This is a genomic window from Belnapia sp. (assembly GCF_059504005.1).
Genome location: NZ_JCACHU010000025.1, coordinates 109,692 through 162,940 on the forward strand (window position 1 = coordinate 109,692; position 53,249 = coordinate 162,940).

Consider the following 53,249-nt stretch of genomic DNA (forward strand, 5'->3'; position numbering starts at 1 on the left):
GCCCCGCCCCGCCCCGCCCCGGGGTGGCGCTCGAGGCCTTCGCCGCATCGGAGGCGCATGCCCCGGCCTGCACCTGCTGCGGCGGCCGGCCGGCGGCGGCGGTGGCGCTCGACCGGCTGTTCCAGGCGCGGGTCCGCGGGCAATGCGCCTGGTTCGAGCGGGTGGTGGCGCTGGCGGGCAGCGTGGCAGGGCGGTCGCAGGTACTGGCGGCGCTCGGCGGGGATGCGGTGACGGCAGCACGGTTCCGGCCTGCCTAAGGCACCTCGCCCTGGCCGGGTGCGAGGCTGGGTTCCGCGGCCTGCATGGGGCGCGGCCATCTCCCGCATCGCGGACGGCGGCGTCGCGCCCGCCCTCCCGCCCGCCGCGGATCGTTGTCGAAACCGGCGGCTGGCCAGGATATATTGAGGGCGAAGCAAATCCTTACGGTTAAATTCATTATCCCGGAAGCTACATAAGGTTGATGACGGAGGTCATGGCGTCCTGCCGGCTTGGGGAGACGAGGTATTTCATGGTCCTGCGTCGGCGCTTCCTGGACGGCCCCCTGCTTCGGCGCGGCGACCGGCATCGCCTGGCCGCATCCCTTCCGGCTTGCCTCGCCCTGCTGCTCGGATTGCTCGCCCCCCTGCCCGCAAGGTCCGATGACCCGCCGATCGCCCTGAAGGTCGTCGGTGGCCTCGGCGGCGTCGCGCAGTACACCCGCTACGAGATGCCCTTCTGGACCGAGCAGGTGCCGCAGCTCACCCATGGCCGGGTCCGGGCGGAGATCGCCCCCTTCGACCGCAGCGGCATCCGCGGGCCGGAGATGCTGCCGCTCATGCGGCTCGGCGTCGTTCCCTTCGGCACGGTGCCGCTCTCCGTCTCGGCCAGCGACGAGCCGGAGCTCAACGCCGTCGACCTCGCGGTCATGAACCCGGACATCGCCACGCTCCGCCGCACGGCCGGGCTGCTGCGCCCGAGGCTCGAGGCCCTGCTGCGTGACCGCTTCAACGTCGTCCTGCTCGCCGTCTACGCCTATCCGGCCCAAGTGGTGTTCTGCCGCCAGCCCTTCTCCGGCCTCGGCGACCTTGGCGGGCGGCGCGTCCGCGTCTCCTCGGTCGGGCAGAGCGACCTGTTCGAGGCGCTCGGCGCGACCCCGGTGGTGATGCCCTTCGCCGCCATCCCGGGGGCGCTGCGCGGCGGCGTCGTCGAATGCGCGGTGACCGGCAGCTTCTCCGGCAACACGCTCGGCCTGCCGGGCATCGCCACCTATGTCTCCCGCCAGGCGATCACCTGGGGTGTCTCCGTCTTCGGCGCCAATGCTGGCGCCTGGGCCGCGCTGCCGGAGGAGGTCCGCCGCCAGCTCAAGGGCGGCCTCGCAGAGCTGCAGGAGCAAATCTGGCGCGCCGCCGAGCAGGAGACGGAGGAGGGCTTCGCCTGCAATGCCGGGCGGCCGGAATGCGCCCACGGCACGCGCGGCCAGATGGTGGTGCTGGATGACGAGCCGCGCGACCGCCAGCGCCGCGCCCAGCTGCTGCGCGACGTGATTCTGCCGAGCTGGGTGCGCCGCTGCGGCAATGACTGCGTCGAGACCTGGAACACCACCATGGCCCCAAGCCGGGGCATCCTGGCACGGCCCGAATAGCATGCTGCAACGCCGCTTCCGCCTCGCCGTCCTCTTCGTCGCCCTGCTGCTGCTGCTGGCGCTCGGCATCGCCACCAGCCTGCTGATCGACCGCCTGCACCGCACCGCGGAGCAGGCGGGGCGGGAGACGGTGCAGCGCATCACCCGCGTCGCCGAAAGCACCGTCAACCGGCACTTCCTCGCCGTCGACGGCATGCTGGCCGGGCTGCCGGCCGTGCTGAACCAGGTCGCCAGCAACGGCCGGATCGAGCCGGCGGCGGCCAACCGCATGCTGCGCGAGCTGAACTTCCAGAATTTCAGCTTCCGCGACCTGGTGCTGGTGCTGCCCGATGGCCGCCCCTGGGCCGCGGCACTCGCCGCCTCGCGCAGCCGGCCGCCGCCGATCGAGCCGGCGGCGCTCGCCGCCACCGTGGGCCTCGGCGCCGCCGTCATCAGCGGGCCGGCGCGCAACCCGCTGACCGGCGAGTGGTCGCTGATGTTCCTTCGCGCCATGGACCTGCCCGGCATCGGCCCGGTGGTGGGGGTCGCCGAGGTGCCGGTTTCCCTGGTCGCCACCCTGCTGGCACCGATCGGCGAGGTGCCCGGCCTCCGCATCTCCGTCGAGCGGGCGGATGGGCGGGTGCTCGCCTCCCTGCCGCATGACGAGACGCGGATGGGCCGGCCGCTGGCCCAACCCGCCACCGCCCTGCCGGCGGATGGCAGCGCCGCGTCGGCGCCCGGCCGCTTCCAGGACGCCCCGGTGCTGGCCGCCGCCAAGCCGATTCTCTACCGCGACATGTATGTGGTGGCGAGCTACGACCAGGGCGCCGCCTTCGCCCCCTGGCAGCAGGACCGCCGGCGCCTCATCATCGTCGCCTCGAGCCTTGGCCTACTGATGGTCGCGCTGGCCGCCGCGCTCCATCACGCGCTCCGCCAGCGCGAGCGCGTCGATGCCGAGCGGGCGCGGGCCCGGGCGGTGCTCGAGGACGCGATCGAGACCATGCCGGACGGCTTCGTCATGTTCGACGCCGAGGACCGGCTGGTGATCTGCAACCAGCGCTACCGCGAGCTCTATGCCGTCAGCGCGCCCTTCATCACCGTGGGCGCCCGGTTCGAGGACATCATCCGCGAGGGCGCGCGGCGCGGCCAGTACCCGCAGGCCGGCGAGGATATCGAGCGCTTCGTCGCCGGGACCACCGCCTGGCACCGCGGCGACCATCCAAGCATGGAGCGCCTGCTGCCGGACGGGCGCTGGCTGATGGTCAGCGAGCGGCGGACGCCGGATGGCGGTACCGTCGGCATCCGCACCGACATCACCGCGCTGAAGCGGGCCATGAGCGACCTCTCGCAGGCGCGCGACCAGGCGGCGGCGGCGACCGCGGCCAAGTCGCGCTTCCTCGCCCAGATGAGCCATGAGCTGCGCACCCCGCTGAACGGCGTGCTCGGCCTCGCCCAGGCCCTGGCGCGGGACCCGGCCCTCTCGGGTGAGCAGCGCGCCCGCGCGCGGACGCTGGAGGAGGCGGGGCGGCACCTCGTCACCGTCGCCAACGACGTGCTCGACCTCGCCAAGGTCGAGGCCGGGCGGCTGGAGCTGCGCCTTGCGCCGATCCGCCTCGGTGAGCTGCTGGACAGCGCTGCGACGCTGATCCGCCCGGCGGCGGAGGAGAAGCGGCTGACGCTCCGCGTGCAGGTCGCGGCGGAGCTGCCGGCGGTGGTGCGGGCGGACCAGACCCGGCTGCGCCAGCTGCTGCTCAACCTGCTCTCCAACGCGGTGAAATTCACCCCGGCCGGCGGGCTGGTGGAGCTGGTCGCCCGCCCCGCCGGCGGCCCCGGCGAGGATGGCCGCCAGCCGGTGCGGATCGAGGTGCGGGATAGCGGCCCGGGCGTGCCGGAGGCGAAGCGCAAGGCCGTCTTCGGCGACTTCGTCCAGCTCGACCGCGGCGAGCGGGCGGGCGGCACCGGCCTCGGCTTGGCCATCGCCGCCGGCATCGCGGCGCAGATGGAGGGCAGCATCGGCTGCGCCGACAACCTCGCCTCGCCGAGCGGGCATGGCGCCGTCTTCTGGGTCGAGTTGCCGCTCCTGGCGGTCGCCACGGCCGAGGCGCCGCCCGAGGCGGCGGTGCCTGAGGCGGCGCAGCGGTCGCTTCGCGTTTTGGTGGCGGATGACGTTCCGGCCAACCTGGCGGTGGCGCGCGCCCTGCTGGAGTCGGGCGGACACAAGGTCGACTGCGTCTCCGACGGCTCCCTCGCCCTTGAGGTGCTGGCCAAGGCGGCGCCGGCGCAGCCCTACGACCTAGTGCTGATGGATGTGATGATGCCCGGCATGGACGGGCTGGAGGCAACGCGGCGCATCCGCCAGCTGCCCGAGCCGGCCGGGCGGGTGCCGATCCTGGCCGTCACCGCCAGCGCCTTCGCCGAGGACATCGCCGCCTGCCGCGCCGCCGGGATGAACGCGCATCTGGCGAAACCCATCGAGCGGGATGCGCTGCTCAGCGCACTCGATCGGCTGACGGGCCCGGAGGCGGCGCCCCTGCCCGCCGCCCCGCCGCCTGCCGCCCCAACCGCCGCCCCAGCCGTAGCCGCGGCGAAGCCGGTGCTGCCGCTGCTCGCGCGGCGCGGGCCGGATGGCAAGCTCGCCATCCCCGGCCTGGACGAGGCGGCGGCCAGCAGGCTGGCCCCGGTCTTCCTGCAGGAGATCGCCGAGCAGACGCGGGTGCTGCGCGCCGCCGGCCCGGAGATGGTGAGCGAGGCGATCGCGGCGGCGCATCGGCTGACCGGCTCCGCCGCGACGCTCGGCGCGAGTCGGCTGGCGGCGGCAGCCCGGCAGTTCCAGGCCGATGCACGGCGGCTGCCGGCCGAGGAGGCGATGGCGCTCCGGGCCTTGGTGCTCGCCGTCGCGGACGAGACGCTGGCGGCGCTCGAAGCGGCACTCGGGCCGGAGCCCAAGGCAGCGGTGGCCTGAGGCCGGCATGGCGCCTCCCGCCAACCCGAGGGGCGCCCCATGACAGGCCTTCCCGGCGGCATGCCGCCCACCTCGCGCGACCTCGCCGGCCATGGCCGCACCCCGCCCGATCCGCGCTGGCCGGGCGGCGCCCGCCTCGCCCTCTCCTTCGTGGTCAATGTGGAGGAAGGGGCGGAGCTCTCCATCGCCAGCGGCGACGAGCGCAACGAGCGCGTGCCGGAGAGCCACCAGCTGGTCGAGGGCCATCCCGACCCCTGCATGGAGACGCATTTCGCCTATGGCTCGCGGGTCGGGCTGTGGCGCGTCCTCGACCTGCTCGACCGCTTCGGAGTGAAGGCGACCTTCTCCTGCTGCGGCCGCGCGGTCGCGGCCACGCCGGCGCTCGCCGCGGCGCCTGCCGCCGCCGGGCATGAGGTCAGCGCCCATGGCTGGTGCTGGGAGATGCATGCAGGGATGCCGGAGGCGACCGAGCGGGCCGTCATCGCCGCGACCGTCGAGGCGCTGGCCAAGGCCGCCGGCACCCGCCCCGTCGGCTGGCACACCAAGTCGGCGCCCTCGGTCAACACGCGGCGGCTGCTGGTCGAGGAGGGCGGCTTCCTCTACGACTCGGATGCCTATGACGACGACCTGCCGCGATTAGTGGATGTTGGCGGACGGCCGCATGTCGTCCTGCCCTACAGCTTCGACACCAACGACATGCGCTTCGCCCCGGGCCAGGGCTTCGTGCAGGCGCGGGATTTCGCGGAGTACTGCATCGGCGCCTTCGACTGGCTGATGCGCGAGGGCACGACGCGGCCGCGGATGATGTCGGTCGGGCTGCACCTCAGGACCATCGGCAGGCCGGGGCGCATCCGCGGTCTGGAGATGCTGCTGGAGCACGTCACCCGCCAGCCGGGCGTCCGGGTCGCCCGGCGGATGGACATTGCCCGGCACTGGCGCGGGCTGGTGGGCCTCAGCGCCCCTTGAATTGCGGCGGGCGGCGCTCGCGGAAGGCGGCGACGCCCTCCTGGAAATCCTCCGAGTTGCGGATGCGGTTCAGCCGCTGGCCCTGCAGGGCCCATTGCTCGGAGGGGCCGCGCGGCAGGATGTCGTCAAGCACCATGCGCTTGATCGCGCCGGTCACCATCGGCGCGAAGCCCGACATCTCCTTCCCCCACTCGATCGCCTTGGCGAGCGCGCCGCCATCCGGCACCACTTCGTTGACGAGGCCAACGCGCTCCGACTTCGCGGCGTCGAAGGTGCGGCAGAGCAGGGTCAATTCCATCGCGAATTTATGCGGGATGCGGGAGGGCAAGGCGGCAATCATCCCGCCCGTCAGGCCGAGCTTCGCCTCCGGATAGTAGAATTTCGCCGAAGACCCGCAAACGGCGAGGTCGGCCATCATGGCCAGCACCAGCGCGCCGCCGATGCACCAGCCCTCGACCGCGCAGATCAGCGGCTTGTCCGTCTGCCAGCCGACATTGGGCACGGCGCGCCAGAGCTCCGGCGGCTCCCCCACATCGGCGCCGAAGGAGAAGGCCTTCTCCCCCATCCCCGTCAGCACCGCGACCCGCTGGTCCGATCCGGCGAAGTCCTGCATCGCCGCCTGGATCTCCTCGGCCATCAGCCTGGTGATGGCATTGCCCCGCTCCGGCCGGTTGAGGGCGACGATGCGGACCGGGCCATCGTCCCAAGCCTTGATGTGTTCGAAGCTCATTCCACCCTCGCTCCCGTGCGGCGCACCGCCTCCCCGAAGATCGCCCTGTCGCGCTGGATGCGCTCGGCGAAGGCCTCGCCCGCCTCGAGCTGCGGGCGGAGGCCGACCGGCGCCATGGCCCGCGCCACCTCCGGCAGCGCCAGCACCCGCTCCAGCGCCGCGACCAGCCGCGTCACCAGCTCCGGCGGCATCCCGGCGGGACCGGCAAGCCCGAAGAAGGCGAGGCCGCCCTCGCCGTAGAGGCCGAGCTCCCGCAGCGTCGGCAGCTCGGGCAGTTCCGGGCTTCGCGTCTCGCCGGTGGTGGCGAGGCCGATCAGGCGCCCGTCCTTCACCGCCGGCATGGCGACCGGGTCGAACTGCAGCTCCACATCGCCGGCCAGCAGCGCGGTGAGCGCGGGGGCGGAGCCGCGATAGGGAACATGCTCCAGCCGGATGCCGGCCGCGCTCGCAAAAATCTCGCCCGTCATTTGCGTGATGGTGCCGTTGCCGGCGGAGCTGAAGCGGAGCTTGCCGGGATTGGCCCTGGCATAGGCGACCAGCGCCCGGATGTCCCGCACCGGCACCGAGGGATGCATCGCCACCACCCCGTCCGAGGCGGCCAGCATGGCGATCGGCGTGAAATCCCGCAGCGGGTCATAGGACAGGCGCATCATATGCGGGCTGATCGTCAGCACCGCGGTCGGCCAGACCAGCAGGGTCAGGCCATCGGGTTTGGCCTGCGCCACCATCGCCGCGCCGATGGAGCCGCCGGCCCCGCCGCGGTTCTCGATCACCACCGGCTGGCCGAGCGCCTCCGCCAGCGGCTGCTGGATCGGCCGGGCGACGTTGTCGCTGCTGCCGCCGGGGGGATAGGGAACGATGAGCGTGATCGTGCGCGCGCCCTGCGCTAGGGCCGGCGCGGCCAGCAGCGGACTGGCGAGCAGCAACCGGCGCCCGAGGCGGGGCGCGGCAGTGGGATGGGCCATGGCTCGGCTCCCTGTCCTCCGCCACCAGCTTGGCATGCCCGCCGGACGCTTGGGTAGCGCCCTATTCCGCCTCATCTTGGCTGTGGAACCGTGATACCCACATGCATCATGGTGAAAGACAACCTATCCCTCGCCCCGCGTGGGCGGATCTACGACAGTGTGCTGGAGATCGTCGGCGGCACCCCGCTGGTACGGCTGCCGCGGCTGAAGGCGGCCGAAGGGCTCGGCGCCGAACTCGCCCTCAAGCTCGAATTCTTCAACCCGCTCGGCTCGGTGAAGGACCGCATCGGCCTCGCCATGGTCGAGGCGGCGGAGCGCGAGGGGCTGATCGCCCCCGGCCGCTCGACGCTGGTGGAGCCGACCTCGGGCAATACCGGCATCGCGCTGGCCTTCGTCGCCGCCGCCAAGGGCTACCGGCTGATCGTCGTCATGCCGGACGGCGCCAGCATCGAGCGGCGGAAGATGATCCGCCTGATGGGTGCCGAGGTGGAGCTGACGCCGGCCCGCCGCGGCATGGCCGGCGCCATCGCCCGGGCCGAGGCCATCCTCGCCGCCACCCCCGGCGCCTGGATGCCGAAGCAGTTCGACAACCCCGCCAACCCCGATGTCCACGCCGCCACCACGGCGGAGGAGATCTGGGCCGATACCGATGGCGCCGTCGATGTGGTGATTGGCGGCCTCGGCACGGGCGGCACGCTGACCGGCATCGCCCGCGCCCTGAAGCCGCGCAAGCCCGGCCTCCGCGTCATCGGGGTGGAGCCGGCGGAGAGCGCGGTGCTCTCGGGCGACGAGCCGGGCCCGCATGGCATCCAGGGCATCGGCGCCGGGTTCAAGCCCGCGGTGCTGGAGCTCGATAGGCTCGACGGGGTGATGCGCGTCGCCGAGCGGGAGGCGGTGGCGGCCGCCCGCCGCTGCGCGCAGCTGGAGGGGCTGCCGGTCGGCATCTCCTCCGGCGCCATGCTGCATGCGGCGCTGCAGGTGGCGCGGGAGATGCGGGGCGGGCTGGTGGTCGGCATTGCTCCCTCCTTCGCCGAGCGCTACCTGTCGACGGAGCTCTTCGCCGGGCTATGATGCCGGGCATTGCGAGGAGCGCAGGCCATGCCGCATGACGGCCACCATAGCCACGATACGCCCCCGGATGACGGGTGGAAGCATACTGGCGTCCGGGTGATCCCTGGCGACCAGCTCGACACCAACACGGCACAGACCCCGGGCATGAACCGGGCCGCCGCCATCAACGCCGCGCGGGTCGGGGCGCAGAAGATCTGGGCCGGCACCGTCCACATCCACCCGAATGCCAAGACGGGCGCGCATCACCACGGCGCACTGGAGAGCGTGATCTACATCGTCTCCGGCCGCGCCCGGATGCGCTGGGGGGAGAAGCTGGAATTCGTGGCGGAAGCGGGGCCGGGCGACTTCATCTTCGTCCCGCCCTATGTGCCGCACCAGGAGATCAATGCGTCGACCGACGAGACGCTGCGCTGCGTGCTGGTGCGCTCGGACAACGAGGCGGTGGTGGTCAATCTCGACATCGAGCCGGTCGAGAAGCCGGAAGAGGTGCTGTGGATCGACCCGATCCACAAGAACGGCGGCGTGTGAGGCAGGTCGGGCGGGGGAAGCCTCCCCCGCCCCTTCGGCTCAGTTCTTCGCCTTGTCGACTAGGGCGTTCTTCTTGATCCAGGGCATCATCGCCCGGAGCTTCTCGCCCACTTCCTCGATCGGGTGCTCGGCGAGGCGCCGGCGGGTCGCCTTGAAGCTCGCCTGGTTCACCCGGTTCTCGAGCATCCAGTCGCGGGCGAACTTGCCGGTCTGGATGTCGTCCAGCACCCGCTTCATCTCCGCCTTGGTCTCGGCGGTGATGATGCGCGGGCCAGTGATGTACTCGCCATACTCGGCGGTGTTGGAGATCGAGTAGTTCATGTTGGCGATGCCGCCCTCGTAGATGAGGTCGACGATCAGCTTCACCTCGTGCAGGCACTCGAAATAGGCCATCTCGGGGGCATAGCCCGCCTCGACCAGCGTCTCGAAGCCGGCCTTGATGAGCTCGACCAGGCCGCCGCAGAGCACGGTCTGCTCGCCGAAGAGGTCGGTCTCGCACTCCTCCTTGAAGGTCGTCTCGATGACGCCGGCGCGGCCGCCGCCGATGGCCGAGGCATAGGACAGCGCGATCTCGAGCCCGTTGCCCGAGGGGTTCTGCGCGAGCGCCACGAGGCAGGGCACGCCGCCGCCGCGCTGGTACTCGGAGCGCACGGTGTGGCCCGGGCCCTTCGGCGCGATCATGAAGACGTCGAGGTCCGGCCGCGGGTCGAGCAGGTTGAAGTGCACGTTGAGGCCATGGGCGAAGGCGAGCGCGGCGCCCTCCTTCATGTTCGGGCCGAGCGCCTCGCGGTAGAGGTCGCCCTGCAGCTCGTCCGGCGTCAGGACCATGACGACATCGGCCCACTTCGCCGCATCGGCCGGCGTCATCACCTTGAAGCCGGCCGCCTCGGCCTTCTTCCAGGAGCCGCCCTGGCGCACGCCGATCGCCACCTCGGTGACGCCGCTGTCGCGCAGGTTCATCGCATGCGCATGGCCCTGGCTGCCGAAGCCGATGATCGCGACCCGCTTGGCCTTGATCAGGTTCACATCCGCATCGCGGTCGTAGTATACGCGCATGGTCGCGCTCCTCCTCACTGCAGAACTCGGGAAAAATCAGGCCTCGAAGCCGCCCGGGCCGCGGGCGATGGCGACGACGCCGGTGCGCGACACCTCGGCCAGGCCGATCGGCCGCATCAGGGCGATGAAGGCATCCAGCTTGTCGCCCGAGCCGGTCATCTCGAAGACGAAGCTCTCGATGGTCGCATCGACGACGCGGGCGCGGAAGGCATCCGCGAGGCGCAGCGCCTCCATCCGCGCCTCGCCCTTGCCGACGACCTTAACCAGCGCGAGCTCACGGGCGAGGTGCGGCCCTTCGAGCGTCAGGTCGCTCACCTTGTGGACGGGCACCAGCCGGTCGAGCTGCGCCTTGATCTGTTCGATCACCATGTCGGTGCCCGAGGTGACGATGGTGATGCGCGAGAGGCGCCGGTCGGCATCGACGGGGGCGACGGTCAGGCTCTCAATGTTGTAGCCGCGGCCGGAGAACAGGCCGACGACGCGCGCCAGGATGCCCGCCTCGTTCTCGACGAGCACGGCGATGGTCGCGTTGCGCTGGGTGATCTCGGACAGGTCAGGCATGGGGCAGCCAATCGGCAGGAGGGCGCGTGTGGGGGCGTAGCCGCCCCACAAGGTGATCGCAAGGCCGAAACGGTCAGACCAGGACCATGCCCTCATCGGTCACGCCGGCGACGCCGCCCTCCTGGCCCGGCGCCAAAATCATCTCGTTATGCGCCGCACCCGAGGGGATCATAGGGAAGCAGTTCTCGTCCTTGGCGACAGCGATGTCGGCGATGACCGGGCCGGGATGGGCGATCATGTCGCGGATGGCGTCGTCGAGCTGGCCGGCCTCCGTCACCCGCATGCCGCGGGCATGGAAGGCCTCGGCGAGGCGGACGAAATCCGGCAGCGCCTCGGAATAGCTCTCCGAGTAGCGGCTGCCATGCAGCAGCTCCTGCCACTGCCGCACCATGCCCATGTACTCGTTGTTGAGGATGAAGACCTTCACCGGCAGGCGGTACTGCGCGAGCGTGCCCATCTCCTGGATGTTCATCAGGATGCTGGCCTCGCCGGCGATGTCGATAACCAGCGCATCGGGGTGGGCGATCTGCACGCCCATCGCCGCCGGCAGGCCGTAGCCCATGGTGCCGAGGCCGCCCGAGGTCATCCAGCGGTTCGGCTTCTGGAAGCCGAAATACTGCGCCGCCCACATCTGGTGCTGGCCGACCTCGGTGGTGATGAAGGTCTCGCGCCCCATCTCCCGGGTGATCTGGTAGAGCCGCTTCACCGCATGCTGCGGCTTGATGATGCTGCCCTCCTGCCGGTAGTGCAGGCAGCCCTTGCCGCGCCAGCCATCGATGGCGCGCCACCACCCGGCGATGGCGGGCTTGTCCTGCGGCTGCTCGTCGGCCTGCCAGCACTCGTTCAGCGCCTTGAGCACCGCCCCGGCATCGCCGACGATCGCCACGTCGACCTTGACGTTCTTGTTGATGGAGGAGGGGTCGATATCGGCGTGGATCTTCTTCGAGTTCGGCGAGAAGGCGTTCAGGCGGCCCGTCACCCGGTCGTCGAAGCGGGCGCCGATGTTCAGCATGACGTCGCAGCCATGCATGGCGAGGTTCGCCTCATAGGTCCCGTGCATCCCGAGCATGCCGAGGAATTGCGGATCCTCGAAGGGGAAGGCGCCGAGCCCCATCAGCGTGTTGGTGCAGGGCATGCCCGCCATGCGGACGAAGTCGCCGAGGAGGCGCGCGGCCTCGGGGCCGGAATTGATCACACCGCCGCCGGCATAGACGACCGGCCGCTTCGCCCCCTTCAGCAGACGCACGGCGGCCTGGATGCTTGCCATGTCCGGCTCGGTCTGCGGCCGGTAGCTGCGGTGCGGGGCCTGCGGCGCCTCGCTGTAGGGTCCCTTGCCGATCAGGATGTCCTTCGGCAGGTCGATCACCACCGGGCCGGGCCGGCCGGACTTCGCCACGTAGAAGGCCTCATGAACCGTGCCGGCGAGCTTCCGGATGTCCTTGACCAGGTAGTTGTGCTTGGTCGCCGGGCGGGTGATGCCGGTGGTGTCCGCCTCCTGGAAGGCGTCGTTGCCGATGAGGTGCGTCGGCACCTGCCCGGTCAGGCAGATCACCGGGATGCTGTCCATCAGCGCATCGACGAGGCCGGTGACGGCATTGGTCGCCCCCGGCCCGCTCGTCACCAGCACCACGCCCACCTTGCCGGTGGAGCGGGCATAGCCCTCGGCCGCATGCACCGCCGCCTGCTCATGCCGCACCAGGATGTGGCGGATGGCATTCTGCTGGAACAGCGCGTCGTAGAGCGGCAATACGGCGCCGCCCGGATAGCCGAAGATGACCTCGACGCCATTGTCCTTCAGCGCCTGGAGGACGATCTCCGCACCGGTCATGGTGCGGGTCTCGGCGGTCTGCAGGGTGGCGGACATGGCGGGCTCCTCGAACACAGATCGCCCCGCCGGGTTAGGCCCCGGGTCGCGGCGGAGGGGGAGGCTTAGACCCCTCCTCCAGACAGGTCAACGTCGCTTCTCAACAAATGCGAAGATTTCTGCCCACTGGCTTTCCTGAAATTGCGCAACGTCCGCCATGCGCGCATGGATGATATGCGCCTCGCTCGGGGCGGCCAATTGGTGGTGCCGGAACCAAGTGGCCTGCCGCTTGGTATACTGACCGGTATTGAGGATGGCGCGCTCCCGTGCCGCCTCCGGCGCCATCTCGCCGCGCAGCACGGCAGCCAATTCCGGCACGCCATGGGCGCGCATCGCCGGCAGGGCGGCATCGAGCCCTTGGGCGAGCAGGGCCCGCACCTCCTCCATCGCGCCGCCGGCCAGCATGGCGTTGAACCGGGCGGCGATGGCCTCCCGCAGCGCCTCTCGCGGCGGATCGAGGCGGATGGCGGCGAAGCGCCATGGCGCCGGCCCGGTCTGCGGCGCGTCGCGCTGCCAGGCGGCGAGGCCGCGCCCTGTGCCGATCAGCACCTCATAGGCCCGGGCGATGCGCTGGCTGTCGCCGGGGCGGAGCTGCGCCGCCGTCTCCGGGTCGAGCCGCGCATGCAGGCCGGGCGCGCCGAGCGCCGCCAGCAGCGCCCGCGCCTCCGCCCGCGCCGCCTCCGGGACGGTCGGGATGGCGGAGAGTCCCCGGGTCAGCGACAGGAAGTAGAGGCCGGTCCCGCCGCAGAGGATGGGCAGCGTGGCCCGCTCCATCTCGGCCAGCGCCGCCTCCCGCCACCAGGCGACGCTCGCCGCCTCGGCCGCCGGGCGGATGCCGTAGAGCCGGTGCGGCGCTAAGGCCTCCTCCTCCGGCGTCGGCCGCGCCGTCAGCACGCGGAGCTCGCGGTAGAGCTGCATGGAATCGGCATTGATGACCGTCCCGCCGAAGCGCCGCGCCAGCGCCAGCGCCAGCGCCGACTTGCCGCTCGCCGTCGGCCCGGCGAGGAGCAGCGCAAGCCGGCGTTGCGTCATGCCGCCGGTCCCGCCATATCCCGCGCCGCATGCTCCATGTCCTGACCCTGGTGGCCCCCGCCGGCGGCCTCGCCGCCGCCACCCTCGCCCGGCTCCGCGCCGCCCTCGCCGATCTCGGCGCCGATGCCGGCGCGCCGGACTGGCTCGCCCCGGGCGAGGCGGCCGACATCCCCTTCAGCAGCCTCTCGCCGGAGCAGGCAACCGCCGCCGCCCGCGCCGCGCTGGAGGAGGCGCCGGTCGATGCCATCGCCCTTCCCGCCGAGGGCCGCCGCAAGCGCCTGCTGCTGGCCGACATGGACAGCACCATCGTCACCAGCGAGACGCTGGACGAGCTGGCCGCCTTCGCCGGGCTGAAGGAGGAGATCGCCGCCATCACCCGCCGCTCGATGAATGGCGAGCTGGATTTCCGCCAGGCGCTGGCCGAGCGCGTCGGGATGCTCGCCGGCCTCGATGTCGCGGCGCTGGAGGAGACCTGGGAAGCCACTGAGGTTACCCCGGGCGCCCAGGCGCTGGTCGCCACCATGCGGGCGCATGGTGCGCATTGCGCCATCGTCTCGGGCGGCTTCGCCTTCTTCACGGGGCGGGTGGCGGAGCGGCTCGGCTTCCATGCCCACTACTCCAACACCCTCGGCGTAGCGGATGGCAAGCTGACCGGGCGCGTGGAGGAGCCGATCCTCGACCGCGACGCCAAGCTGGCGACGCTGAAGCGCCTCGCGGCCGAGCACGGCCTGCCGCTCTCGGCGGCGCTGACGGTGGGGGATGGGGCGAACGACCTCGCCATGCTGGAGGCCGCCGGGCTGGGCGTGGCCTTCCGCGCCAAGCCGGTGGTCGCGGCGGCGGCGCGGGCGCGGGTCGACCATGCCGATCTCCGCGCCCTGCTCTTCGCCCAGGGCTACCGGGCGGAGGAGATCGTCGCGGGCTGAGGCCAGGGCGGGCTCCGTTGGCAGCGGCTCACGAAGCCCGCACTGGCCCTTTTTGCCTGGCCGAGCAAGTTACGCACCGCAAGCCAGGACGCTTGCGGTGAGTTTGCTCAAGCCCGCGACCCGTAGCCTGATCAGCCCGGGCTGCCCCGCTCGCCGCGCAGCCGCAGCGGGACGAAGCGCTGGCCCTGGGCCGTCTCGATCAGCAGCAGCGCGCTCGGGCGATTCTGCCGGCGGAGCTGCTCCAGCTTCGACTGGACCTCCTGCGGCGTCGTCACCCGCTCCTGCTGCACCTCGACGATCACGTCGCCCGCACGCAGCTCGCGCTCGGCGGCCGGGCTGTCGGGCGCCACCTCCATGATGACGACGCCGCGCTGGTCCGGCTTCAGGCTGAAGCGCTCCCGCGTCTCGGGCGAGATCGGCGCCACGCGGAGGCCGAGACCGGACAGCTCCGTCGGCCGGCTTGCCTGCGGCGCAGGCGTCGCCGCGGCCTGCTGCGGCTCGGCCGGCAGCTCGCCCACGGTGACGTTGACCGTCTGCTCGCGCCCGTCGCGCCACACCACCACCGGCACCGGCCGGCCGACCGGCGTCTCCGCCACGATGCGTGGCAGGGTGCGCATCTCGCGCACCTCCTGGCCATTGAAGCGGAGGACCACGTCGCCGTTGCGGATGCCGGCCTTGGCCGCCGGCCCGTCCTCCTGGGCGCGGGCCACCAGCGCGCCGCGGCCGCCGCCCTGCAGGCCGAGGCTCTCGGCGATCTCGTCCGTCACCTGCTGGATGTTCACGCCGAGCCAGCCGCGCCGCACCTTGCCCGTCTCGCGGAGCTGGGCGGTGATGTTGCGCGCGAGGTTGGAGGGGATGGAGAAGCCGATGCCGATCGACCCGCCGGAGGGCGAGTAGATCGCCGTGTTGATGCCGACCACCTGGCCTTCGAGGTTGAACAGCGGCCCGCCGGAATTGCCGCGGTTGATGGCGGCATCAGTCTGGATGAAGTCGTCATACATCCCCTGGCGGATGTCACGCCCCCGAGCCGAGACGATGCCGGCCGTCAGCGTCCCACCGAGGCCGAAGGGGTTGCCGATCGCCAGCACCCAGTCGCCCACCTGGGCGCTGTCGCTGTCGCCGAACTGCACCGCGTGCAGCGGCTTGTCGGTCTTGATCCGTAGCACCGCGAGGTCGGTGCGCGGGTCGGTCCCCAGCAGCTCCGCCCGGATCGTCGTGTTGTCCTGCAGGATGACGTTGATCTCATCCGCGCCGTCGATGACGTGATTGTTGGTCACCACGATGCCGCTGGTGTCGATGATGAAGCCGGAGCCGAGCGACTGCGCCCGGCGCGGCCGCTGCGGCTGGTCCTGGCCCTGCCCCGGCCCCTGGCCGGGACGGTTGCGGTTGAAGAAGTCCCGGAAGAATTCCTCGAAGGGGCTGCCGGGCGGGGCCTGCGGCATGTCCGGCGCATCCGGACGGTTGGCCCGGGCCTGGACATTCTGCGTGGTCGAGATGTTGACCACCGCCGGCAGCAACTGCCGGGCGAGCGGGGCGAAGGAGGGCGGCACATCCCGCATCGGCGTCGCCGCCGGCGCATTGGCGGGTGGCGCCGCCGCCGGCGGGGCGGGGAGCGGCGCCACCGGCGCGGGCGCGACCGGCGCGGGCTGGCCCTGGGCCAGCGCCGGCAGGCCGGCGATCAGCAGGGCGAGAACGGGATGGGCTAGGCGCATCGGGGACACCTCGATTGCGAAAGAATGCCGGTGCAACGCGGCACCCGCCGGAAAGGCTGAACGACAGGCTATGGCAGATGGTGGCTGGCACCCAATGCGCCAGCCGGGGGAAGGCGGGACGCGGGCCCGGCACCGCGCCCCTGCCGGTCAGGGCGTCCGAGCCCCGCCCTGGGTCGGGATGCTCCGGAAATACTTGAAGAAGTCGCTGTCCGGGCTCAGCAGCAGGCGGGTGTCGCCGTCGGAGAAGGCCTCCCGCATCGCCTGCATGGTCCGCCAAAACTGGAAGAATTCCGGGTCCTGCTGGAAGGCCTGGGCGAAGATGCGGATGGCGGTCTGCTCGCCCTGGCCGCGCAGGATCTCGGCCTGGGACTGCGCCTCGGCCAGCAGCACCGTCCGGTCGCGCTCGGCCGCGGCGCGGATGCGCTGGGCCTGCTCGGCGCCCTCCGCCCGCTGCTCCCGGGCGACGCGCTCGCGCTCCGATTGCATGCGGGACAGGATGGCCTGGGTGTTCTCCTCCGGCAGGTCGGCGCGGCGGATGCGGACATCCGTCACCTCGATGCCGAAGCTCTGCGCCTCGCTGTTCACCCGCTGGCGGATCTCGCCCATGATCCGGGCGCGGTCGGCCGAGAGGACCGCGAGCAGCGTCTCGCTGCCGAGGGTGTTCCGCAAGGTCGAGGAGACGATCGGCCCGAGCCGCAGCCGGATGCCGTTCTCCGTCGCGCCCACCGTCTGGTAGAAGCGCAGCGGGTCGGTGATGCGGTAGCGGGTGAAGGTGTCCACCACGATCCGCCGCTGGTCGCCGAGGATGACCTCCTGCCCCTGCGCATCGAAGTCGAGCAGGCGGCGGTCGAAGGCGATGACCGTCTGGATGAAGGGCACCTTCATGTTCAGCCCCGGGTCGCGCACCACTCGGCGAGGCTCGCCGAACTGGGTGATCAGCACCTGCTGGGTCTGGTGGACCGTGAACAGCGAGGAGGCCACGGCGAAGAGCAGCACCAGCAGCACGATGGCCGGAATGGCAAGGCGGTTCATCGCGTGGCTCCCTGCGGCTGGGCGCCGCGCTGCAGGCCTGGCAGCGCCGGCGCGGCAGGCGCCGGGCGGTTGCCGCCGCGCACCGGCGGGTCGGTCAGGTTCAGGAAGGGCACCAGCCCCTGCAGCCGGTCATCGACGACGATCTTCGGGTTGCGCCGCAGGATCTCCTCCATGGTCTCGAGATAGAGCCGGCGCATGGTGATGTCCTGCGCCTGGTGATAGGCGCCGAGCACGCTGATGAAGCGCGTCGCCTCGCCTTTGGCGCGGGCCTCCTGGCTGTCACGGTAGCCCTGGGCCTCCTGGATCATCCGCTCCGCCTCGCCGCGGGCGCGGGGGATGATGTCGTTGCGGTAGCCCTCGGCCTCGTTGCGGGACCGCTCCTTGTCGGCGGCGGCGCGCTGGACGTCACGGAAGGCCTCGATCACCTCGGCGGGCGGGTCGACCTTCTGCAGCTGCACCTGTGTGACGACCACGCCCGCTCTGTACTGGTCGAGGATCGCCTGGGTGCCCTGGGCCACCTGGGTCTCGATCTGGGCGCGCGCCTCGGTCAGCGCCGGCTGGATCGGCGTGCGGCCGATCACCTCGCGCATCATGCTCTCGGCGGCCGACTTGATGGTGCTCTCCGGGTTGCGGGTGTTGAACAGGAACTCGGCGGCATCGCGGACGCGCCAGCGCACCACGAAGTCGATGTCGATGATGTTCTCGTCGCCGGTCAGCATCAGCGACTCCTCCCGCACGTCACGGCCGGCGCCGGCGCCGGCGCGCGGGGCGCTGGCATCGGCCGAGCGGAAGCCGATGAAGACCAGGTTCTCCGTCGTGACGCGCGGCGTCAGCGCCGTCTCGACCGGCCAGGGGATGTGGTAGTTCAGGCCTGGCGGGGCATTGCGGTTGTAGGCGCCGAAGCGCAGCACCACGCCCTCTTCGTCGGGCTGGACACGGTAGAAGCCGCTCGCCGCCCAGACGCCGAGGACGAGCACGGCCAGCAGCGCGGCGACGCGCCCGCTGCCGCCGCCCCGCGGCGTGCGCAGGAAGCCGCGCACCCAGTCCTGCCCACGGCGGATCAGGTCGTCGAGGTCGGGTCCCGGCCCGCCCGGGCCGCGGCCGCCCCCCGGAGGCCCGGGTGGAGGTGTCCCCCACGGCCCGCCCGGTCGGGGATTTCCCCAGGGGCTGGGTCCGCCACTGTTCAGCGCCATCGTTTGGTCCGGCCTCCACCTTATTGTTTGGCCGCCGGCAGGAGCCTGAACGCACCGTCACGGCACGTTTGGGGCTGGATGCGCGACGGCACCCGGCCATATGACACGCCCGGCCGGGCGACGGGTGCCCGCACGCTGCTCAGCGGCCCAGGCCGCCGCGATATTGGCCAGAAACGAGGGGTTTTCAAGCGATGTCCGAACAACTGGTCGACACGGTGCGGAATGCGCTGCGGGCGGTGCGGGATCCGGCGACCGGGCAGGACATCATCTCCTCCGGCATGGTGCAGGGGCTGGCGGCCCGGGACGGGCTCGTCCAGTTCGCCCTTGCCGTGGCGCGCGAGCGGGCGCCGCAGATGGAGCCGCTGCGCCTCGCCGCCGAGCAAGCCGCGGCCGCCGTGCCCGGCGTGCTGAGTGCGACGGCGGTGCTGACGGCGCATCGCCCGGCCCCGGCGGCGCCCGCAGCCCCGCCCCGCCCGGCGCCCAAGGGCCCGGCCGGCCAGGGGCCGATGCTGCTGCCCGAGGTGCGGAAGATCGTCGCCGTCGCCTCCGGCAAGGGCGGCGTCGGCAAGTCGACCACGGCGGTGAACCTGGCCGTCGCGCTGGCCGCCGAGGGGCTGAAGGTCGGGCTGCTCGATGCCGACATCTTCGGCCCCTCCCTCCCCCAGATGCTCGGCACCCGCGAGCGGCCGCGCACCGAGGGGCAGCGCATCATCCCCATCAGCCGCTGGGGGCTGAAGGCGATGTCCATCGGCTTCCTCGTCGAAGAGGAGACGGCGATGATCTGGCGCGGCCCGATGGTGATGGGGGCGCTCGAGCAGCTCATGGGCCAGGTGGAATGGGGCGCGCTCGACATCATGGTCGTCGACATGCCGCCTGGCACCGGCGATGCGCAGCTCACCATGTCGCAGCGCGTGCCGCTGGCCGGCGCCGTCATCGTCTCGACGCCGCAGGACGTGGCGCTGATCGATGCCCGCCGCGGGGTGAAGATGTTCGAGAAGGTCAATGTCCCCGTGCTCGGGGTGATCGAGAACATGTCCTACTACTGCTGCCCGAAGTGCGGGCACCGGGACGAGCTCTTCGGCCATGGCGGGGCGCGGGCCGAGGCGGGGCGAATGGGCGTCGAATTCCTGGGCGAGCTGCCGCTGCGGCTCGAGATCCGGACGCTGGCCGATGCCGGCACCCCGATCGTCGCCGCAAGGCCGGAAACGGAGGAGGCGCAGACCTACCGGCGCATTGCGAACCGGCTCTGGGCCAAGCTGGGTGGGGCGGAGGCACCGGCCGGGCCGCGCATCGTCATCGAGTAGCGATGAGCGGTTGCGTCATCTCGTGCCTCCCCGGGCCGCAACGCGTCAACGCTTGCGGCCGCTCCGATCCTCTGATCGTTCGTGGAGGCGGACAGCAACACAGCCCAGGATTACCACCACGACCGGCATGACGATAAAGGCAATGATGTAATACTCGTTCAACCCTTTAGCCCTGCGAGCACGCGTCGCGCCAACACATGTAGCGCGACCGCACCCGCAAGCCAACAATCCGAGCCGATCAATAGGTAGAAAGGAGGTATCGCCTCCCTAAAGACCCCGGTTCCGTACGGCAAACCCGACAAAGGAGCCAGGATCCCGACCGCGACGCATGCGGTCGAGGCGCGGTCCAAGGCATTGGCCAAAAGTTTGGTGCGTTCGTTGGAGATCAGGCTCATCGCCGCGGCGCCGTCCAGCGGCCGAGCAGGAAGCCAAGCAGCATCATCCCACCGAGCAACGCCACGACCTCACCGAACAGCGCATGCGCCAGCGGCAAGCCGATCATCACGGCGAAGACCAGCACGCCGACCCAGAGCCAACGGCGCCAGCCGGTGAGCGGCGAATCCGGCACCGGCGCGTGGGTGGCGCGCGGGACAGGGGCACGAGGGGCCGGGCGGCTGGCGCGCGCGGCTCGGGGCTTCAGGGCCGGACGGGCGGCGCCGCTCATGCGACGGGGCGCCCCAGCGTCTCCATCAGCTCGCGCCATTCGCGCTTGGAGAGGCCGCTGCCCGCCTGCTCCACCGCCTCGCCGGCCAGCATCCGCCGGACGATGGCCAGCATCCCGGCCGAGAGCGTCGCCGCGCCCATGCGGTAGTCGACGAAAGCCTCGTGGCAGGCGGGCACCCAGGCCTTCACCAGCCCCAGCATAGCATCGGCATAGGCGCGGATCTCGTACTGCGCATGGGCATCAGCGCGGAGCGAGAGGAAGTTGAGGAGGTTGTGGAGGTCGGCCTTCCAGTACCACTGGGTATAGGTGTTGAGCGTCAGGTTCATCCGCGCCAGCTCGCGCGCCAAGCCCTGGCGGGAGGGGTCGGCCGGGTTGCCCTCGGCATCCTCGTTCAGCATCCAGGCATAGTGGTCATAGGTCTGCATCGCGTCGCCGCGCAGCAGGTCGAGGACGCGCACCGCCTCCTCGCCTTCGAGCAGCGCGCCGCGGCCCTGGCGGTTGGCGGTGGACTGCGCGGCGAGCTGGTCGGGCGCCGGGATGTAGAATTCCCGGTCGAGGATGGAGTAGCGCGCCGAGTACTCGTTCACGTTGGCGGTGCGGTGGCGGATCCACTGCCGGGCGATGAAGATCGGCAGCTTCACATGGAACTTGATCTCGCACATCTCGAAGGGCGTGGAGTGGCGGTGCCGCATCAGGTAGCGGATCAGCCCCCGGTCCTCGTTGGCAGCCCGGGTGCCGCGGCCATAGGAGACGCGGGCGGCCTGCACCACCGCGGCGTCGTCGCCCATGTAGTCGATGACGCGGACGAAGCCATGGTCCAGCACCGGCACGGCCTGGAAGAGCAGCGCCTCCAGCCCCGGCGCGACGGGGCGGCGGGTGCGCCCCTCGGCGGCGCGGGCCGCCTCGATCTCCTGCTGCTGGTCGTCGGTGAGCGGCATCGCGGTCCCCTGTGCTGAGCCGGGATGTAGCCCAGCGCCGCCCGCCGCGCCACGGCGACGGAAGCCTATGTGGCGCCGGCGCATCGTCCCCTGGCTCACCGTGAGATGAGCCGCGTCCCCCTCGCATTCGGCGGCTGGAGCGCCTAAGTCTGCACCGTCGCTTCGGCGACTATGGTGATAAACACGGTCTGGAATAATCGTTGCGGACCCGGGGGCAGTGCCCGGCGCCTCCACCATAAGGGGGCGAAACAGGCTCGACGCGCGTGGTAAAGAGACCGCTTTTGCCCGGCATGGTTCCGCCGTCATCGGGCCGATTCTAAGTGCGAACGATAACAGCCGCGAGGCTGTCGCACTCGCTGCCTAGGAATAGGTAAGCGCGGCTCGGGGGGCGCCGGGCAACAGAAGCCCCCCACTTTCCTTCTGCCGATCTTATACTCCCACTTCCGTGATCGTTGAAAATCGCATTATATGGAGGTGGAGTCCGATGCATGAGCGATTCGTCAGCCCGCCCTGAGAGCCTGCTTCCTTACGCCCTGTGGACGGAGGAGGCCTTGCGTGCCGTGGTACAGGATGCGCTGGCGCATGCCGCCAAGCACGGACTGCCAGGCGAGCATCATTTCTACATCACCTTCCGGACCGAGCATCCGGGCGTCGCCATGCCGGGCCATCTGCGGGCACGCTATCCGCAGGAGATGACGGTGGTGCTGCAGCACAAGTTCTGGGACCTCTCGGTCGATCGGGGGGCGGGCACCTTTTCCGTCGGCCTGTCCTTCGGCGGCGTCCCGGCCATGCTGACGGTGCCCTTCGCCGCGCTGACGGCCTTCGCCGACCCCTCCGTCCGCTTCGGCCTCCGCTTCCAGGGCACGCCCGTCCGCGAGGAGGCGACGCCGGAGCCCGAGGCCGCCGCCGCAGCCGCCGCGGGGCCGAGCCAGGTCGTCAGCCTCGACAGCTTCCGCCGCCGGCCGGCCCGCGACTGATCCTCTGCCGGTTGGCTTGGCCTCGCCGCTGGGCTAATCCCGGGGTCATGTTCGCGCCGCCGGTGGCCTGACCGCGGCGCCCCCCTGCGCGGAGACCGCCCGTGACCCCTCCCTTAGACGTCGATGCCGGCCCGGTATCGGCGCCCGCCCGCCCTTCCGGCTTCCAGTACAGCCCGATGTTCCCGCTGGCCGAGGACGGCACGCCCTGGCGCCGGCTGCCGATCGAGGGCGTCCGCGCCATCGAGGTCGACGGCAGGACCGTGCTGAAGGTCCCGGCCCAGGCGCTGGAGGAACTCGCCTTCCAGGCCTGCCGCGACGTCTCCCACCTGCTGCGCCCCGGCCATCTCCGGCAGCTTGCCACGATCCTGCAGGACCCTGAGGCGAGCGCGAATGACCGCTTCGTCGCCCTCGACCTGCTGAAGAATGCCAATATCGCCGCCGGCGGCGTGCTGCCCATGTGCCAGGACACCGGCACCGCCATCGTCTTCGGCAAGAAGGGCCAGCGCGTCTGGGTTGAGGGCGACGAGGAGGAGGCGCTGAGCTACGGCGTCCACCGCACCTATACCGAGACCAACCTGCGCTACTCGCAGATGGCGCCGCTCTCGATGTTCGAGGAGGTGAACACCGGCAACAACCTCCCCGTCGACTTCTCCATCATGGCGCAACCCGGCGAGCATCATGCCGACGAGCTGCACCTGATGTTCGTCCTGAAGGGCGGCGGCTCCGCCAACAAGACCTTCCTTTACCAGCAGACGCGCGCGGTGCTGAACAAGCCGAAGCTGCTCGCCTTCCTCGAGGAGAAGATCAAGACCCTCGGCACCAGCGCCTGCCCGCCCTACCACCTGGCGATCGTCATCGGCGGCACCACGGCCGAGACCACGCTGAAGACGGTGAAGCTGGCCTCGACGCGCTGGCTCGACACCCTGCCCACGGAGGGCAGCAAGTCCGGCCACGCCATCCGCGACCCGGAGCTGGAGGCGGAGGTCCACAAGCTGACGCAGAATCTCGGCATCGGTGCGCAGTTCGGCGGCAAGTACTTCTGCCACGACGTGCGGGTGATCCGCCTGCCGCGGCATGGCGCAAGCCTGCCCATCGGCATCGGCGTCTCCTGCTCGGCCGACCGGCAGGTGAAGGCGAAGATCACGCCCGAGGGCGTCTTCCTCGAGCAGCTCGAGCACGACCCGGCGCAGTACCTGCCGGAGGCGACGGACAGCATCCTCGGCGGTGACGTGGTGCGGATCGACCTGAACCGGCCGATGAGCGAGATCCGCGCCGAGCTCTCGAAGCACCCGGTCAAGACCCGGGTCTCGCTGACCGGCACGGTCGTCGTCGCCCGCGACATCGCCCATGCCAAGCTGCAGGAGCGGCTGGACCGCGGCGAGGGCCTGCCGGACTACATCAAGGACCACCCCGTCTATTACGCCGGCCCGGCCAAGACGCCGGAGGGCTATGCGACCGGCAGCTTCGGCCCGACTACGGCCGGGCGGATGGACAGCTATGTCGCCGCCTTCCAGGCCGCGGGCGGCAGCCTCGTCATGCTGGCCAAGGGCAACCGCAGCAAGGCGGTGCTGAACGCCTGCAAGCAGCATGGCGGCTTCTACCTCGGCTCGGTCGGCGGGCCGGCGGCGCGGCTGGCGCAGGACTGCATCCGGAAGGTCGAGGTGCTGGAATACCCGGAGCTCGGCATGGAAGCGGTCTGGCGCATCGAGGTCGAGGATTTTCCTGCGTTCATCGTCGTCGACGACAAGGGCAACGACTTCTACGAGGGGCTGGAGTGATGGCGCCCGTCCCCCGTTGCCCTCGTGACAGGGGCGTTGCGCATCCCGGCCTTCGGCCGGGACATGACGGCAACGACTTCTACAAGGGGCTGGAGTGATGCTGGAGCTCCGCCCCAACTGCGAGTGCTGCGGGCGCGACCTGCCGCCCGAGAGCCGCGAGGCGCTGATCTGCTCCTTCGAGTGCACCTGGTGCCGGGATTGCGCCGCCAATCGCCTGCCCGGCGGCCTCTGCCCGAATTGCGGCGGCGAGCTGGTGGCGCGGCCGGTCCGGCCCGCCGGTAAGCTCGAGCGCTTCCCGGCCGCCACGGCGCGCAAGCGCTCCGCCCTCCCCGCCTGCGCCGGAGCCTGAGCGCCATGCCCCGCATCCACATCTCCTCCGGCTCCCGCTTCGAGGAGGAGATCGGCTACTCCCGCGCCGTGGTCGATGGCGATTACGTCTGGGTCTCCGGCACCACCGGCTACGACTATGCGTGCATGACCATCGAGGATGATGTCGTGGCGCAGGCCGACCAGGCCTTCCGCAACATCGCCGCCGCCCTCGCCGAGGCCGGCGCCAGCCTCGACGATGTGGTGCGCGTGCTCTTTATCGTCCCACGGCGGGAGGATTGGGAGCCCTGCTGGCCGGTGGTGAAGCGCCACCTCGGCAAGGCCCGCCCCGCCTCCACCCTCATCCATGCTGGGCTGCAGACCGATGCCATGCGCATCGAGGTCGAGGTCACCGCCCGCTTGCCCAAGAAGGGATCCGCCTGATGCGCTTCGCGGTCGACCGGCTGGACCACCTCGTCATCAACTGCCGGGACCTGGAGGTCATGGCTTCCTGGTACCAGCGCGTCCTCGGCATGGAGCGGGAAGATTTCGGCTCCCCGCCCCGCATCGCGCTGAAATTCGGCGGCCAGAAGATCAACCTCCGCCCGGCCGATGCGCCGGCCAGCGAATGGATCGCCGCTGCCCGCTGCGAGCCGGGCACGCAGGACCTCTGCTTCGTCGTCGCGGTCTCGCCGGAGGAGATCGTCGGCCAGTTCCATGCCTGCGGCGTCACCATCGAGCTCGGCCCGGTCAGCCGCCAGGGCGCGCTGGGCGCCATGGGCTCGGTCTATTGCAGGGATCCGGAGGGCAACCTGATCGAGGTGTCGTCGTACTCAGCTTGAAGACCCACAAGATTTTAATATCGATTGTGAACTGAAATTCCGCTAAGTTCCCGCGGTATACTGCAGGATCCGATATGATGCCCGATCAGAGCCTTCTCGACACCACCGATGCCGCCGCGACCATCGAGCATGCAATCTGGTCAGGCGGCCCATTGTTGCGCGAGGATCTCAGGCCTTTGCCGACTTTGCCCCATCCTTATCCAGAAGGTTGGACAAGCCATATCGAGTTGGTTCTGCTTTAAAATCTTGCGCGGGTTACGCCTGGGCCGATCCTTGAGGTCGGTCCGTGGCTCGGTCGCTCCACTTCAGCTATTTGCGCAGGCCTCCGCGACCGGGACACCGTGACGCGTCCGGTCTTCGACACGGTGGATTTCGGCATCACATCCGCCGAGGAGTGGAAGGCGATGCTCGGCCTCGATTTCGGGCCGCAGTTCTCACGCCGGGTGGTGGTGGATGCCATCTACCATCCCGGCGGCTCATTGGCCGTCCTCATTGCCAATCTGCGACGCAACAACCTGCTCGAATTCACCACCACCATCACCCGTGGCAACATGCTCGATATGCCATTCAGCCGGCGCTACGGGATGATCTTCTGCGACACCACGCATGACGAGCGGGAAGTCCGCCTTTATCTGCCGCGTATTGCTGAACTTGTCGCCCCAGGTGCCATCTGGTCTTCGACGACGTCGTAACCGAAGAATTCGCCGATCTGATTTGTTCCTACCTGCCTGTTGCCGCCCGCCGCCTCCTGCATGAGGAGGAAAAGTACTCGAAGCAACTGCTCATCAAGCTCCGCTAGAACGAGTTCCGTGGGCCAAGTCGAACACAACCCGCCTTAGCTTGTTGTTCGGCCGAGCAACTACTTCCGATTAAGCCATTCAAGTCGAATGGGGGTGGCCCTAGCAGGCCATACTCACGGGGATGTTGACCGCCAGCGGCGCCGTTCGGGCCGATTGCCGGGTGTGAACCACGTTGGCAGGCGAAGGGGATGTACGGTCCCCGCCGCCAAGGAGACGCCAGCATGGCCGAAACCCGCACCGAGACCGACAGCCTCGGCACCATCGACATCCCTGCCGACCGCTATTGGGGCCCGCAGACCGAGCGGGCGCGCCAGCTCTTCCGCATCGGCACGGAGCATTTCACCCCCGCCCTGATCCGCGCCGTCGGCCTGCACAAATGGGCCTGCGCCGAGGCGAACGGCCGGCTGGGCGAGCTTCCGGCCGAGCTGGTCGGGCCGATCAAGGATGCGGCGCAGGAGATCGTCGATGGCAAGCGGGATGCCGATTTCCCCCTGCCGATCTGGCAGACCGGCTCCGGCACCCAGACCAACATGAACGCCAACGAGGTCATCTCGAACCGCGCCAACGAGATGCTCGGCCAGCCGCTCGGCAGCCGGAAGCCCGTCCACCCCAATGACCACGTCAATCGCGGCCAGTCCTCGAACGACAATTTCCCGACCATGATGCACATCGCCGCCGCCGAGACGGTAGAGGGCCGCCTGCTCCCCGCCCTCGGCCGGCTGCATGCGGCGCTCAACCAGCGCGCGGCGGAATGGGCCGATATCATCAAGGTGGGCCGGACCCACATGATGGATGCGGTGCCGGTGACGCTCGGCCAGGAGGCCGGCGCCTGGGCCCGTCAGGTGGAGCTCGGCCAGGAGCGGCTGCGCGCCACCCTGCCGCGGCTGCTGATGCTGCCCCAGGGCGGCACCGCGGTCGGCACCGGCCTCAACCGCCATCGCGACTTCGACCGCGTCTTCTGCGAGATCGTCGCCGAGCGCACCGGCCTCGCCTTCGCGCCGAACCCGAACAAGTTCGAGGGCATGGGCGCGCATGACGCGCTGGTCGAGTTGCAGGGGGCGATGAACGTCATCGCCGTCTCGCTCAACAAGCTCGGCAACGATGTGCGCCTGCTCGGCAGCGGACCACGCTCCGGCCTCTCCGAGCTGGTCGTGCCGGCGGACGGGCTCTCCTCCTCCATCATGCCGGGCAAGACCAACCCGACCCAGGCGGAGGCGCTGACCATGGTCTGCGCCCAGGTGATGGGCAACTCCACCACCGTCACCATGGCCGGCGCCCAGAGCTTCCTTGAGCTCAACGTCTTCAAGCCGGTGATCATCCATTGCGTGCTGCAATCGGTGACCCTGCTGGCCGATGCGTCCGAGAGCTTCGCCGAGCACATGGTCCTGAAGCTGGAGCCGGCGCGGGAGCGCATCGCCGAGAACCTGGCCAAGTCGCTGATGCTGGTGACAGCGCTCAACCCGCGGATCGGCTACGACAAGGCGGTTGCCATCGGCAAGCTGGCGCTCAAGGAGAACCTGACGCTACGCGACGCCGCCCAGAAGCTGGGCCATGTCAGCCCGGAGGATTTCGACCGCTGGGTCCGGCCGGAGGACATGGTCACCCCCGGCGCGACGCTGGATGGGTGAGGAGAGGCATCTCCGGAAGCGCAGCTTCCAGCTCGCCGGCCACCGGACCTCGGTGGCGCTGGAGGCGGAATTCTGGGCGGTGCTGGAAGCTGTCGCCGCTCGCCAGGAGCGCAGCCTCGCCGCGTTGGTGACGGAGGTCGACGCCGCCCGCGCCGGTACGGAACGGCCGCTGGCGAGCGCCTTGCGGGTCTTTGCCCTGACCCGGAAACCCTAGGACATGTCCGGTTCACACGGGTTCGCCGAAAATGCTCCGGGCTGTTGTTTCCAAGCCGGATGCACGCCTGCGGACGAGGCCGTCCTGCGGCGGCCTGCCCCAGCGCGGTTTCCCGTCGCGCCGGCCCCTACAGGCCGCTCCAACCTCCCGGTGGGGTAGGCCGGTCACTCCGGTCAGGTGGTTCCACCTGGCCTGCCTTCGCCCTACCGCGTCCGTGCCGGCGCCGAGACGCCGCCCGCTCCCCCGCCGCCACCGCCGAGCGTCGCCGCCAGCACACCCGCGGCGATGCCGAGCGGCACGCTGACCAGCAGCGAGGTTGCATCCGTCTCGGCCGGGCGGGGTGCCGGCAGCGCCCGGTCGCTGATCGCCCGCCGCGGCCGCCGCGGCAGGCCGGGCGAGGCGATGGCCGCCGCGCCCCGTGCCGGCACGATGACGGAGGCCTCGGCCGGCACCACCACCGCACGCTGCTGCGCCGCCGCTGGCCAGGCCAGGAGGATCAGCAGCAGCGGCAGGAGAAAGCGCGATATCATTCCGAAAATGTACCTAAGCCGCCTCGCCTCCGGCAAGCCGCTTATCGCCGGCCGAGCATCGAGCGGGCGATGATCAGCCGCATCACTTCGTTCGTACCCTCGAGGATGCGGTGGACGCGGAGGTCGCGGACGATCTTCTCGATCCCGTATTCCGCAAGATACCCGTAGCCGCCGAGCAGCTGCAGCGCGTCGTCGGCCACCTTGTGGCAGCTATCGGTGACGAAGCGCTTGGCCATGGCGCAGAAGGCGCCGGCATCGGGCGCCTTGGCGTCCAGCTTGCCGCAGGCGCGCCAGAGCAGCGTCCGGCTCGCCTCCAGCTCCGTCCGCATGTCGGCGAGGCGGAACTGCGTGTTCTGGAAATCGGCGATCGCCCTGCCGAAGGCCTGCCGCTCCTGGACATAGGCCAGGGCCTTGTCGAGCGCTGCCTGCGCCCCGCCGAGCGAGCAGGCGGCGATGTTCAGCCGCCCCCCATCCAGCCCCGCCATGGCGAAGCGGAAGCCCTGGCCCTCCTCGCCGAGCAGGGCCGAGGCCTGCACCCGTGCGCCGTCGAAGATCAGCTGCCGGGTCGGCTGGGCGTTCCAGCCCATCTTCTTTTCATTGGCCCCGAAGGAGAGGCCCGGCGTGGTCTTCGGGATCAGCAGCGCGGAGACGCCGCCCGGCCCCTCGCCCCCCGTCCGCACCATGGTGAGGTAGAGGTCGGACTCGCCGGCGCCGGAGATGAACTGCTTCGTCCCGTCGAGGATATAGTGGTCGCCCTCCCGCCGCGCCCGGGTCCGCAGCGCCGCGGCGTCGGAGCCGGAGCCGGGCTCGGTCAGCGCATAGCTGGCGACGAGGCGCATCGGGATCAGCTCCGGCAGCCAGCGGCTGCGCTGGGCGTCGTTGCCGAAGCGGTCGATCATCCAGGCGACCATGTTGTGGATGGAGAGATAGGCCGAGACGGTGGGGCAGCCCATCGCCAGCGCCTCGAACACCACCGCGGCGTCGAGCCGGCTGAGCCCGGCCCCGCCGCTCTCCTCGCGCACATAGAGCGCCGCCATGCCGAGCGCGGCGGCGGCGCGCATCTCTTCCACCGGGAAGTGCCGTGCCTGGTCCCATTCCAGCGCCCGCGGGGCGAGGGTGTCCATGGCGAAGCCGAACGCCGTCTCGCGGAGCTCTCGCGTCGCCTCGGGCAGTTCGAAGGCCTGGTCGGGCAGCATGGTCGTCCTCCGGATGCCGTCTCTGCAGCTTGGGCGGATGTAGCCTATTCTGCCGCCATCGCCACCACCGGCTGCGCGACCGCCGCCTCCAGCTCCGCCATCCGCGCCCGCGCCGCCGCGGCGTTGCGGGCCTTGATATGGCCGTAGCCCTTGATGCCCGCCGCCGCCTCGGCCCAGTCGCAGATGCGCGCATGGGTCTCGGGCGAGAGCAGCGCCAGTAGCCGCTCCACGCCGGCGCGGTACTCGCCGGGCAGGGCGCGCTCCATCCGCCGCTCCTCGGTGCGGCCGAAGGGGTCGAGCGGCGTGCCGCGCAGCAGCTTGCCGTGGCGCAGCAGGCGCATGGCCGAGAGCATCCAAGGACCGAAGGCCATCTTGCGGGGCTGGCCCGTCACCGGGTCGGTCTTGGCGAGGATCGGCGGCGCCAGGTTCAGCTCCACCCGCTGCGTGCCGGTGAAGTGGCTGGCGAGATGCGCCTGCCATTCCGGCAGGTTGTGCAGGCGAGCGACCTCGTACTCGTCCTTGTAGGCCATCAGCCGGTAGAGCTGGGTGGCGACGGCGCGGGTCAGCCGCTCCTCGCCCGGCACCGCGCGCGCCTCGGCGGCACGGACCTTGGCCACAAAAGCCTCATAGCCGCGCGCGTAGCCGGCGCTCTGATAGGCCGTCAGCTCCGCAGTGCGGCGGGCGACGAGCGCGTCGAGCGTCTCGTCCTCCGGCGCCACCGGGGCGGGCGGGGCGAGCGCCGCGGCACGGCCGAGGGCGAAGGCGGCCTTGTTGCGCTCGATCTGGGCGCCATTCAGCTCCAGCGCCCGGTCGATCGCCTCGGCCGAGAGCGGCACCAGCCCGCGCTGGAAGGCGATGCCGAGCAGCCAGACATTGAGGTAGATGAGGTCGCCGAAGGCCTCCTCCACCGCATGCACGCCGGGCACCGCCACCACCTCGCGGCAGGCGCCCTGGATGCTCGCCAGCATGCCGGCGCGGTCGTACTTCGTGCTCGTGTCCTTCACGAACTGCGCCGTCGGCTGCAGGTCGGCATTCAGCACGGCGACGGTGCGCCCGGCGCCGAGCAGCGGCCGCGCCGTCCGCCCATGCGCCACGACCATGTCGGCCGAGAGCAGCAGGTCGGTCTGGCCCATGCCGATGCGCGGCGCCTCGATCGTCTCCGGCGCCGCGCCGGCTCGGCCGATGCGGAGCTGGGCGAAGACGCCGCCGCCCTTCTGCGCGAGACCCAGCATGTCGACCGAGCGGCTTGGCCGGCCTTCGAGATGCGCCGCCATGCCGAGGATGGCCGAGAGCGCCGTCACCCCCTGCCCGCCGACGCCGGCGAGCAGGATGTTCCAGGCCGGCTCGCCCGCGCGGGGCTCCGGCACCACCGGCTCCGCCAGCGCCTCGCCCGGCTTCGGCACCGGCTTCTTCACTGGCTCCGCCCCGACCAGCGTGACGAAGGAGGGGCAGAAGCCCTCGACGCAGGAGAGGTCCTGGTTGCAGGCGCTCTGGTCGATCTGGCGCCTGCGGCCGAACTCGGTCTCGATCGGCTCGACGGCGAGGCAGTTGGAGGTGCGGGAGCAGTCGCCGCAATCCTCGCAGACGCGCGGGTTGATCGCCACGCGCTTCAGCGCCACGGCCTGGGTGCCGCGCTTGCGCTTGCGCCGCCGCTCCGTCGCGCATTGCTGGTCGTAGATCAGGACGGAGACGCCGGGGATCTCGCGCAGCTCGCGCTGCACCGAATCCAGCTCGCTGCGGTGGCGGTAGGCGATACCCTTCGGCATGCGCGGGTCGTCCTGGTGCCGCTCCGGGTCGTCGGAGACGAGGACGATCTTCTGCACGCCCTCGGCCGCCATCTGCGCCGCGATCTCCGGCACGCCGAGCTCGCCCTCCGGCGTCTGCCCGCCGGTCATGGCGACGGCGCTGTTCACCAGGATCTTGTAGGTGATGTTCGCCCCCGCCGCGAGCGCCTGGCGGATGGCGAGGCTCCCCGAATGAGCATAGGTGCCGTCGCCGAGATTGGCGAACATGTGCTTCTCGCTGACGAAGGGTGCCATGCCGAGCCAGGGCATGCCCTCGCCGCCCATATGGGTCAGCAGGTCCGTGTTGCGGTCCATGTAGATCGCCAGCGTGTGGCAGCCGATGCCGGCCATGGCATGGCTGCCCTCGGGGACCTTGGTGCTCGTGTTGTGCGGGCAGCCCGGGCAGAAATGCGGCGCGCGGTCATGAACCGGCGCCAGGGCGAGGTTGGCCAGCTCGTCGAGCTGGGCGATGCGCGCGGCCAGCTGCTCGGTCCGCAGCGCCTGCGGCAGCCGGGCATAGAGCGCCCGCAGCACCGCGCCGGTATCGAGCTCCAGCAGGTCGGAGAGCAGGCGCCGGCCCTGCTCGTCCGTCTTGCCGGTGATCCGCGGCCGCTGGACCTCGTGATAGAGCGCGTCGCGCAGCTGCGGCTCGAGCACCGGGCGGCGGTCCTCGACCACCAGCACCTCCTCGAGGCCCCGCGCGAAGTCCCGTGCCGCCTCAGCATCCAGCGGCCAGGCGAGGCCGACCTTCCAAATGCGCAAGCCCGCCATGCGCGCCAGTTCATCGGTGATGCCGGCATCGCGCAGCGCCTGGCGCAGCGTGGCATAGGCCTTGCCGCGGGCGGCGATGCCGAAGCGCGCCTGCGGGCTGTCGACGACGATGGGGTTCAGCCCGTTCGCCCGGGCGAAGGCGATGGCCGCCGGCAGCTTCACCTGGCGCAGGCGCTGTTCCTGCGGGATGGCATGGTCGCGCAGGCGGATATGCACGCCATCCGGCGGGAAGGCGAAGTCCGGCGCGACGCTCGCATAGGCGGCCGGATCGACCAGGACGGAGGCCGCGCCGTCCATCGTCTCGGCCACGCATTTCATGCCGACCCAGAGGCCGGCGAAGCGCGACATGTCGATCGCCTTCAGCCCGTAGTCGAGAACCTCATGGACGCCGGCCGGGTCGAGCACCGGCATCTCGACATCCATGAAGCTGAACTCGCAGCCCGAGGTGATGGTCGACGACTTGCAGGTGGGGTCGTCGCCGGCCAGCGCCAGCACGCCGCCCTTCGGCGCGGTGCCGGCGCTGTTGGCATGCCGCAGCACGTCGCCGGAGCGGTCGACGCCCGGCCCCTTGCCGTACCAGATGCCGAAGACGCCATCGACCGTCTGGTTGCCGTAGAGCGCCACCTGCTGGCTGCCCCAGACCGCGGTCGCCGCCAGGTCCTCGTTCAGCCCGGGGCGGACGGTAATGTTGGCCTCGGCCAGGCGCTTCGCCTGCTTCATCAGCTGCAGGTCGTAGGTGCCGAGCGGGGAGCCGCGATAGCCGCTGATATAGCCGCCGGTGTTCCAGCCCATCGCGCGGTCGAGCTGGTGGCGCACCAGCGGCAGCCGGACCAGCGCCTGGATGCCGGTCAGCAGCAGGGTCTCGCCTGACTTGTCCCAGCGGTCGTCGAGGGTCGCTTCGGGGCGTAGGATGCTGCCCATGGTCCGTCTCCCGCGTCGTTGACCCGAAATGTCGGGCTGCCGGGCCACCGGGGCAATCCCCCGGGCCCAGCCTTTCAGCGTGGAAGAATGAGCCGCTTTTGTCGGGGTTTCTTTCCGTTCTTCATGCTGCATCGCCGAAGATGCAGAAGGATCATCCGCGCTGGGCGGCCGCCGGGTGGGGTAGAGCGAGCCGTGGGCCGGCGCCAAACAGCTTCTCCCGGTAGGTCCCCGGCGCATAGCCGCGCTTGTAGGCCCCGCGCTCCTGCAATTCGGGCACGAGCAGCTCGACCACCGCCTCCAGCCCCTCCGGCATCACGGTCCGCGCGAGGTTGAAGCCATCGACATCCGCCGCCTCGGCGAAGCCGATCAGCGCCTCCGCCACCTCCCCGGCACTGCCCAGGATCGGCCGCTGCCGGCTGCCCAGGACGAACTGGTCGATCAGGTGCCGCTTGGTCCAGCCCGGGCCGAAGACCCGCCGCATAGCCTCGACATTGGAGCTGATGGCATCCGTTGCGGCGACCTCGATGGGCTCGTCGATGCCGAAGCGGTCGAAATCGATGCCGAGCGAGGCCGCGGCATGGGCCAGCGCGCCCTCGACGCTGGCATGGCTCCGGTACTCGGCCAGCAGCTCCTCCGCCTCCGCCCGGGTCCGCCCCACGATCACCGTGGCCCCGGCGAAGATGCGGATCGGCCGCGGCGCAGCCTGCCCCCGGAGGTCGGCGGTGATGCGGGCTATATCCGCCGGCCGGCCGAAATTGACGAAGACGCATTCCGCATGCCGGGCGGCGAAGGCCCGCCCCCGGTCCGAGGCGCCGGCCTGGTAGAGCACCGGCGTCCGCTGCGGCGAGGGCTCGACCAGGAAGGGCCCGCCGCCTGCCACGTCCCGCACCCGGGCCGGGTCGGCATAGACGCCCGCCGTCCGGTCGCGCACCACCGCGTCATCTGCCCAGGAGCCTTCCCAAAGTGCGTAGACGCGGTCCATGAAGGCCTCGGCCGCATCGTAGCGGTCGTCATGCGCCAGCTGCTTCTGCAGCCCCATGGAACGCGCCGCGCTGTCCAGGTAGCCGGTGACGATGTTCCAGCCGATTCGCCCGGCGGTCAGGTGATCGAGCGTCCCCATCCGCCGGGCGAAGAGCGGCGCCGCCTCGTAGCTGAGGTTGCAGGTGACGCCGAAGCCGAGATGGGTCGTCGCCGCCGCCATGGCCGGCACCAGCATCAGCGGGTCGAGCAGCGGGATCTGCACGGCATTGCGGATGGCCGCATCCGGCCGCCCGCCCAGCACGTCGTAGACGCCGACCACATCGGCCAGGAACAGCCCGTCGAAGAGGCCCCGCTCCAGCGTCCGGGCCAGGCCCATCCAGTAGCTGAGCCTCGTGTAATCCACCGAGCGGTCGCGCGGATGGGTCCACATCCCGTGCTGGATATGGCCCACGCAGGCCATGTCGAAGGCGTTCAGGCGGAGTTCTCGCGGCATGGCGCCAGGGTCCCATGCCCGTCCCCCGTCGCCAAGCCGGCAGCCATGGCCCCGAGGATCAGGGCGAAATCCTCCGGCGCGATCGCCAGCAGGCCGAAGCGGAGCGCCCGGCCCCAGTTCCTCCGCCCCGCCGCGAAGCCGAGCCGCGGCAGCAGCGGCGCGATCGGCACCCCCGCCAGCGCCTGCCAGTCCACCCGCCGCCGCCAGGGCCGGAAGCCGCCACCCATGTCGAAGGGAAAGGGCTCCCCCTCGGCGACGATGCCCGCCGCGGTGAGGGTCCGGTATGGCTGCCCGCGGCCGAATCCGACGGAGGGCGAGTAGCAGGCAACGCCATCCCCCGGCGCGATCCGGCGCAGCGGCCCTGGCTTGCCATGGCAGACCTGCAGGAAGCCGCCCTCGCGCCCGCGTCGCACATGCTCAGCGCAGGCGACGGCGATCCAGGCCCGCCTCATGGCGCGGCCGGGGCGAAGACGCGCAGCCGGCGGCCATCCGGGTCGAGGGCGACGAAGCTGCGGCCGAAGTCGAGGTCGGTCGGGGGCTGCGCCATGGCGAGGCCGCGGGCTGCCCAGGCGGCATGGACCGCATCCACATCCGCCGCCGTGAAGGCGAGCTCGGTGCCGCCCCCGCCCGCCGCCGCCGCGGGCGTGACGGAGGGCCGGGACCAGAGGCCAAGGCCGAGGCCGGGCGCCAGCGGAACCATGGCGAAGCCGGGCGACGCCTCCGACGGCTCCCGGCCGAGGAGGCCGGCATAGAAGGCCGCGCTGGCGAGCGGACTGTCGACATAAAGGATAACAAGGCTGAACTCGGGCATCGGGCGGGTCTCCGTCTGGCCCGGCCTTCCTGCGCCCCTGTCGTGTCGGATTCCGGCAACAAGCTCAGCCGTCGATCCCTTCCGCCGCGCGCCAGTCCGCCAGCAGCACCCGCCGCCGCCGCGGCAGCCGCTCCGCCAACGGTGCCGCCTCGGCGATGCGGTCGAGGCGGAAATGCCGGAAGTCCCGCCGCAGCTCGCACCAGGCGACCATGACCTCCGCCGCCTCGAAGAAGCCGATGGCGACCGACCAGACCACCCGGTCGGACCCCTCGCCGCGCTTGTCCGTGTAGCGCAACCGCAGCTTCCGCTCGGCCTGCATCGCCCCGCGCAGCACCGCCAGATGCGGCGTGCCGGCCCCCGGCCCGGCCAGCAAGCCGCTGCCCTCGGCCGCCTCGGCCAGCTCCTCCGGCAGCACGGCGACGATCTTGGCGAGCGCATCCTCGGCCGCCCGCTCCAGCGCCGCATCCCCCCGCCGGGCCGCGAGCCGCAGGCCGAGGATCAGCGCATCCAGCTCCGCCTCGGTGAACATGAGCGGCGGCAGGGTGAAGCCGGGCCGCAGCACGTAGCCGAGCCCCGCCTCCCCCTCGATCGGCGCACCCTGGGCCACCAGCGTGGCGACGTCCCGGTAGATGGTGCGCAGCGAGACGCCGAGCTCCCGCGCCAGCTCCGCCGCCGGGACCGGCCGCCGGCGGCGCCGCAGGGCCTGGAGCAGGTCGAGCAGGCGCGCCGATCGGGACAGGGGATGCGCTCCTCGGGCGGGGGCCTGGATCGGCCGCCGGCTGCGCGCATAGCATGGCGCATGGACGCCATCGACCGCCGCATCCTCCGTGCCCTCCACCGCAATGCCCGCCTCACCAATGCCGAGCTGGCCGAGGAGGTCGGCCTCTCCCCCTCCCCCTGCTGGACGCGGGTGAAGCGGCTGGAACAGGCCGGCGTCATCAAGGGCTATGTGGCGATCCTCGACCAGGCGGCGCTCGGCCTGCCGGATACCGTCATCATCGAGGTGATGATGGAGCGGCACGACGAGGACAGCCTCCGCCGCTTCGAGCAGGCGGTGACCGACATGCCGGAGGTGGTGGAGGCCTGGCTCGTCACCGGCGAGTACGACTACGTCATCAAGGTGACGGTCGGCGGCACGGCTGGCTATGAGCGGCTGCTGCGGGAGAAGCTCTACCGCCTGCCCGGCGTGCGCCATACCCGCAGCAGCTTCACCCTCCGCAACCTGAAGCAGATCTGGACCCCCGCCCCCTGAGCTTGGCGCCGGCCGCCCGGGTGCTACCCTCGCGCCCAACAAGCCCGGGGAAACGACCATGCCGACGCGCCGCCACCTGCTGCTCGCCACCCCTGCCCTGCTGGCGGCGACGGCGCCGAGGCGGGCCATGGCCCAGGCTGCCTTCGACCACACCATCCGCGTCATCGTCCCCTTCGCCCCGGGCGGCACCAGCGACATCCTCGCCCGCATCCTGGCGCCGGAGCTGACGAAGCAGCTCGGCCAGCCCGTTGTCGTGGAGAACCGGCCGGGCGCCGCCGGCAACCTGGGCGCCGATGCGGTGGCCAAGGCGGCGCCGGACGGCCACACCATCCTGCTGATCGATGCCGGCATCCTGGCGACGGCGCCGAGCCTCTTCACCCGCCTGCCCTTCGATGTCCGGCGCGACCTGGCGCCGGCGACCATGCTGATCTACGCGCCCTACATCCTCGCCGTGCATCCGACCTTGCCGGCGAAGGACGCGGCGGAGCTCACCGCCTATGCCAAGGCGAACCCCGCCCGCGTGAACGTCGCCCATTCCGGCATCGGCGCCGCCAACCACCTGACCGCGCTGATGCTGACCCAGGCCTGGGGCACAGAGCCGGTCTTCGTCCCCTATCGCGGCGGCGCCGCGGCGCTCGCGGCGGCGGCGAGCGGCGAGGCGAATCTCATCGTCAACGGCGCGACGGCGACGCAGCCCTTCGTGCAGAACGGCACGCTGCGCGGCATCGCCGTCTCCGGCGCGCATCGCCTCGCCGCCTTCCCGGCGCTGCCAACCTTCCGCGAGCTCGGCTGGCCGGCCGTCGACAGCGGCACCTGGCAGGGCGTGCTGCTGCCCGGCGGCACGCCCCAGCCGATGATCGCCCGCTGGGACGAGGTGCTGCGCGCCGTCCTCGCCCAGCCGGAGGTGGCGCGGCGCATCGGCGATCTCGGCGGCGAGGTCCGCGCCGAGGGTCCCGCCGCCTTCCGCAGCTGGCTCGAGGGCGAGACCCAGGGCTGGGGCGCCATCATCCGCGCCAACAACCTCAAGCTCGATTGAGGGCCAACGCGACCGTACCCGCTGCGATACCGGTGTTGAACTCGGGCGCCGGGGGCTGTATGGCCCCTGTCGCCGCCGCGGGGCCTCCCGCCGGCAACCCGACGACAGAGAGACAGATGGACCCCCACCCTAGGCGTGGCACTGCCCCGCTCGCCCCCGCGGCGACGGATGCGGTGCCGCCCGCAACGGCGAGACCCGCCCCTGGCCCGGCGCCAGGCGAGGCGGGAGGCGCGGCCTAGGCGGCGCCTCCCGCCTCGCCTCCGCCCGGCCCCGGGCAGGATGGAGACGAGCGATGGCGAATGGCGCGATCACCCGCGAGGCGGCCCCGGTCACCGGCACCCCTGGCACCACCCTGGCCGAGGCCCGTGATGTTCTGGTGAAACGGCACGAGGCGGCCGAGCACCCCGCCATCCCGGCGGCCGTCCTGGCCCTGGGCGATGGCGAGGCCGCGCCGGCATCCTGGAACCCCTGGGCCGGCGTCGTGGCCACCCGCCTCTGCCGCGTCGCCCTCGCCCTGCCGAAGGCGGCGTAACCGCCCGCCAGGACTGCCCCGCGATGCGATCGCTGCCCGGCCTCACCCCGCTCCGCGCCCTGCGCGGGGCCCTCGCTGGGGCGGCTTTCGCCGTCATCCCTTGGACCCTCCTCGCCGGCCAGGCCGCGGCGCAGGGCTACGGCAGCGCGGCCGTCGCCAATGTCGGCCCGCCCGAGGCGGCGCTCTTCCCCGACCTCGCCGCCCTGCAAGACCGGCTGGAGGAGCAGGGCTGGCTGTTGCGCGGCCAGGCCACCTTCGTCCTGCAGGGCAACACGCGCTTCAACTCGCCCTATCGCGGCGCGGGCAGCCTGAGCCCGGCGCCGAATGCGCGGAACACGCTATCGACCGACCTCGTCCTCGGCCGCCGGCTCTGGCGTGGGGCGGAGGTGATCGTAGATGCCTCGGTGACGCGCGGCTTCGGCCTGTCCAACTCGACGGGCGCCGCCGCCTTCCCGAACAACGAGGCCTTCCGCCTCGGCTCCACCGAGCCGACCTTCTTCGTCCCCCGCGCCTTCCTGCGCCAGACCATCGCCCTCTCCGGCGACACCGTGCCGGATGACGAGGACCCGCTGCGCTTCAACGGGCCGATGCCGCGGGAGCGGCTGACCATCACGGTCGGGAAATTCTCGGTCTGGGACATCTTCGACGACAACCTCTACGCCCATGACGCGCGCACCCAGTTCCTCAACTGGGCGCTGGTCGGCGCCGGCGCCTTCGACTTCTCGGCCGATGCGCGGGGCTGGACCTATGGCGCCGCCCTTGAGTGGGAGAACGGGACCTGGGCCGTCCGTGCCGGCGCCTTCCAGGTGGCGCGGCGGGCCAACGGGCTGTTCATGGACCCGTCCATCACCCGCGCCTGGCAGGTGATCGGCCAGCTGGACCGATTCTACGAGATCGGCGGCCGGGCCGGCGCGGTGCGGCTGCTCTACGGCGCCTCCCGCACCCGGCAATCGACCTGGGGCGAGCTCTTCGCCAACGGCTTCGAAACCTTCGACAAGAACCCCTCCGGCTACCGGCTGAAGCAGATGGTGGCGCTCAACATGGAGCAGGCGCTGACCGACGACCTCGGCGCCTTCCTCCGCCTGTCCTGGAACGATGGCCGGACGCAGAACTGGATGTTCACCGAGATGGACCGCGCCATCTCCGCCGGCCTCTCGCTGCGCGGCGACCGCTGGGGGCGGCCGGCGGACACGATCGGGCTCGGCACCAATATCGGCTGGATCTCGGCCGGGCGGCGGCAATACCTGGAGGCGGGCGGCATCGGCTTCATCACCGGCGACGGGCGGCTGAACTACTCGCCGGAACTGGCGACGGAAATCTATTACGACGCGCGCATCGCCCCCGGCCTCACCATGGCGCTCGACTACCAGCTCATCGCCAACCCGGCCTACAACGCCGATCGCGGGCCGGTGAACGTCTTCTCGCTCAGGACCCGCATTGCCTTCTGAGCCCGCCCCAGGGCGATGGCTGATCTGCGCATTAAGCAGGTGGTAATGGTCGGCGATCCGGCTCATACCACGATGATCATGCGTGACATGCCCGCCCTTCAGGCCGACGAGCCCGCCATCCGCCTCGCCGGCCTCAGCAAGCGCTTCGCCGCGGGCGGGACGCTGGCGCTGGCCGATGTCTCGCTCGAGGTGCGGAGCGGCGAGATCTTCGGCATCGTCGGCCGCTCCGGCGCCGGCAAGTCGACCCTGGTGCGCACCGTCAACCTGCTGGAGCGGCCGGATGCCGGCGCCGTCACCGTGCTCGGCCAGGACCTGCTCGGCCTCGATGCCGCGGCGCTGCGGGCGGCCCGGCGTGACATCGGCATGGTCTTCCAGCACTTCAACCTGCACCACCGGCGGACAGTGGCCGAGAACATCGCCTTCCCGCTCGAGATCGCGGGCATCCCCCGCGCCGAGCGCGCCGCCCGCGTCGCCGAGCTGCTGCCCCTCGTCGGGCTGGAGGCGAAGCGGGATGCCTACCCGGCCCAGCTCTCGGGCGGGCAGAAGCAGCGCGTCGGCATCGCTCGCGCTTTGGCCAGCCGCCCGCGCATCCTGCTCTGCGACGAGGCGACCAGCGCGCTCGACCCGGAGACGACGGCCGAGATCCTCGCCCTCATCCGCGACCTGCGCGACCGGCTCCAGCTCACCGTGCTGCTCATCACTCATGAGATGGCGGTGGTGAAGTCGATCTGCGACCGGGTGGCGGTGATGGAGGCCGGGCGCGTCATCGAGCAGGGGCCGGTGCTGGAGGTCTTCATCCGGCCGCGGCAGGAGACGACGCGGCGCTTCGTCGCCGAGGTGATCGGCCATGGCGTGCCCCCTGGGACGCTCGCCCGCCTGCCGAGCCCCCGGCCGGGCGAGGTGCGGCGGCTGGTGCAGGTGCTCTTCCTCGGCCCGCACAGCACCCGCGCCGTCATCAGCGAGGCGAGCCGGGAATTCGGCATCGACCTCGACATCGCCGCCGGCCGCATCGACAGCATCGCGGGCGAGCCCTTCGGCGTCATGGCGCTCGCCGCCTATGGGCCGGCCGAGGCGATGGAGGCGGCCTTCGCCTGGATGCGGGGCTTAGGGCTCGTCATCGAGGAGATCGCGCCATGAGCTGGCTCACCCCCATGATGCAGGACCTGCTGCTGGAGGCGCTCGGCCAGACCCTCGTCATGGTCGGCGTCAGCACGGTGCTCGCCATCGCCTTCGGCCTGCCGCTCGCCCTGCTGCTGCAGGTGACCGGGCCGGGCGGGCTCTCGCCGCTGCCCTGGCTGAACCGGCCGCTCGGCCTCGTCGTCAATGCGGCGCGCTCGACGCCCTTCATCATCCTGATGGTCGCCATCGTGCCCTTCACCCGCCTCGTCGCCGGCACCTCCATCGGCACCGGAGCCGCGATCGTGCCGCTGGCGCTGGCCGCGACGGCCTTCCTCGCCCGGCTCTTCGAGAATGCGCTGCGCGAGGTCGATCCCGGCGTCGTCGAGGCGGCGCAGGCCATAGGCGCCTCGCGCGGCCAGATCGTCTGGAAGGTGCTGGTGCCGGAGGCGCTGCCGGGGCTGGTTGCCGCCGTCACCGTGGCGCTGGTCTCGCTGGTCGGCTTCTCCGCCATGGCGGGGGCGATCGGCGGCGGCGGGCTCGGCGATCTCGGCATCCGCTTCGGCTACCAGCGCTTCATGCCGGAGGTGATGGCGAGCGTCGTCCTCATCCTCATCCTGCTGGTGCAGGGCCTGCAGTCCATCGGGGATTGGCTGGTCCGGCGCCTCTCCCATCGCTGACGGAGTGAACCCCGCATGATCCGCCGCCGCCCGCTGCTGCTCGCCGCCCTCGCCGCCCCGTCGCTTGCTTACGCGCAGGAGATCGGCAGCACTGCCCGCCCCATCCGCATCGGCGCGACGGCCGGACCGCATGCCCAGGTGCTGGAGAAGGTGCGCGAGATCGCCGCGCGCGACGGGCTCGCGCTGCGGATCACCGAGTTCCAGGACTACATCCAGCCGAATGCGGCGCTGGCGGCGGGCGACCTCGATGCCAACAGCTACCAGCACCAGCCCTTCCTCGACCAGCAGGTGAAGGATCGTGGCCTGGCGCTGGTCGGCGTCGGCAAGACGCTGATCTTCCCGCTCGGCGTCTATTCGCGGCGGATCAAGGCGCTGGCGGAGCTGCCGCAGGGCGGGCGCGTCGCCATCCCGAACGACCCGACCAATGGCGGCCGCGCCCTGGTGCTGCTGGCCTCCAAGGGCGCCTTCGGCCTGCGCCCGGGCAGCGACTTCCGCGCGACGGTCGCCGACATCACCGAGAACCCGCGCCGCCTGCGCATCGTCGAGCTCGAGGCTGCGCAGCTGCCGCGCGTGCTGCCGGAGGTCGATGCGGCGGCGATCAACACGAACTTCGCCGTCCCCGCCGGGCTCAACCCGGTGAAGGACGCCATCGCCCTCGAGAGCGGCGATAGCCCCTATGCCAACCTGATCGTCGTCCGCAGGCAGGACCAGGCGGCGCCCTGGGTGCGGCGGCTGGTCGCCGCCTACCAGACGCAGGAGGTGAAGGACTTCGTCGCCGCCACCTTCCAGGGCTCGGTCGTCCCGGCCTTCTGAGGGCTGGTAGGGGCGGCGGGATTCGAACCCGCACGGGCTCGCGCCCGAGGGATTTTAAGTCCCTTCCGGCTACCGTTTCGGCACGCCCCCGCCTGCCACGAGACTAGCACGCGGCAGGCGCGCCGCCATCACCGCATGCAGCGGAGGAAGACGGTGGAGGGATGGGCGACCTCCCCCACCTCGGCCGCGCTGCGCAGCGCGGAGCCGGTGGTCGGCGCCAGCCGTGGCTGGATGCCGTTGCGGCGGAGGAAATCCACCGCCTCGCTGCCCTTCACCGCGAAATTGACGTTCTGCGGGATGTCGCCGGTGCTCTGGGCGATGCGCTGGGCATTCAGCTTGGATACGACGACGCCCATCACGTTGCCGCCGAGGTCAAGCAGCGGCCCGCCCGAATTGCCTGGCTGCACCGGGGCACTGATCTGGAACTGCCCCTGGTTGTCGCGCAGCCCAGCCAAGGCCGAGACCTCGCCCGTCGTCAGCGTCGGGCCGGAGGAGAGCAGCCCCGCCAGCGGGAAGCCATAGGTGACGACCCCCTCGCCGCGCCGAATCTCGGGCCCGCTGCGGAAGCTGAGCACCGGGCCGGGGTCGCCGCCCTGCACCGTCAGCAGGGCGAGGTCCCGCTGCTCGTCCTTGGCGCCGACGCGGGCGGTGAGCTCCGCCCCAGTCGAGGTGCGGACGCGCATCTCCGTGCACTCCCGCGCCACATGATGGTTGGTGAGGATGCGCGACGGCGCGACCACGAAGCCGGTGCCGGAGGAGATGGCCCGCGGCCCGCCCGGCGCCGCGCCGAAGGGCCCGCTGCCCGGCGGCAGGGGCGGCGGCTTGACACCCGGCACCGCGGCCATGGCGGGGCCCTGCGGCGTGGGCGAGGCACCCAGCGGCGGCGGCTTGCCGCCCGGTGCCGCGCCCGGCTCCGCCCCGAGGGGCGGCGGCTTGCCCTGCGACCAGGCCGGGCCGGGCCCGGCCGCGATCAGGCAGATTGCAACGGGCAGCACGAGCTTGCGCATTGGGCGAGCCTGCCGCCGGCCAGTGGTTCGGGTCAACATCACAACAGCTACGCCTCGCTCACGCTCCGAGCAGCCCCTCCCGCCGCAGGGAGAGCCGGCGCCCGTTGCCGATGATCAGATGGTCATGCAGGTGGATGTCGAAAACGGCAGCCGCGGCCTTTACCTCCGCCGTCATCTGCAGGTCGGCGCGCGACGGCGTCGGATCGCCCGAGGGGTGGTTGTGGACCAGGATCAGCGCCGTCGCCTGCAGCTCGAGCGCCCGCCGCACCACCTCCCGCGGATAGACCGGCGTGTGGTTCACCGTGCCGCGGCCGAGGACCTCATCGGCGATCAGCCGGTTGCGGGCATCGAGGAAGAGCGCATGCACCTCCTCGACCCGCGCCCGGGCCAGGCTGGCGGCGAGGTAGTCCAGCAGCCGGTCCCAGGAGTCGAGCAGCGGCCGGTCCACCAGCTCGGCCCGCGCCAGGCGCAGGGCCGCCGCCTGCACCGTCTTCAGCGCGGCGGCGCCGGCCTCCTTCACGCCCTCCACCTGGCAGAGCTCCACGGCGGGGGCGGCGATGGCATTGGCGAAGCTGCCGAAGCGGGCGATCAGGGCGCGGGCGACCGGCTTGGTGTCCTGCCGCGGCAGGGCGAGGAAGAGCACCATCTCCAGCAGCTCGTAATCGGCCAGCGCCTCGGGCCCGCCGGTCAGCAGGCGCTGGCGCATGCGGGGGCGGTGGCCGAGATGGCCGGGCGGCGGCTCCGGCATCCCGAGCGGCAGGGCCGGCATCCCCATATCGGCGAAGCCCTTCGCTTTCCCGCCCCTCGGCATCCCTCGTCCCCGATGGTCGGGGCGAGCCTACACGATGCGATGCTTTAACGAAAGCCGGTCAGGCGCCGTAGGGCGGCTTGTGCATCCCGGCCGGGGAGTAGGTGAAGACCTCCACCCCCGTCTCGGTGACGCCCACCATGTGCTCGAACTGGGCCGAGAGGCTGCGGTCGCGCGTCACCGCCGTCCAGCCGTCGTCGAGGATCTTCACCTCCGGACGGCCGGCGTTCACCATCGGCTCGATGGTGAAGAACATGCCTGGGCGGAGCTTCGGCCCCTCGCCGGGGCGGCCGAAATGCAGCACGTTCGGCGGCTCGTGGAAGCGCCGGCCGATGCCGTGGCCGCAGAAGTCCCGCACCACGGCGAAGCGGTTGCGTTCGACGAAGCTCTGGATGGCATGGCCGATATCGCCGAGCGTCGCCCCCGGCTTCACCGCCTCGATGCCGCGCATCAGCGACTCATAGGTGACGTCGAGCAGCAGCCGCGCCTTGGTCGAGGCGTTGCCGGCGACGTACATCCGGCTGGTGTCGCCATGCCAGCCATCGAGGATGACGGTGACGTCGATATTGACCACGTCGCCGTCCATCAGCACCCGCTCGCCAGGGATGCCGTGGCAGACCACGTGGTTGACCGAGGTGCAGATCGACTTCGGATAGCCGCGATAGCCGAGCGGCGCCGGCACTGCGCCCTGCGCCAGGATATGCTCGTGGCAGATGCGGTCCAGCTCCGCCGTGCTGACGCCGGGGCGGACATGCGGGGTGATGAGGTCGAGCGTCTCCGCGGCCAGCCGGCCGGCCCGCCGCATGCCGGCGAAGTCATCGGCGGAATGAAGGGTGATGCGGCGCGCGTCGCCGCTCTGCTGGTCCATGGTGTTCGACGATCTCTGCATTCAGCGGTTGGGCCCAAGATGATCGCGGGGCGCCCCAGGTGCAATACTTGCGAGGCGCGGGAGCGGTCGCGGACGCGCGAGGTCAGCGGCCGGCGCGCTCGCCGGCGCTCCGCTCCGCGACGCCGAGGGCATCGGCCAGCCTGGCATTGGCGCTGCCGGGCCGGGCCGGGCGGCTCTGGCTCTCATGCGGCGCCCAGCCGGTCATCATCAGCAGGCGGAAGGCGGCGGGGATGCCCTTTGGCTCCTGCGGCAGGGCGGCCAGCGCCATCGGCAGCAGCGCCCGGGGCGGGGTGCGCCCGTCGCGGGCGAGGACGGCATTGGCCTCGCCCGCCGCCCGCAGGTCGCGCAACAGGCCGAGCGGCGTGCGGTAGCGCACCGGCAGGCTCTCCCCATCCGCGACAGGCAGGGCGAAGCCGGCCCGCTGCAGCAGCCCCGCCAGGTCGCGCAGCTCGGGGAAGGGCGAGACCCGGGGCGAGAGGCCGCCGCGCAGCGCCGTCTCCGCCCCGGCCAGCGCCTCGCGCAGCTCCTGCAGGGTGCCGAGGCCGGGCAGGGAGGCAAGGAAGAGCCCGTCCGGCCGCAGCGCCCGGCGGATCTGCACCAGCGCGCCCGGCAGGTCGTTGGCCCAGTGCAGGGACAGGCTGGCGACGACGAGGTCGAAGCTCTCCGGCGCGAAGGGCAGCGCCTCCTCGTCGCCCGCCACCGGCAGCCCGCCGGCGCCTGCCGCCATCCGCGCCGAAAGGTCCATCGAGACGACGAAAGGGATGCCCCGCGCCCGCAGCCGCGGCGCCACCACCCCGCGCCCGCCGAGATCGAGCGCGCGGGTGAAGCGGCGGGTGATGTCGTCCAGCCGGTCGAGCAGCCGGTCGGCCGCCTCCTCCAGCACCGGCGCCACCTGGCCGACCGTCGCGGCGGCGCGGTCGCGGCGGAGGCGCACCAGGCGCCGGTCGAAGACGCGCATCGGGTCGGGGCTGGTCATGCCCGACAGGTAGGGCGCCGGGCGGCCGGTGTCAGGGGGTGCGCAACGCGGCGAGGATGGCCGAGGCGAAGGCGCGGGCATCGGCCGGCGGCTGCTCCTGCCCGGGGACCGCGACGCGCAGCCGCAGCACCCCGCCGCCGACCCCGCCGGCGCAGACCAGGCCCCGCACCCGCTCCCGCCCGTAGGAGCCGGAGGTCTCGGCGCAGCGCAGCAGGGCCGGGCCGCCGGCGGGCAGGGTGAAGCGCGCCTCCTCCCGCATCCGCCGGGGCGGGACGGGGCGCAGCGCCTCCCGCATCAAGTCGTCGAAGGCCGCCTCGGCATCGGCGCTGCCGGTGCCCTCGGGCAGGGTCGCGCCGGGCAGGCGGTAGAGCTGCACCGTGGCGCCGGCGGCAACCATCCCCGCGCTGCGGTAGCCGACCTCCCGCCCCGCCTCGCCCCGCGACAGCGGGGTCGTGGCGCCGCGGAGGAAGCCGGCGGCATCCTCAGGCAGGCGGGCGGCGAGGTCGGCGGGCGCAGCGGCCTGCGCGGCAACCGGCCCGGTCTCCGCCGGCATCCCGCAGCCGGCGAGCAGCAGCGCCGCCGCGAGGACCGCGCGGCCCGGCCTCATCCGCTCAGCCCTCGCGGCCGGCGACCAGGGCCGGGCTGCGCTCCAGCGCGGCATGGCCGGCGCCGTACATGCCCAGCAGCCGGTGCGCGTCCTCGTAGACCATCTTCAGCCCGATCCAGACGATCAGCGCCACGCCGAGATAGGCGATCCAGCGGTAGCGCTCGAGCAGCTTCGAGATCAGCGTCGCGGCGACGCCCATCAGCAGGATGGAGATGACGAGGCCGACGATCAGCATCGGCATGTTGCCGACCGCGGCGCCAGCGACGGCGAGGACGTTGTCGAGACTCATCGAGACGTCGGCAATGACGATCTGGCGCAGCGCCGTCGCCATGGTCTTGGTCTCGTGATGCGCGTGGTCGCCCTCGGCATCCGCCTTGTCCTCGTTCCGCAGTTCCCTGAAGAAGCTGTAGGCGATCCAGAGCAGCACCAGCCCGCCCACCAGCAGCAGGCCGGGGACGGCCAGCAGCCAGACCGCCGCGAGACTGAGGACGATGCGCAGCACCACCGCCAGCACCATGCCGAACATGATCGCCTTGGCGCGCTGCTCGGCCGGCAGGCCGGCGGCGGCCAGCGCGATCAGCACCGCATTGTCGCCCGAGAGGATGATGTTGACGCCGAGGATCTGCCCCAGCAGCAGCCAATTCCAACTCTCGGCGAAAGACGACAAATCCATGCAGCGGGCTCCGGCCGGGTGACGGTGGCGAAAACGGCCGGGACTCCGGCGCGGCGCACCCTAGGGGAGCGGTTTAGGCCTGTGAAGCGGCCCCCAGGCCGGCCGGATGGCCTGGAGCAGCCGAACGGATTACCGCTGCGTCACGTATCCCGCGCCCCGGCCCGCCGCATCAGCGTGACGGTGATGGTCGCCAGCGCGGCAACAGCCACCACCTGCAGCGCCGTCGCCGCCGCCCAGATCCAGGCGGGGAAGACATGCGGCAGGGCGAGGTAGCCGAGCGGCAGCAGCAGGTAGGCATAGGCGCCCGGCACCTGGTCGGCTACCTGGTGCGTGCCCTCCCAGATCATGTCCACCGCCACGTAGAGGATGACGGCGAGGCCGAGCCAGGCGATCCAGCGATGCCGGTTCAGCAGGTTGGCGATCAGCGAGGCCGCGACGCCCATCAGCACGACGGAGATGCCGAGGCCCACGATGAGCACCCAGGTATGCTCCTTCGCCGCGCCCGCCACGGCGAGGACATTGTCGAGGCTCATGGAGATGTCGGCGACGAGGATCTGGGTGATCGCCTGGGTCAGGGTCTTGCCGGACGGCGCCGCGGCACCCGCCTCGGCCACGGCCTCGTCGGGCGCCTCGTGGTGGTTGGAGCGCAGCTCGCGGAACATCTTCCAGCAGACCCAGAGCAGCAGCACGCCGCCCGCGAGGGTGATGCCGACGATCGCCAGGAGCTGAGCGGTGATGGCGGCGAAGCCGATGCGCATCACGGTCGCGGCGATGATGCCCCAGAAGATGGCGCGGCGTCGCTGCTCCGCCGGCAGGCCGGCCGCGGCCATGCCGACGACGATGGCATTGTCCCCGGCCAGGACGAGGTCGATGAACAGCACCTGGGCAAGCGGGACTAACCATTCGGGCATGGCGGGAAGGCTCCTGGGCGGCCGGCCGCACATAAATATCTGGCAATATTTATGCAACCCTAAACGGTAATGGACCAGCGGCCTTGCCATCCGCGCCCCTGGGGTCCAAACCCCGGGCCGCACGCCCCCTGACGCCCGAGGCCCGGATGGTCCCCCGCTACACCCGCCCGCAGATGGCCGCGATCTGGTCGCCGGAAGAACGCTTCCGCATCTGGTTCGAGATCGAGGCGCTGGCCGCCGAGGCCATGGCCCGGCTCGGCACCATCCCGGAGGAGGCCGCCCGCGCCATCCGCGAGCGGGGCGCGCCCCGCGCCGCCTCGATCGGCCCGGCCGAGGTGGAGGCGATCGACGCCATCGAGCGCGTCACCCGGCACGACGTCATCGCCTTCCTCACCTGGATGGGCGAGGGCATCGGGCCCGAGGCGCGCTTCATGCACCAGGGCATGACCAGCTCCGACGTGCTCGACACCTGCCTCGCCGTGCAGATGGCCCGGGCGGCGGACCTGCTGATCGCCGATTGCGGCGCGCTGCTGGCGGCGCTGAAGGCCCGCGCCTTCGAGCACCAGTTCACGCCCACCATCGGCCGCAGCCACGGCATCCATGCCGAGCCGACCACCTTCGGCCTGAAGCTCGCCGGCCACTACGCCGAGTTCCGCCGCAACCGCGCCCGGCTGGTCGCCGCCCGGGCGGAGGTCGCCACCTGCGCCATCAGCGGCCCGGTCGGCACCTTTGCGAGCGTCGACCCGCGCGTCGAGGCCCATGTCGCCGAGAAGCTCGGCCTCGCGGTGGAGCCGGTCTCGACCCAGGTGATCCCGCGCGACCGGCATGCCGCCTTCTTCGCCGCCCTCGGCGTCGTCGCCTCCGGGGTCGAGCGGCTGGCGACCGAGGTGCGCCACCTGCAGCGGAGCGAGGTGCGCGAGGCCGAGGAGTTCTTCCATGCCGGGCAGAAGGGCTCGTCGGCCATGCCGCACAAGCGGAACCCGGTGCTGTCGGAGAACCTGACCGGCCTCGCCCGGCTGGTGCGCAGCCATGTCGTCCCGGCGCTGGAGAACGTCGCCCTGTGGCATGAGCGCGATATCAGCCATTCCAGCGTCGAGCGGGTGATCGCGCCGGACGCCACCATCGGCCTCGACTTCGCCCTCGCCCGGCTCACGGGCATGATGGAGAAGCTCACGGTCTACCCGGAGCGGATGGCGGAGAACCTGGAGAGCCTCGGCGGCGTCGTCCATTCGCAGAAGGTGCTGCTGGCGCTGACCCAGGCGGGGATGAGCCGCGAGGCCGCCTATGCCGCCGTCCAGGCCGCCGCCATGGCCAGCTGGCGGGCGCTCGGCCGGCCGGACTTCCGCCGCTTCCGCGACAACCTCCTGGCCGAGCCGGGGGTCGCCGCGGTGATGGACGGGGCGGCGCTGGATGCGGCGATGGACCCGGCGCGCGACTTCGCCCATGTCCGCACCATTTTCGACCGGGTCTTCGCGGCGGAGTGATCCGCGGCCCCGGCCATACCGCGCAGTTGCCGCGTTTCCGCCGCAAGCGGGGCGCTATCTTCCCCGCAAGCAAGGAGGATCGGCTGCCATGCGCGCCCTTCGACTGACCATTCTCGCCCTGGCAGGCCTCGTCGCCGGCCTGGCCTTCGCGCCCTCGCCGGGCGAGGCGCAGCCCTACTGGTACGGCCGCCCGCACGGACACGGCTATGGGCATTACCGGCCGCCGCCGCCGCGTTACTACGCTCCGCCGCCGCGCTACTACTACGCGCCGCCCCCGCCGCCGGTCTACTACCGGCCGCCGCCGCCGGTCTATTACGCGCCGCCGCCGCGCTACTACGCCCCGCCGCCCCCGCCGGGCTTCGGCATCTACATCCGCTGAGGCTGGCCGCCCGACACGTCCTTCGCCTCCCGGCCCCGGGGCGCCGCTGCCGGGCAGGGCTCGCCCGCCCCGCCGGCATGGGGCTCAGCTGGCCGGACGGGCGCCCTGGCCCGCAGGGCCCCGCCAGCTACCGCCCCTCGGCCAGGATCCGCCGGCAATGGTCGAGTGCAGCCCCGATCAGGTTGTCGCTCGCCTCCGGCGTCCGGAAGGCGGCGTGGGAGGTGAGCGTCGCATTCTCCAGGCGGGCCAGCGGATGGCCCGCCGGCAGCGGCTCCTCGGTGAAGACGTCGAGGCCCGCATGGCCGAGATGCCCGGCCTCCAGCGCCGAGGCCAGGGCGAGCTCATCGACGATGGCGCCGCGGGCGGTGTTCACCAGGATCGCCCCCGGCTTCATCTGCGCCAGCCGCTCGCGCGAGAGGAAGCCCCGCGTCTCGTCGTTCAGCAGCAGGTGCAGCGAAACCACGTCGCTCTCCGCCAGCAGCTGCTCGAGGGAGACGAACTCCACCCCCGGCATCGCCTTCGGCGAGCGGTTCCAGGCCAGGACCTTCATCCCGATCCCGGCGCAGAGCCGCGCCATCTCGGCGCCGATGCCCCCCACCCCGATCAGCCCGACCGTCTTACCGGTGAGCTGCGTGCCCACCACCCGCGGCCAGCCGCCGGAGCGGATGGCGCCGTCCATATGCGCCGTCTTCCGCGCCGCGTCCCACATCAGGGCGAAAGCCATCTCCGCGACCGCCGTGTCGCCATAGCCCTTGATGATGTGGACGGTGACGCCGAGCGCCTCCAGCTCCTCCGGGTTCATGTAGCTGCGCGCGCCGGTGCCGAGGAAGACGATGTGCTTGAGGTCCGGGCACTGCTTCACGATCCCGGTCGGGAAGGGCGTGTGGTCGTCGATGGCGATCTCGTAGCCGGCCAGCAGCCGCGGCAGGTCATTGGCCTTGATGTCGGGGTCGCGGTGGATGGCGACCTCCGGGTCGCCCGGGCGCAGCAGCCGCTCGGTCACCGCCGCGAGCGACGGGTTGGCATCGACGAACAAGGCGCGCATGGCAGCTTTCCCCCGGCAGGTCCGATGCGCGGCATCGTAACGCCGGGCGGCGGGAGGTCCAGCCTCAGCGCTCGGCGGGCGGCAGCCGCTCCAGCCGGGTCAGGCCGTTGCGGGCGCCCATCGCCTCATCATAGGTCATGGTCCCGCGGGTCGGGCCGCCGGGCAGGCTGATGCCGCTCGGCCAGCCGCAGCCGGCGAGCGCCAGCAGCAGGGCGAGCAGGGCGACGGGACGCAGGGCCATGGCGGGTCTTCCTCTCCTGGCCCTCAGGGTGCCCCGTCCCGGCCGGGCGCGCCATGCCCGGTCAGGCGGCCGCCCTGCCGCCATAGGCCTGGAGCATCCGCGCCATCACGCCCTGAATGCCGCCGGCGGCGGCCTGGCCGCCTTCCTGCACGCCGAGCAGCGCGGCGAGCCCATCCGTCCCCATGGCCGGCCGGGTGCCGCCAAGATGGGACGGCCGGGCCTTCGCCATCTCGGCGGCGCTGAGCTTGCCGTCGCCATCGGCATCGAGGGCCTTGAAGGCGGCATCCACTGCCCCCGCCCTGGCAGAAGCTGCCGGCTTCGCCTGGGCCTGGAACTCGGCGAGCGAGATGCTGCCGTCGCGGTCCTTGTCGGCGCGGCTGAATATCTGTTGCCGCATCTGCTGGATCAGGGCCGCGTTGCCGGCACTGCCGGCGCTTGAGACCTGCATGGCCCTCCTGCCTCCGCTGCGCCCGGCCCCATGCCGGTCCGCAGCGCGGGGCTGCACAGCATCTGCCATGCCAGCCAGCTCAGCCGAGCCGCACCACCATCAGCTCGTGCTTGTTGTGCGCGCCGTGGAAGACCATCGCGCCGGGGATGGCGGCGAACTCGGCGGCGGCCGCATGGTCCGTCTCGCCCTGGAACTTGATGGTGCAGCAGATGTTCCGCACCCGCCCCGCCTCCAGCCAGCGCTGCACCAGGATGAGCAGCCGGCGGGGGTAGCAGATCACGTCGCTGAACAGCCAGTCGACCGCCGGCATCTGCCGCGGGTCGAGGCCGAAGGCGCTCTCCTGCCGCATGGCGACGCCCGGCAGCGCCGCGACCGCCGGGTCGAGCGGCGCCTTGTCCACCGCCGTCACCTGCGCGCCGAGCTGCGCCAGCGCCCAGGTCCAGCCGCCCGGCGAGGCGCCGAGGTCGAGGCAGGTCTCGCCCGGCAGCGGCCAGCGGCCTGCCCGCGTCAGCGCCTCCCAGAGCTTGAGATAGGCCCGGCTCGGCGGCCCCTCACGGTCCTCGACGAATTGCACGGCGCCGTTGACGAAGGGGCTGGTCTTGGTCGGGCTCAGCAGCAGCCGGTCCGGCGCCAGCAGGGTCCAGGCGCCGAGATGGGCGGTCGGCGGCGCCTCGGGGAAGAGCAGCGGCCGCGCCTTCACCGGCGGCAGCCGCTCGGCGATCAGCGTCGCGCGGCGATGCTGGCCATGGGCGTAGAGCGCCCAATTCCGCTGGATGGCCCGCAGCGCATCGGCGGCCGCCTTCACCGAAGGGGCCGGCACCTCCTCCGGCGCCGTCCAGGCCTCGAGCGCCCAAGCGAGCGGGCGCGGCGGCTCGGGGGAGAGGGCGAGGCGCCCATGCCAGGCCGCGATGCTGCCGCCGGCCAGGCGCAGCTCCTCCGCCAGCTCCGGCTCGAAGCCCTCGTCCGCGAGATAGGCCGCGCCGATCACCGCCGGATCAGCGCCGAAAGCCCGAGCAGCGCCCAGGCGGCCATCAGCGCGATCCCGCCCGCCGGCGCCACCGAGCCGAGCGAGACGCCGCCGATCGCCACCGCATAGACCCCGCCGCAGAAGAGGATGAGCCCCAGCGCGAAGCCCGCGCCGGCGAGATGCGCCAGCGCTCCGCCCCGCCGCTCGGCCCAGAGCCCCGTCGCCAGCAGGGCGAGGGCGTGCCAGCCCTGCATCTGGATGCCGTTCGCCAGAATGCCGAGCCGCGCCGGGTCGAGCCGCGCCGGCGCCCCATGCGCGGCCCAGGCGGCGAGGCCGACGGCAGTGAGCCCGGCGAGCGCGCCGAGGGCAAGCCAGAGACGATGCATGGCCGGGGTCTACCCCGCCGCCTCGGCCTTGGCGACCCCGTGCCCGCGCCGCGCCGCATTGGCCGCCAGATGCGCCTGCCGCGTCGGCTCCGGCAGGCGGTAGCCGGTGCCGCAGCGCCGGACCCACTCCACCGCCGTCGCCGGCGAGACCCGGTGCCCCGGCGAGATGTAGAGCGGGTTGGAGCGCCGCCGCGTCCTGAGCACCGTACCCAGCACCCGCCCCTTCCAGGCGAGCGGCACCGCGGCGCCCGGCTCCTCGCTCAGCTCGCCCTCCGGCCGCCCGACCAGCGGCGACTTGGCGACGCCGATGCTGGGCACATCGAGCACCACCCCGAGATGCGAGGCGATGCCCAAGCCCCGCGGATGCGCGACGCCATGCCCATCCACGAGGACGAGGTCCGGCCGCTCGCCGAGCCTC

General features: G+C 71.7%; 57 protein-coding genes, 1 tRNA gene and 1 other RNA gene (2 of these 59 cut by a window edge). 27 read left to right on the forward strand and 32 right to left on the reverse strand.

All coding sequences use genetic code 11. The annotated features are described in order from the left end of the window. The 4 genes from AC5JJ1_RS04465 to AC5JJ1_RS04480 all read left to right on the forward strand — a co-directional run. On the forward strand, positions 1-257 hold the 3' portion of the coding sequence (locus tag AC5JJ1_RS04465; protein WP_495783911.1) for a hypothetical protein. Its footprint begins 106 nt before the window's first position; 257 of the gene's 363 nt are visible here — the last part of the coding sequence; the start codon falls outside the window, past its left edge; the stop codon is at positions 255-257. Positions 258-508: 251 nt separating this feature from the next. Further along, complete coding sequence (locus AC5JJ1_RS04470; RefSeq protein WP_495783912.1) at positions 509-1,621, forward strand: TRAP transporter substrate-binding protein; 1,113 nt, start codon at positions 509-511, stop codon at positions 1,619-1,621. Between the two features lies 1 nt (position 1,622). Next, complete coding sequence (locus AC5JJ1_RS04475; protein WP_495783913.1) at positions 1,623-4,562, forward strand: PAS-domain containing protein; 2,940 nt, start codon at positions 1,623-1,625, stop codon at positions 4,560-4,562. A gap of 39 nt (positions 4,563-4,601) precedes the next feature. After that, positions 4,602-5,528, forward strand: a complete 927-nt coding sequence (locus AC5JJ1_RS04480; RefSeq protein ID WP_495783914.1) for a polysaccharide deacetylase family protein — start codon at positions 4,602-4,604, stop codon at positions 5,526-5,528. Here the strand turns inward: AC5JJ1_RS04480 and AC5JJ1_RS04485 are convergent. Beyond that, entirely contained in the window at positions 5,515-6,258 is a 744-nt protein-coding gene (locus AC5JJ1_RS04485) for an enoyl-CoA hydratase/isomerase family protein (RefSeq protein WP_495783915.1), read from the reverse strand. The genes AC5JJ1_RS04480 and AC5JJ1_RS04485 overlap by 14 nt on opposite strands. Beyond that, complete coding sequence (locus tag AC5JJ1_RS04490; RefSeq protein ID WP_495783916.1) at positions 6,255-7,223, reverse strand: tripartite tricarboxylate transporter substrate binding protein; 969 nt, start codon at positions 7,221-7,223, stop codon at positions 6,255-6,257. The genes AC5JJ1_RS04485 and AC5JJ1_RS04490 overlap by 4 nt, the downstream gene beginning before the upstream one ends. Positions 7,224-7,331: 108 nt before the next feature. On the opposite strand from AC5JJ1_RS04490, the gene cysK reads away from it, so the two are divergent. Continuing rightward, positions 7,332-8,294 (forward strand): cysteine synthase A, encoded by a 963-nt coding sequence (cysK, locus tag AC5JJ1_RS04495; RefSeq protein ID WP_495783917.1) that lies wholly within the window; start codon positions 7,332-7,334, stop codon positions 8,292-8,294. Positions 8,295-8,321: 27 nt separating this feature from the next. Continuing rightward, positions 8,322-8,822: a cupin domain-containing protein gene (locus tag AC5JJ1_RS04500; RefSeq protein ID WP_495783918.1), complete on the forward strand. Its 501-nt coding sequence runs from the start codon at positions 8,322-8,324 to the stop codon at positions 8,820-8,822. Between the two features lie 39 nt (positions 8,823-8,861). On the opposite strand, the gene ilvC is transcribed toward AC5JJ1_RS04500, so the two are convergent. The 4 genes from ilvC to miaA all read right to left on the reverse strand — a co-directional run bounded on the left by ilvC (position 8,862) and on the right by miaA (position 13,335). Then, complete coding sequence (ilvC, locus tag AC5JJ1_RS04505; protein ID WP_495783919.1) at positions 8,862-9,878, reverse strand: ketol-acid reductoisomerase; 1,017 nt, start codon at positions 9,876-9,878, stop codon at positions 8,862-8,864. Between the two features lie 36 nt (positions 9,879-9,914). After that, positions 9,915-10,439: an acetolactate synthase small subunit gene (ilvN, locus tag AC5JJ1_RS04510; RefSeq protein ID WP_495783920.1), complete on the reverse strand. Its 525-nt coding sequence runs from the start codon at positions 10,437-10,439 to the stop codon at positions 9,915-9,917. Between the two features lie 73 nt (positions 10,440-10,512). Next, positions 10,513-12,303: an acetolactate synthase 3 large subunit gene (locus AC5JJ1_RS04515; protein WP_495783921.1), complete on the reverse strand. Its 1,791-nt coding sequence runs from the start codon at positions 12,301-12,303 to the stop codon at positions 10,513-10,515. An 87-nt stretch (positions 12,304-12,390) separates the two neighbouring features. Continuing rightward, positions 12,391-13,335, reverse strand: coding sequence for a tRNA (adenosine(37)-N6)-dimethylallyltransferase MiaA (gene miaA, locus AC5JJ1_RS04520; RefSeq protein WP_495783922.1), 945 nt, complete (start codon positions 13,333-13,335; stop codon positions 12,391-12,393). A 29-nt stretch (positions 13,336-13,364) separates the two neighbouring features. On the opposite strand from miaA, the gene serB reads away from it, so the two are divergent. Next, positions 13,365-14,258 carry a phosphoserine phosphatase SerB gene (serB, locus tag AC5JJ1_RS04525; protein WP_495783923.1) on the forward strand — a complete coding sequence of 298 codons (894 nt, stop codon included), beginning with the start codon at positions 13,365-13,367 and terminating at the stop codon, positions 14,256-14,258. Positions 14,259-14,389: 131 nt separating this feature from the next. Here serB and AC5JJ1_RS04530 read toward each other — a convergent pair whose 3' ends face one another. From AC5JJ1_RS04530 to hflK, 3 genes are all read right to left on the reverse strand, one after another. Beyond that, on the reverse strand, positions 14,390-15,970 hold the full coding sequence (locus AC5JJ1_RS04530; RefSeq protein WP_495783924.1) for a DegQ family serine endoprotease: 1,581 nt from the start codon (positions 15,968-15,970) through the stop codon (positions 14,390-14,392). A 147-nt stretch (positions 15,971-16,117) separates the two neighbouring features. Next, on the reverse strand, positions 16,118-17,002 hold the full coding sequence (hflC, locus tag AC5JJ1_RS04535; protein ID WP_495783925.1) for a protease modulator HflC: 885 nt from the start codon (positions 17,000-17,002) through the stop codon (positions 16,118-16,120). Then, positions 16,999-18,042: an FtsH protease activity modulator HflK gene (hflK, locus tag AC5JJ1_RS04540; RefSeq protein WP_495783926.1), complete on the reverse strand. Its 1,044-nt coding sequence runs from the start codon at positions 18,040-18,042 to the stop codon at positions 16,999-17,001. Before hflK ends, hflC begins: the two co-directional genes overlap by 4 nt. A 344-nt stretch (positions 18,043-18,386) precedes the next feature. Between hflK and AC5JJ1_RS04545 the strand changes: the two genes are divergently transcribed. Further along, positions 18,387-19,499: an Mrp/NBP35 family ATP-binding protein gene (locus tag AC5JJ1_RS04545; protein ID WP_495783927.1), complete on the forward strand. Its 1,113-nt coding sequence runs from the start codon at positions 18,387-18,389 to the stop codon at positions 19,497-19,499. A 391-nt stretch (positions 19,500-19,890) separates the two neighbouring features. On the opposite strand, the gene AC5JJ1_RS04550 is transcribed toward AC5JJ1_RS04545, so the two are convergent. Beyond that, complete coding sequence (locus AC5JJ1_RS04550) at positions 19,891-20,067, reverse strand: hypothetical protein (protein ID WP_495783928.1); 177 nt, start codon at positions 20,065-20,067, stop codon at positions 19,891-19,893. A 92-nt stretch (positions 20,068-20,159) separates the two neighbouring features. Then, positions 20,160-21,101, reverse strand: coding sequence for an FAD-dependent thymidylate synthase (thyX, locus tag AC5JJ1_RS04555; protein ID WP_495783929.1), 942 nt, complete (start codon positions 21,099-21,101; stop codon positions 20,160-20,162). 117 nt (positions 21,102-21,218) lie between these two features. Between thyX and ssrA the strand changes: the two genes are divergently transcribed. The 10 genes from ssrA (at position 21,219) to AC5JJ1_RS04605 (ending at position 27,646) form a co-directional block, all read left to right on the forward strand. After that, positions 21,219-21,515: a transfer-messenger RNA gene (gene ssrA / locus AC5JJ1_RS04560) on the forward strand. A 74-nt stretch (positions 21,516-21,589) separates the two neighbouring features. After that, positions 21,590-22,078 carry an SspB family protein gene (locus AC5JJ1_RS04565; RefSeq protein ID WP_495783930.1) on the forward strand — a complete coding sequence of 163 codons (489 nt, stop codon included), beginning with the start codon at positions 21,590-21,592 and terminating at the stop codon, positions 22,076-22,078. Between the two features lie 176 nt (positions 22,079-22,254). Then, on the forward strand, positions 22,255-23,856 hold the full coding sequence (locus AC5JJ1_RS04570) for a fumarate hydratase (protein ID WP_495783982.1): 1,602 nt from the start codon (positions 22,255-22,257) through the stop codon (positions 23,854-23,856). A 97-nt stretch (positions 23,857-23,953) separates the two neighbouring features. Continuing rightward, positions 23,954-24,205, forward strand: coding sequence for a DUF1272 domain-containing protein (locus AC5JJ1_RS04575; protein ID WP_495783931.1), 252 nt, complete (start codon positions 23,954-23,956; stop codon positions 24,203-24,205). A gap of 5 nt (positions 24,206-24,210) precedes the next feature. Further along, on the forward strand, positions 24,211-24,606 hold the full coding sequence (locus AC5JJ1_RS04580) for a RidA family protein (RefSeq protein ID WP_495783932.1): 396 nt from the start codon (positions 24,211-24,213) through the stop codon (positions 24,604-24,606). After that, on the forward strand, positions 24,606-25,004 hold the full coding sequence (locus tag AC5JJ1_RS04585; protein WP_495783933.1) for a VOC family protein: 399 nt from the start codon (positions 24,606-24,608) through the stop codon (positions 25,002-25,004). Before AC5JJ1_RS04580 ends, AC5JJ1_RS04585 begins: the two co-directional genes overlap by 1 nt. 74 nt (positions 25,005-25,078) lie before the next feature. Next, the gene (locus AC5JJ1_RS04590; protein ID WP_495783934.1) at positions 25,079-25,246 is read left to right on the forward strand and encodes a hypothetical protein; all 168 of its coding nucleotides are present in this window, start codon (positions 25,079-25,081) and stop codon (positions 25,244-25,246) included. A 27-nt stretch (positions 25,247-25,273) separates the two neighbouring features. Next, positions 25,274-25,696 carry a class I SAM-dependent methyltransferase gene (locus tag AC5JJ1_RS04595; protein WP_495783983.1) on the forward strand — a complete coding sequence of 141 codons (423 nt, stop codon included), beginning with the start codon at positions 25,274-25,276 and terminating at the stop codon, positions 25,694-25,696. 329 nt (positions 25,697-26,025) lie between these two features. Further along, positions 26,026-27,432 carry a class II fumarate hydratase gene (locus AC5JJ1_RS04600; RefSeq protein WP_495783935.1) on the forward strand — a complete coding sequence of 469 codons (1,407 nt, stop codon included), beginning with the start codon at positions 26,026-26,028 and terminating at the stop codon, positions 27,430-27,432. Further along, positions 27,425-27,646 (forward strand): ribbon-helix-helix domain-containing protein, encoded by a 222-nt coding sequence (locus AC5JJ1_RS04605; protein ID WP_495783936.1) that lies wholly within the window; start codon positions 27,425-27,427, stop codon positions 27,644-27,646. The genes AC5JJ1_RS04600 and AC5JJ1_RS04605 overlap by 8 nt, the downstream gene beginning before the upstream one ends. A 203-nt stretch (positions 27,647-27,849) precedes the next feature. On the opposite strand, the gene AC5JJ1_RS04610 is transcribed toward AC5JJ1_RS04605, so the two are convergent. The 7 genes from AC5JJ1_RS04610 to AC5JJ1_RS04640 form a co-directional block, all read right to left on the reverse strand. Continuing rightward, positions 27,850-28,176, reverse strand: a complete 327-nt coding sequence (locus AC5JJ1_RS04610; protein ID WP_495783937.1) for a hypothetical protein — start codon at positions 28,174-28,176, stop codon at positions 27,850-27,852. A gap of 41 nt (positions 28,177-28,217) precedes the next feature. Then, entirely contained in the window at positions 28,218-29,372 is a 1,155-nt protein-coding gene (locus AC5JJ1_RS04615; protein ID WP_495783938.1) for an acyl-CoA dehydrogenase family protein, read from the reverse strand. 44 nt (positions 29,373-29,416) lie between these two features. Beyond that, the gene (locus AC5JJ1_RS04620) at positions 29,417-32,848 is read right to left on the reverse strand and encodes an indolepyruvate ferredoxin oxidoreductase family protein (RefSeq protein WP_495783939.1); all 3,432 of its coding nucleotides are present in this window, start codon (positions 32,846-32,848) and stop codon (positions 29,417-29,419) included. 151 nt (positions 32,849-32,999) lie between these two features. After that, positions 33,000-34,322 (reverse strand): LLM class flavin-dependent oxidoreductase, encoded by a 1,323-nt coding sequence (locus AC5JJ1_RS04625; protein WP_495783940.1) that lies wholly within the window; start codon positions 34,320-34,322, stop codon positions 33,000-33,002. Next, a complete protein-coding gene (locus AC5JJ1_RS04630) occupies positions 34,301-34,774 on the reverse strand; it encodes an EVE domain-containing protein (RefSeq protein WP_495783941.1) in 474 nt (157 codons plus the stop codon). Before AC5JJ1_RS04630 ends, AC5JJ1_RS04625 begins: the two co-directional genes overlap by 22 nt. Beyond that, positions 34,771-35,133 (reverse strand): VOC family protein, encoded by a 363-nt coding sequence (locus tag AC5JJ1_RS04635; protein WP_495783942.1) that lies wholly within the window; start codon positions 35,131-35,133, stop codon positions 34,771-34,773. The genes AC5JJ1_RS04630 and AC5JJ1_RS04635 overlap by 4 nt, the downstream gene beginning before the upstream one ends. 64 nt (positions 35,134-35,197) lie before the next feature. Next, complete coding sequence (locus AC5JJ1_RS04640) at positions 35,198-35,971, reverse strand: helix-turn-helix transcriptional regulator (RefSeq protein ID WP_495783943.1); 774 nt, start codon at positions 35,969-35,971, stop codon at positions 35,198-35,200. On the opposite strand from AC5JJ1_RS04640, the gene AC5JJ1_RS04645 reads away from it, so the two are divergent. From AC5JJ1_RS04645 to AC5JJ1_RS04675, 7 genes are all read left to right on the forward strand, one after another. After that, positions 35,933-36,385: an Lrp/AsnC family transcriptional regulator gene (locus tag AC5JJ1_RS04645; protein WP_495783944.1), complete on the forward strand. Its 453-nt coding sequence runs from the start codon at positions 35,933-35,935 to the stop codon at positions 36,383-36,385. The genes AC5JJ1_RS04640 and AC5JJ1_RS04645 overlap by 39 nt on opposite strands. A gap of 58 nt (positions 36,386-36,443) precedes the next feature. After that, entirely contained in the window at positions 36,444-37,421 is a 978-nt protein-coding gene (locus AC5JJ1_RS04650; protein WP_495783945.1) for a Bug family tripartite tricarboxylate transporter substrate binding protein, read from the forward strand. A 292-nt stretch (positions 37,422-37,713) separates the two neighbouring features. Beyond that, positions 37,714-37,953 (forward strand): hypothetical protein, encoded by a 240-nt coding sequence (locus AC5JJ1_RS04655; RefSeq protein WP_495783946.1) that lies wholly within the window; start codon positions 37,714-37,716, stop codon positions 37,951-37,953. A gap of 23 nt (positions 37,954-37,976) precedes the next feature. Then, positions 37,977-39,401, forward strand: a complete 1,425-nt coding sequence (locus tag AC5JJ1_RS04660) for a carbohydrate porin (RefSeq protein ID WP_495783947.1) — start codon at positions 37,977-37,979, stop codon at positions 39,399-39,401. An 87-nt stretch (positions 39,402-39,488) separates the two neighbouring features. Then, on the forward strand, positions 39,489-40,538 hold the full coding sequence (locus tag AC5JJ1_RS04665) for a methionine ABC transporter ATP-binding protein (protein ID WP_495783948.1): 1,050 nt from the start codon (positions 39,489-39,491) through the stop codon (positions 40,536-40,538). Then, positions 40,535-41,197 (forward strand): methionine ABC transporter permease, encoded by a 663-nt coding sequence (locus tag AC5JJ1_RS04670; protein ID WP_495783949.1) that lies wholly within the window; start codon positions 40,535-40,537, stop codon positions 41,195-41,197. The genes AC5JJ1_RS04665 and AC5JJ1_RS04670 overlap by 4 nt, the downstream gene beginning before the upstream one ends. 15 nt (positions 41,198-41,212) lie before the next feature. Next, positions 41,213-42,010 carry a MetQ/NlpA family ABC transporter substrate-binding protein gene (locus tag AC5JJ1_RS04675; RefSeq protein WP_495783950.1) on the forward strand — a complete coding sequence of 266 codons (798 nt, stop codon included), beginning with the start codon at positions 41,213-41,215 and terminating at the stop codon, positions 42,008-42,010. 4 nt (positions 42,011-42,014) lie between these two features. Here the strand turns inward: AC5JJ1_RS04675 and AC5JJ1_RS04680 are convergent. The 8 genes from AC5JJ1_RS04680 to AC5JJ1_RS04715 all read right to left on the reverse strand — a co-directional run bounded on the left by AC5JJ1_RS04680 (position 42,015) and on the right by AC5JJ1_RS04715 (position 47,881). Further along, positions 42,015-42,100, reverse strand: a tRNA-Leu gene (locus AC5JJ1_RS04680). Between the two features lie 38 nt (positions 42,101-42,138). Next, positions 42,139-43,017: a S1C family serine protease gene (locus AC5JJ1_RS04685; RefSeq protein WP_495783951.1), complete on the reverse strand. Its 879-nt coding sequence runs from the start codon at positions 43,015-43,017 to the stop codon at positions 42,139-42,141. A 58-nt stretch (positions 43,018-43,075) separates the two neighbouring features. Next, entirely contained in the window at positions 43,076-43,792 is a 717-nt protein-coding gene (gene radC / locus AC5JJ1_RS04690; RefSeq protein ID WP_495783984.1) for a RadC family protein, read from the reverse strand. A 94-nt stretch (positions 43,793-43,886) separates the two neighbouring features. Next, complete coding sequence (gene map / locus AC5JJ1_RS04695; RefSeq protein ID WP_495783952.1) at positions 43,887-44,693, reverse strand: type I methionyl aminopeptidase; 807 nt, start codon at positions 44,691-44,693, stop codon at positions 43,887-43,889. 103 nt (positions 44,694-44,796) lie between these two features. Continuing rightward, complete coding sequence (locus AC5JJ1_RS04700; RefSeq protein ID WP_495783953.1) at positions 44,797-45,690, reverse strand: methyltransferase domain-containing protein; 894 nt, start codon at positions 45,688-45,690, stop codon at positions 44,797-44,799. Between the two features lie 31 nt (positions 45,691-45,721). Continuing rightward, on the reverse strand, positions 45,722-46,297 hold the full coding sequence (locus AC5JJ1_RS04705; RefSeq protein ID WP_495783954.1) for a hypothetical protein: 576 nt from the start codon (positions 46,295-46,297) through the stop codon (positions 45,722-45,724). Positions 46,298-46,301: 4 nt separating this feature from the next. Continuing rightward, positions 46,302-46,970, reverse strand: a complete 669-nt coding sequence (locus AC5JJ1_RS04710) for a TerC family protein (protein WP_495783955.1) — start codon at positions 46,968-46,970, stop codon at positions 46,302-46,304. 140 nt (positions 46,971-47,110) lie between these two features. Next, positions 47,111-47,881 (reverse strand): TerC family protein, encoded by a 771-nt coding sequence (locus AC5JJ1_RS04715; protein WP_495783956.1) that lies wholly within the window; start codon positions 47,879-47,881, stop codon positions 47,111-47,113. A gap of 146 nt (positions 47,882-48,027) precedes the next feature. Between AC5JJ1_RS04715 and purB the strand changes: the two genes are divergently transcribed. Next, positions 48,028-49,365 (forward strand): adenylosuccinate lyase, encoded by a 1,338-nt coding sequence (purB, locus tag AC5JJ1_RS04720; protein WP_495783957.1) that lies wholly within the window; start codon positions 48,028-48,030, stop codon positions 49,363-49,365. 88 nt (positions 49,366-49,453) lie between these two features. After that, entirely contained in the window at positions 49,454-49,744 is a 291-nt protein-coding gene (locus AC5JJ1_RS04725) for a hypothetical protein (RefSeq protein WP_495783958.1), read from the forward strand. A gap of 127 nt (positions 49,745-49,871) precedes the next feature. Here AC5JJ1_RS04725 and AC5JJ1_RS04730 read toward each other — a convergent pair whose 3' ends face one another. The 6 genes from AC5JJ1_RS04730 to nfi all read right to left on the reverse strand — a co-directional run. Next, complete coding sequence (locus AC5JJ1_RS04730; RefSeq protein WP_495783959.1) at positions 49,872-50,789, reverse strand: NAD(P)-dependent oxidoreductase; 918 nt, start codon at positions 50,787-50,789, stop codon at positions 49,872-49,874. 64 nt (positions 50,790-50,853) lie between these two features. After that, positions 50,854-51,030, reverse strand: coding sequence for a hypothetical protein (locus AC5JJ1_RS04735; protein ID WP_495783960.1), 177 nt, complete (start codon positions 51,028-51,030; stop codon positions 50,854-50,856). A 61-nt stretch (positions 51,031-51,091) separates the two neighbouring features. Further along, positions 51,092-51,478 (reverse strand): EF-hand domain-containing protein, encoded by a 387-nt coding sequence (locus AC5JJ1_RS04740; RefSeq protein ID WP_495783961.1) that lies wholly within the window; start codon positions 51,476-51,478, stop codon positions 51,092-51,094. A 79-nt stretch (positions 51,479-51,557) separates the two neighbouring features. After that, positions 51,558-52,466: an SAM-dependent methyltransferase gene (locus AC5JJ1_RS04745; protein WP_495783962.1), complete on the reverse strand. Its 909-nt coding sequence runs from the start codon at positions 52,464-52,466 to the stop codon at positions 51,558-51,560. Beyond that, entirely contained in the window at positions 52,463-52,831 is a 369-nt protein-coding gene (locus tag AC5JJ1_RS04750; RefSeq protein ID WP_495783963.1) for a DUF423 domain-containing protein, read from the reverse strand. The genes AC5JJ1_RS04745 and AC5JJ1_RS04750 overlap by 4 nt, the downstream gene beginning before the upstream one ends. A gap of 9 nt (positions 52,832-52,840) precedes the next feature. After that, positions 52,841-53,249, reverse strand: the 3' portion of a protein-coding gene (gene nfi, locus AC5JJ1_RS04755) for a deoxyribonuclease V (protein ID WP_495783964.1). The gene runs 302 nt beyond the window's last position; 409 of the gene's 711 nt are visible here — the last part of the coding sequence; its start codon lies beyond the right edge, outside the window; the stop codon is at positions 52,841-52,843.

Excerpts from the sequence above, each read along its gene's own strand:
- AC5JJ1_RS04470 (WP_495783912.1), top strand. The coding sequence starts at position 509 with ATGGTCCTGCGTCGGCGCTTCCTGGACGGCCCCCTGCTTCGGCGCGGC.
- AC5JJ1_RS04475 (WP_495783913.1), top strand. The coding sequence starts at position 1,623 with ATGCTGCAACGCCGCTTCCGCCTCGCCGTCCTCTTCGTCGCCCTGCTG.
- AC5JJ1_RS04480 (WP_495783914.1), top strand. The coding sequence starts at position 4,602 with ATGACAGGCCTTCCCGGCGGCATGCCGCCCACCTCGCGCGACCTCGCC.
- AC5JJ1_RS04485 (WP_495783915.1), bottom strand. The coding sequence starts at position 6,258 with ATGAGCTTCGAACACATCAAGGCTTGGGACGATGGCCCGGTCCGCATC.
- AC5JJ1_RS04490 (WP_495783916.1), bottom strand. The coding sequence starts at position 7,223 with ATGGCCCATCCCACTGCCGCGCCCCGCCTCGGGCGCCGGTTGCTGCTC.
- cysK (WP_495783917.1), top strand. The coding sequence starts at position 7,332 with ATGGTGAAAGACAACCTATCCCTCGCCCCGCGTGGGCGGATCTACGAC.
- AC5JJ1_RS04500 (WP_495783918.1), top strand. The coding sequence starts at position 8,322 with ATGCCGCATGACGGCCACCATAGCCACGATACGCCCCCGGATGACGGG.
- ilvC (WP_495783919.1), bottom strand. The coding sequence starts at position 9,878 with ATGCGCGTATACTACGACCGCGATGCGGATGTGAACCTGATCAAGGCC.
- ilvN (WP_495783920.1), bottom strand. The coding sequence starts at position 10,439 with ATGCCTGACCTGTCCGAGATCACCCAGCGCAACGCGACCATCGCCGTG.
- AC5JJ1_RS04515 (WP_495783921.1), bottom strand. The coding sequence starts at position 12,303 with ATGTCCGCCACCCTGCAGACCGCCGAGACCCGCACCATGACCGGTGCG.
- miaA (WP_495783922.1), bottom strand. The coding sequence starts at position 13,335 with ATGACGCAACGCCGGCTTGCGCTGCTCCTCGCCGGGCCGACGGCGAGC.
- serB (WP_495783923.1), top strand. The coding sequence starts at position 13,365 with ATGCTCCATGTCCTGACCCTGGTGGCCCCCGCCGGCGGCCTCGCCGCC.
- AC5JJ1_RS04530 (WP_495783924.1), bottom strand. The coding sequence starts at position 15,970 with ATGCGCCTAGCCCATCCCGTTCTCGCCCTGCTGATCGCCGGCCTGCCG.
- hflC (WP_495783925.1), bottom strand. The coding sequence starts at position 17,002 with ATGAACCGCCTTGCCATTCCGGCCATCGTGCTGCTGGTGCTGCTCTTC.
- AC5JJ1_RS04545 (WP_495783927.1), top strand. The coding sequence starts at position 18,387 with ATGTCCGAACAACTGGTCGACACGGTGCGGAATGCGCTGCGGGCGGTG.
- thyX (WP_495783929.1), bottom strand. The coding sequence starts at position 21,101 with ATGCCGCTCACCGACGACCAGCAGCAGGAGATCGAGGCGGCCCGCGCC.
- AC5JJ1_RS04565 (WP_495783930.1), top strand. The coding sequence starts at position 21,590 with ATGAGCGATTCGTCAGCCCGCCCTGAGAGCCTGCTTCCTTACGCCCTG.
- AC5JJ1_RS04570 (WP_495783982.1), top strand. The coding sequence starts at position 22,255 with ATGTTCCCGCTGGCCGAGGACGGCACGCCCTGGCGCCGGCTGCCGATC.
- AC5JJ1_RS04575 (WP_495783931.1), top strand. The coding sequence starts at position 23,954 with ATGCTGGAGCTCCGCCCCAACTGCGAGTGCTGCGGGCGCGACCTGCCG.
- AC5JJ1_RS04580 (WP_495783932.1), top strand. The coding sequence starts at position 24,211 with ATGCCCCGCATCCACATCTCCTCCGGCTCCCGCTTCGAGGAGGAGATC.
- AC5JJ1_RS04585 (WP_495783933.1), top strand. The coding sequence starts at position 24,606 with ATGCGCTTCGCGGTCGACCGGCTGGACCACCTCGTCATCAACTGCCGG.
- AC5JJ1_RS04590 (WP_495783934.1), top strand. The coding sequence starts at position 25,079 with ATGATGCCCGATCAGAGCCTTCTCGACACCACCGATGCCGCCGCGACC.
- AC5JJ1_RS04600 (WP_495783935.1), top strand. The coding sequence starts at position 26,026 with ATGGCCGAAACCCGCACCGAGACCGACAGCCTCGGCACCATCGACATC.
- AC5JJ1_RS04605 (WP_495783936.1), top strand. The coding sequence starts at position 27,425 with ATGGGTGAGGAGAGGCATCTCCGGAAGCGCAGCTTCCAGCTCGCCGGC.
- AC5JJ1_RS04610 (WP_495783937.1), bottom strand. The coding sequence starts at position 28,176 with ATGATATCGCGCTTTCTCCTGCCGCTGCTGCTGATCCTCCTGGCCTGG.
- AC5JJ1_RS04615 (WP_495783938.1), bottom strand. The coding sequence starts at position 29,372 with ATGCTGCCCGACCAGGCCTTCGAACTGCCCGAGGCGACGCGAGAGCTC.
- AC5JJ1_RS04620 (WP_495783939.1), bottom strand. The coding sequence starts at position 32,848 with ATGGGCAGCATCCTACGCCCCGAAGCGACCCTCGACGACCGCTGGGAC.
- AC5JJ1_RS04625 (WP_495783940.1), bottom strand. The coding sequence starts at position 34,322 with ATGCCGCGAGAACTCCGCCTGAACGCCTTCGACATGGCCTGCGTGGGC.
- AC5JJ1_RS04630 (WP_495783941.1), bottom strand. The coding sequence starts at position 34,774 with ATGAGGCGGGCCTGGATCGCCGTCGCCTGCGCTGAGCATGTGCGACGC.
- AC5JJ1_RS04635 (WP_495783942.1), bottom strand. The coding sequence starts at position 35,133 with ATGCCCGAGTTCAGCCTTGTTATCCTTTATGTCGACAGTCCGCTCGCC.
- AC5JJ1_RS04645 (WP_495783944.1), top strand. The coding sequence starts at position 35,933 with ATGGACGCCATCGACCGCCGCATCCTCCGTGCCCTCCACCGCAATGCC.
- AC5JJ1_RS04650 (WP_495783945.1), top strand. The coding sequence starts at position 36,444 with ATGCCGACGCGCCGCCACCTGCTGCTCGCCACCCCTGCCCTGCTGGCG.
- AC5JJ1_RS04655 (WP_495783946.1), top strand. The coding sequence starts at position 37,714 with ATGGCGAATGGCGCGATCACCCGCGAGGCGGCCCCGGTCACCGGCACC.
- AC5JJ1_RS04660 (WP_495783947.1), top strand. The coding sequence starts at position 37,977 with ATGCGATCGCTGCCCGGCCTCACCCCGCTCCGCGCCCTGCGCGGGGCC.
- AC5JJ1_RS04665 (WP_495783948.1), top strand. The coding sequence starts at position 39,489 with ATGCCCGCCCTTCAGGCCGACGAGCCCGCCATCCGCCTCGCCGGCCTC.
- AC5JJ1_RS04670 (WP_495783949.1), top strand. The coding sequence starts at position 40,535 with ATGAGCTGGCTCACCCCCATGATGCAGGACCTGCTGCTGGAGGCGCTC.
- AC5JJ1_RS04675 (WP_495783950.1), top strand. The coding sequence starts at position 41,213 with ATGATCCGCCGCCGCCCGCTGCTGCTCGCCGCCCTCGCCGCCCCGTCG.
- AC5JJ1_RS04685 (WP_495783951.1), bottom strand. The coding sequence starts at position 43,017 with ATGCGCAAGCTCGTGCTGCCCGTTGCAATCTGCCTGATCGCGGCCGGG.
- radC (WP_495783984.1), bottom strand. The coding sequence starts at position 43,792 with ATGGGGATGCCGGCCCTGCCGCTCGGGATGCCGGAGCCGCCGCCCGGC.
- map (WP_495783952.1), bottom strand. The coding sequence starts at position 44,693 with ATGGACCAGCAGAGCGGCGACGCGCGCCGCATCACCCTTCATTCCGCC.
- AC5JJ1_RS04700 (WP_495783953.1), bottom strand. The coding sequence starts at position 45,690 with ATGACCAGCCCCGACCCGATGCGCGTCTTCGACCGGCGCCTGGTGCGC.
- AC5JJ1_RS04705 (WP_495783954.1), bottom strand. The coding sequence starts at position 46,297 with ATGAGGCCGGGCCGCGCGGTCCTCGCGGCGGCGCTGCTGCTCGCCGGC.
- AC5JJ1_RS04710 (WP_495783955.1), bottom strand. The coding sequence starts at position 46,970 with ATGGATTTGTCGTCTTTCGCCGAGAGTTGGAATTGGCTGCTGCTGGGG.
- AC5JJ1_RS04715 (WP_495783956.1), bottom strand. The coding sequence starts at position 47,881 with ATGCCCGAATGGTTAGTCCCGCTTGCCCAGGTGCTGTTCATCGACCTC.
- purB (WP_495783957.1), top strand. The coding sequence starts at position 48,028 with ATGGTCCCCCGCTACACCCGCCCGCAGATGGCCGCGATCTGGTCGCCG.
- AC5JJ1_RS04725 (WP_495783958.1), top strand. The coding sequence starts at position 49,454 with ATGCGCGCCCTTCGACTGACCATTCTCGCCCTGGCAGGCCTCGTCGCC.
- AC5JJ1_RS04730 (WP_495783959.1), bottom strand. The coding sequence starts at position 50,789 with ATGCGCGCCTTGTTCGTCGATGCCAACCCGTCGCTCGCGGCGGTGACC.
- AC5JJ1_RS04735 (WP_495783960.1), bottom strand. The coding sequence starts at position 51,030 with ATGGCCCTGCGTCCCGTCGCCCTGCTCGCCCTGCTGCTGGCGCTCGCC.
- AC5JJ1_RS04740 (WP_495783961.1), bottom strand. The coding sequence starts at position 51,478 with ATGCAGGTCTCAAGCGCCGGCAGTGCCGGCAACGCGGCCCTGATCCAG.
- AC5JJ1_RS04750 (WP_495783963.1), bottom strand. The coding sequence starts at position 52,831 with ATGCATCGTCTCTGGCTTGCCCTCGGCGCGCTCGCCGGGCTCACTGCC.